Raw genomic sequence first — 57,671 nt, forward strand, 5'->3', positions numbered from 1 at the left:
TGCCGTCATAGCCCGTGCCCGCGATCAGGCTCAGCCTCGTCCGGTGGCCGTTCGCGTCCTCCCGCGACACCAGACGGCCGGCGATGTCGTAGTAATAGCGCTCGACCGGGCTGGCGTTGGCGCTCACCCCGTCCTCGCCGGTCACCGACACCTCGGGCCGCGTGACCTGCACCAGCCGGCCCATCGCGTTGTACGCGTAGCGCGTGGTGTAGCCCCCCGCGTCGCTCTCGCTCGCCACCTCCCCGAACGCGGTGTAGCTGCGCGCCTCGACGAGGTCGACCGCACCCGACCCCGCCGTCAGCTGACGCTTCGGCTCCCGCGTCCCCACCGCCTGCCCCCGGCCGTCGTAGACGCTGATCGTCGCGCTGACCCCCGCCACCGCGCTCGATCCGACCGTCCAGGCCCCGTTGCCGGTCGCCAGCCCCAGCACCTCGTCGAGCGTCTTGTCCTTGAGGTCGACGCCCATATTGGAACCAGGCGCCGACCCGTCGCTCTCCAGCGCGAGCGTCCGGTTGCCGGCGGCGTCGTAGACGTGATAGCGCCACACCCCGTCGCCCGTCCGGCTCGCCACTACCCGCCCCGCCCGGTCGTAGCGGAACAGCTCCTGCGCGATCCCGTTGGTCGAACGCTCGGTCACCTCGCCGAACGCGTCGTAGGCGATCCCAGTGCGATCGCCGATGTCGGCCCAGTCGTCCGAACGGATCTCGGCGAACGACTGGTAGGTCAGCCGCCCCAGCACGTCGTAGCCGTAGCTGATGCCTTCGAAATGATCGGCGCCCGCGCTATCCAGACGATGCCACGCCTCGCCGATCTTCCGGCCGGCAACGTCGTAGTAATAGCTGCGCTCCGCACCCGACGCATCGGTCATCGATGCCAGCCGGCCGCCGGGGCCGTAGCTGTAGAGCGTGACGTGCGACCCTTCCTCCGCACGGACGAGATTGTCCAGACCGTCGTAACGATAGGTCGTTTCCGGCGCCCGCAGCGTACCGGCATCGTCATAGCCCGGCCGGACCTCCCTTATCAGACGTCCCGAGGTGTCATAGCCATAGCTGAACACATCCCCCGTGCTCTGCCGCTTGCTGAGCACCTGGCCCAGCGCATCGTACGTATAGGCAATGGTCGACGTGACCGCGCGCGAATCCACCGCCAGCGCGCCGCTGGACGGATCGACCGACGACACGTCCACCAGGCCGTAGCGCGTCTCGGCCAGGCGATTGCCGTTGCGATCGTAGGTGAACGACGTCGTGCGGTCGGCGGCGGTCGGCGTGACCGTTCCGCGCGAGTCCGCCGAATAGCCGGTTGCGGCGGCGGCGTAGCGGATCTCCGTGCGGACGTTGCCTTCGGAGTCGAGGTCCCAGTCGGTGCGGTATCCCAGCTGGTCGATCTGGCCGTCCTTGCGACCGGCCCGGTCGTAATAGGCGTAGACCACGCCGCCATTGCCGTCGGTCGCCTTGATGACGTTGCCGTTCGCGTCATAGTCGAGGCTGGTGGTGATGGTGGTGACCGCGGTCGTGTAGGCGGAACCGTCCCACGAGCCGGTCCGCACGCCCGCGATGCTGGTGGTCTTCAGCCGGTCGAGCTTGTCGTAGGTGTAGCTCGTCTCGCGATAGTCGCCGGACGGCGGAGCGGGTGGATATCCGCCGGGAACCGACGGCAGGGCGATTGCCGTCGCATAGGTCCGGCTGGCAACGACGTTGCCATTGGGGTCGTAGCTCTTGGTCGACAGCACGCCGGTCGCATCGATCGCGGCGATCTGGCGGTCGAGGTCGTCGTAATAATAATAGGTCTTGCCGCCCCCGGCGTCGACGAGCGACGTCAGGTTGCCGCGCTGGTCGTAGCTGTACCTCTCCGTCGGCGTTGCATAGCTTTGCTCGCGATAGCGGCCGACCTGGATCAACGTCCCGCGCTTCTCGATCAGCCGGTCGAGCTTGTCATAGACATAATAGGTGTCGCGCTGCTCGGGCAGGCCATAGGCCTCGACCATATGCGTCCGGTTACCGCGAGCGTCGTATTCGTAGATGTAGCGATAATAGCCCGCTGCGGTCTGATTGCCGTTCGCGTCGTAGACGGGGCCGATATAGACGTGAGACAACAGCCCGCGACGATCGTAGATATAGGATGTGGCAAGGCCGAGCTTGTTCTGGATCTGGGAGACACCGCCGAACGCATTGTAGAAGGTGCGCTCCGTATGGCCCTCGGCATCCGTGGTCGAGGTCACGCGGCCCAGCTTGTCATAGCCGAAGAGGGTGACCGCATCCCGGGCCGGATCAGCCGTCCCTGCCGGCCAAACCGTCGCGCTCGCCCCATTGATTGCCCGGTTGTAGCGCCGCGTCACCGACGCGATGTCGCCGAACACGGTATAGCTCGTCTCGGTGATGTAATCCTCGGCGTCGCGCGAGACGATCAGCTGGCCGAGCGCGTTGTAGTAGCTGTACGTCGAGTTTCCTCTCGCGTCGGTGAACGCCACTTCGTTCCCGAACGCGTCATATTCGTAGCGCGTTACCCCGCCCGCGCGGTCGGTCGTCGAGAGCCGCCGGCCAAGCTTGTCATAGCTGTAGCCGGTCGTGTTGCCTCTGGGATCGGTGGTGGCGACTACATCGCCGAATGCATTGTACGAGAAGGACGTGACGGCCTGTTCGGACGTGCCGGCGGCGTCGTATCGGGTGATGACGCGCCCGGCTCCGTCGTAATTGAACACCGTCCGGCTTTCGTCGGCGCCGTTGAACGCGACGACGTCGACGGCAAGGGTGCCGTTGGCGTTATAGGCATAGTAATGGCGGTTCCCGTAGGAGTCGTTGGTCGACAGGAGCCGGTTCGCCGCGTCATATTCATAGGTGGTGGCGGCATAGTCGCCGCCGGTCGCGTCGTGCACTCCCAAGATCGTCGTCGCGTCGTCGACGCTGATCGCCGTCGACCATTTGACGACTGCGACAAGCCGTCCCTCGAAATCATAATCGTTGCGCGTGACATAGCCTTCGGCGTCCACGACGAATCTCAGCTCACCGCGTTCCGTATAATAGTTCCGCGTTATGCGGTCGTAGCTGCTGGGGTTGTTGGCGGCCCAGGCGTCCATGCTCGCCTTGCTCGGCAAGGCATCCGTCGCCAGCGTTATCGCAAAGGCCCTGGTCCTGGTGACTCGGCCCATGTCGTCATAGGTGTAGCCGATTACGCCGCCGGCGGCGTCGATGGCATAGGCCAGCCGCTCCGCAGCATCGTAGACCGCGAAGCTCGTGCGGTTGTCGGCATTGCCGGCCAGCCCGGCATTGGATAGTGCGCTGCGCACCGTCGCGATCGAATAGGTCGACAGCGCGGCGATCGCGCCGGCATATCGGATCGTCTGGCGCACCATGCCGGTGGCGCCCCACAGCACATCGGAAGGATAGACGAACTCGGTGACGTGGTTGAGGGCATCGATCGTGAAGATCAGCAGCCCCTGCTTGTCGAAGACATAGCGCATGGTGCGGTCGGCCGCGCTGGCGCCGACACTCGCGATGAGCTGCGCAAAGCTTCCGCCGGCGCGGTACGCCGGATCGGTCGCGTTGGCGAACGCGGTCTCCTCGACCTTCTCGCCCGCCGCATTGTAGCGGATGCGCGAGAGATAGCCCTCGCCGTCCAGGGCGCCGACCAGGCGACCGTCCTTGTCGTAGAAGCTGCGCGATATCCGATCCTGTGCGGAGGCCCCCGGCAGCACCGGCGTCCCCGGCGGCGTCGTCCTGAGCGAGGCCAGGGTGCCGGCATCGAGCTTGGCGGCGTAATCGACCGTCTTCACCAGCCGGCCCGAGCCGTCATACTCATAGCCGGTCACGCCGCCGTCGCCGTCGATCGCCTCGATGACCCGGCCTTCCTTGTCGTAGACCGTCCAGGTCCAAAGATCGCCGACCCGAGCCTCCGGGCGGATCGCCGAGGCGGTCACATTGGCGTTGGGATCGGAGAGCAGCGCCTGTACATCCATGGCGTTGAGATAGCGCACGGTCGCAACGACGCGGTCGTTGGCGTCGTAGCGATATTCGACCATCTCGCCCCGGGCATTGACCTCGGCGATCTTCCGGCCGGCCTGATCATAGACGTAGTAGAAGTCGAGACCGTTGGCGTCGGTCTTCTGACGCACCCGGCCGAGCTGGTCGTATTTGTACGTCGTCGTGCCGCCTGCGACCCAGGCGCCGGAGTCGGTATAGGCGACGAGCTCGCCCGCCTTGTTGTAGGTCGAGACCTGGACCAGGCCGCTGGCGAGCGCGACGACGGTCTGCCCCGCCGCATCGTTGAACACGATACTGGTCGTGCCGCCGTCGAGATCGGTCGAGGCTATGACCCGGCCCAGTCCGTCATAGACGAACTGCTCGCTATTCTGCGACAGGACCGTCCGGGCAAGCAGCTGGCCGGCCTGGTCGTAGGTGTAGAAGGTGTCGGTGTAGCCGCTGCCCGGTGCGGGATTGCCGGGCGAAGCGGACTCGCCATAGTCGGCCCGGCGCGAAACGTTGCCGCGCGCATCGTATAGGAAGGCGACCTGCTGGACCGCGGTCTGATCGCCGAGTGCGGCGACCCAGGCCGCAAGATCCGATTCCGCCAGCGTGCTCGAGGGAGCGAGCCCGTCCACGTTGTAGCTCTGGTCGGTATAGGTGAGGTTCAGCCAATCCTGGCCGTAGGCGTCATAGCGGTGCTCGACGACATTGCCTTCCGCGCTGACCGTGAATCTGAGCCGTCCGTTGGCGTCGTACGCATAGCGGACGGTATGCTGGACCGCCGCCCCCGAAGCATCCGAGCCGGTGCGGGTCTCCGTCAGCACTTCGTTCCTGCTGCCGTAGGTCCGGGTGACGACGTTGCCGAGCCGATCGGTCGCGGTCAGGACATTGCCGTTGGCGTCGTAGGTGAAGCTGGTGGCGTTGCCGCTCGCATCGATCACGCTCGCGATGTCGCCGCTGGCATTGTAGCTGAACTGGGTGATCTGCTGCGGGCCGCCCGGCTGGGCGGGAGGCGCGGTGATCTTGAGCAGCTGCCCGCCCTGCGCGGATGGGGCGAGCTGCCGGGTCAGCTTCGGCGCGGCCGCGATCAATGAAGCGCCGGCGCGGAAGCCGTTCGGCTCGTCGACATAGAAATAGGCGCCGATCCCCTCGTCGCGATCATAGATACGGGTGATTTCCATGCGGGTAGGCGTCGTCGTCGACAGGCCCGACACCCGGAAGAAACCCCCGTCGACCTGCTCGATCGTGCCGGGACCCGAAATGATGCGGGCGCTGGCCAGGCTCGCTACGCCCCAGTCGCTCGCATAGCCGACCAGGCCGATGCCGAGCGCGGTGCTATCGCCCACCGCCGTGAAGCTCATCGACAGCGTGAACGTATCGCCCGCCTTGGCGGATAGATTGGTGTGGATTCCCACCCATTGCCCCGGCTGCTGGACGGTATATCGATAGGCCTGCGCGCCATCGATCGTTCCCGCGGGCTGACGGTCGTATCCGACATAGCTCCAGGTCCCGAGGTCCATCTGGGACAGGCTGGTCGCCGTGGTGCTGCGCAGCAACGTCGCATCCGCGGCGATCAGTTGGGCACCGGCACCAAGCCCGCCGTCGTCGACATAGAAATAGGCGCCGCCCGATCCGGAGTGGTCATAGGTCCGCGTGATCTCGATACGCGTGCCCTGCGTGGTCGACAGCCCCACCACGCGCCACAGCCCGCCGGCTACCTGCTCGATCGTGCCCGGTCCCGACACGATCCGCGCCGAGGAGATGTTCGCCGACCCCCAGCCGGCCTGATCGGAATACAGTCCGAGAATCTGCGAGGTGATCGATCCGACCGCCTGGAGCGTCAGGCCGAAGCTGATCGTGTCGCCAGCGGCGAACGAAAGGCCCTGTCTGATAACCCACGACCCCTGATCGCCATTCTGCACGGTGTATTTGGTCGCGGCGGCGCCATCGATGGTGGCGGGCTCCTGGCTGACGTTGTGCGTTTCCCAGTTCTCCACCTGCTGGGCGAAGTCGTCGTCCGCATAGTCGAGCCGCGTCACCTGCCCCGACGCGTCGGTGATGTTGGTGTAGCCCCAATGATAATCGATCGTGGTGGTGCGCGTGACGCCACTCGCCACGGTCTGGGTCAGCGTCTTGACCTTGCCCAGCCCGTCATATGTGATCGCGAGCTGGCTGCCGTCGGTCTCGGTGATCGTCGCCACCCGTTTCGACATGCCGTCATAGGTGTAGGTGGTGACATAGGTCTTGCCGTCGGCGATGCTGTTGTCCTCGGGGCTGAGGTCGACCGTGACGCTGGTGAGACGGTTCGCGCTATCATAGGCATAGCGCGTACGCGTCAATGTGCTGCCGGCGTAGGTGGTGATCTGGACGACGTTGTTCCCCGACCAGCCATATCCGATGTACTCGCCATTCGCGGTCGTCACTCCCGTCACGCGCCAGTCGCCATAGGCGTGGTCGTAGGTCAGGACATTGCCGCTCGTATCGGTCAGCTGCGTCAGATAGAGCTGGCCGCCGTAAGCGATGCCGTAGGTCTCGACCGTCCCGCTGTCGCCGTCGGTCCAGCGCCACGTGCCGTCATAGGTGATCCTGTCGTAGGCGCCCGCCCCGTCGGTCGCGACATAGGCCGAGCCGTTCCATTCGTAGACGGTCTCCGATCCGTCGCCGGATATCCGCCGGATGCTGCTGCCCCAGCTGTTGGCCGTGCCGACCAAGCCATAGATGCGCCGGTCCGTCGACTGCCGCCAGTTATCGCCGTTGTCGTCGCTGAGGTCGCCGAGGCTGTTGTAAGTCCGGCCGATCACCGCATCTGGGCCGCGGCCGACCAGCATTTCGTCTTTCTGCTGAATCACCAGGTTGCCGGTCGCCGCATTGAGCAGCACCTGCTCGCCCGAGCGCCCCAAGGTGCCGCTGCCGAGCAGGCCCGCCCCGCCCAGGACCGATCCCGATCCACGCTCGGTGCCCGATCCCAAACCCGTGAAGATGGCGACCATTCCCCTAATCCCCCGACTTGTCGCGACGGGGATTCACCCCCTTCGTTCACCCCTTTTTCGGGAAGATCCGCCCAGAGTTTAGGAATATTTTTCGTGGCGCAGAACGATCCGGCGAGACTCGGATAACCGGGGCCGTCGATCTATAGTGATCCGAATCGGGGAGACCATCGATCCGGCTTCCGGATCGACGCGTCAGGGGGATGAATATCGTGGGGGGAGAACAGGCGCTCAGCCTGCTTGACCGGATGTTGTGGAGCAGCCTGATGGTCGCGGGGCCGGTGCTGATCGCGACATTGCTCGTCGGGCTGATCATCAGCGCATTCCAGGTCACTACGCAGCTTCAGGAGATCACGCTGAGCTACGTCCCGAAGATCCTGGTCACCGCCTTCCTGCTGATCGCGATCGGACCATGGATGCTCGGCCAGGTGACGCAGTTCGCCACCTCGATCTACCATCTCATTCCGACCATTGCCGGCTAGCGGCTTGCCGATGGCGGACCTGACCGACCAGGCGACGGCGATCCTGTTGCTGACGCTGCGCATCGTGCCGACGTTCGGATTCTCACCGCCGTTCACGCTTTTCCGGATCCCGGCGATCGTCCGCGTCCTGCTCAGCATCGCGCTGGCGACGTGGCTCGCCGCCGCCCATCCCGAGGCGACCTGGCAGCGCGATTTCCGGGGCCAGGGGCTCTTCCTGACCGCGATCGGCGAGCTGACGCTGGGGGTCGCGCTCGCGCTTTCGCTGCAATATGCCTTCGCCGCGCTGCTGACCGTCGGGCGCGCCCTCGACATCCAGGCCGGGTTCGGCCTTGCCGTGGTGGTCGATCCTACGACCAGGAGTCAGATGCCCCTGATCGGCACGTTCTTCGCCTATGCCGCGGCGGCCATATTCTTCACCGGCAGCGGCCCGGACGATCTTCTCGCGATCTGGTCCGCTTCCGTTGCCAACGTGCCGCTCGGCAGCGCCGCGATCGGAGGAGACCTCGGGCGGCTGCTCGCCTTCCTCTCCACTGTCTTCGTCGCAGCGTGCGGGCTGGGCGGGACGATCATGCTGGCGCTGTTCCTGTGCGATCTCGCCATCTCGTTCATGTCGCGCACGCTCCCGCAGATGAACGTCCTGCTGCTGGGCTTTCAGGTGAAGGCGCTGGTCACGCTGGCGCTGCTGCCGGCCGCGATCGCGACCGGCACCGCGTTGTTCGTGCGGCTGCTGCGCCTCGCGCTCGAGGCGGCGCCGGAGATCGCAACGGCGGCCGGCCATGGCTGAGGAGCAGGAGCAGAACCGGACCGAGGAAGCGACGCCGTTCAAGCTGAAGCAAGCGCGCGAGAAGGGCATGGTCGCGCGCGGCCTGGACCTGGGCTTCGTCGCCGGTTTGATCGGGCTGGCGGCATTCGTTGCTCTTGCGGGCATCCGGCTGGTCGAGTTGCTCGCGCAGGCGATGCGGCGCGCGCTGACGCTCGGCGTCCAGTCCGCGGCCGATCCGCAGGCCGCCGCGGCGATGACCGGTCAGCTGCTCGCGCCGCTGCTCGGCCCGTTGGCGCTGTTCGGCGGGACGCTGCTCGCCGTGATCCTGCTCGTCGAGATCGTCCAGCTGCGCGGGCTGAGCTTCAGCACCACGCCGCTCAAGCCGGACTTCAGCCGGATCAACCCCGTCAAGGGGCTGAAGCGGCTGCTGTCGATCAGGATGCTCAAGGAGGCGTTCAAGGCCATCCTCAAGATGGCGGTCTATGCGACCGTCGCCGTCCTCACCATCCGGGCGGCGGTGGAAGGCGGGATCGGTCGAACCGCCGACGCGATGCAGCTCTCGTCCGCGTTGCAGGGGGCGTCGATGCGTCTCCTGCTCGTCTTCATCGCGGTCGCCGCGGGGCTTGCCGTCCTCGACCAGATCCTCGCGCGCGGCGAATTCCGCAAGCAGATGCGGATGAGCCGTCGCGAGCTGACCCGCGAGGTCAAGGAACGCGAGGGCGATCCGCGCCTCAGAAGCAAGCGCAAGCAGCTCCACGCGGCCTTCGTCAGGCAAGCTCGGGGCCTCGGCAATCTGCCAGGATCCGACCTGGTGATCGTCAACCCTCGCCACCTCGCCGTGGCGCTCGCCTACCGTGCGAACGAAATGACGGCGCCCGAGGTGACCGCCAAGGGCGCCGACCGCCATGCGTTGCAGATCAGGGCGGCCGCGAGGCGGCTCGGCATACCGATCTTCGAGGCGCCGCTGCTTGCCCGCGCGCTGTTCCGCGAGACCGACATGGGCCAGGCGATCGCGCCAGCGCATTATCATGCCGTCGCAGGGCTCTACCACAAGCTCCGGGATGCCGGGAATGCTTGACCGTCTGCTGCGCAACAACCGCGACCTGATCCTGGTCGCGGCCATCTTCGCGATCCTGGTGATCCTGTTCGCGCCGATCCCGGCGGCCGCGCTCGATCTCGCGATCATCGCCAACTTCGGGCTGGCGCTGACGATCCTGCTGCTGACCTTCTACGTCGCCAAGCCGGTGGAGTTCTCCACCTTTCCGTCGCTGCTGCTGGTCGCGACCCTCTACCGCCTGTCGCTCAACGTCGCCGCGACCCGCCTCATCCTGACCGGCGCCAGCGCGGGTGAGGTGATCGGATCGATCGGCACCTTCGCGGTACAGGGCAATTACGTCGTCGGCCTGGTCGTCTTCACCATCCTGGTCGTGGTGCAGTATATCGTCGTCACCTCGGGCGCGCAGCGCGTGTCGGAGGTCGCCGCCCGCTTCACGCTCGATTCGATGCCGGGGCAGCAGATGAGCATCGACGCCGACCTCAACATGGGCCTGATCGACCAGGCCGAAGCCGGACGGCGGCGGGCGGAGATCGAGCGCGAGGCGAGCTTCTACGGCGCGATGGACGGGGCGTCGAAGTTCGTGAAGGGCGACGCGATCGCCGGGATCATCATCCTCCTGATCGATATCGTCGCCGGCTGGATCGTCGGCACCATGCAGCTCGGCATGGGGATCGGCGAGGCGCTTCAGCGCTTCACGCTGCTCACCATCGGCGACGGCATCGCCGCGCAGCTGCCCGCGCTGATCATCTCCATCGCGACCGGCATCATCGTCACGCGCTCGTCGTCCGATCGCGAGCTCTCGACCGAAGTGATAAGCCAGCTGAGCTCGGTGCCGCGCATCCCGCTGATCGTCACCGTCGTGCTGATGGCGCTGCTGCTCCTTCCCGGGATGCCCAAATGGCCGATCCTGGTGATCGGCGGCCTCGCGCTCCTGGCGTGGCGCCGGATACGACGCGCCGCCACCGAGCAAGCAGCGGCGGTAGAGGCGCGGACGGACGACGATACCCGGGCGGCGGGAATGCTGCCTCAGGCGCTCGACATCCGGCTCGGCAGCATCTTGGCGGAGGCATGGCGCGATCAGGAACCGCTGATCCTCGACCGGATCGAGGGATTGCGCCGGCTGCAGGAGCGGAAATACGGCATCGCGTTCCCGGCAGTGAAGATCGTCGACGGCCCCCTGGGCAGCCGCGAATATGAGATCCGACTGTTCGGTTCGCGTTTCGGATCCGGAGAGATCTGGCCCGACCGGCTGCTCGCGGTCGGCACCCCGCCCAAGCACGTCGCCATTGACGGGGTGCACACGGCGGAACCCAGCTTCGGGCTGCCGGCCGTGTGGATCGATCCCGAGAAGGAGCAGCAGGCGCGCGATTGCGGTCTCAGCATCGTCGATCCGGTCAGCGTGCTGATCACCCATTTCGGCGAGATCGCCAGCAGCGAGATGGCGACGCTGGTCACCCGCCCGGTCGTCACCAGGCTGCTCGACGAGGTCCGCCAGCGCCAGCCCGGGCTGGTCGAGGAGCTGATACCGGGAAGCCTGACCGTCGCCGACGTCCAGCGCGTGCTGCAGAACCTGCTGGGCGAGCATGTCTCGATCGCCAACATCGACCTGATCCTCGAGCATCTCGCCGATCTGGCGCGAACGCAGCGCGACCCCGCCGAGCTGACCGAGCAGATCCGCCAGCGATTGAGCTATGCGATCTGCAACCAGCTGCGCGGGGAGCATCCCGATCTCGCCGTGCTGAGCCTCGATCCGCGCATCGAGAACCAGATCGTCTCCGGGCTGGGATCGAGCGCGGGGAGCGGGATGCTGCCGATCGAGCCCGGCCTCGCCGAGCGGCTGATCCGCGGGCTCTCGGCGATGACCGAGGCGATGCGCAAGGAAGGCCGCGCGCCGGTCCTGCTATGCGGCGGCGAATTGCGGCGGCATTTCAGGGCGTTCACCCGGCGCAGCATTCCGCAGCTGTCGGTGCTGTCGGTCAACGAGATTCCGATGCGCATCAACCTCAAGTCCTTCGACATCGTAAGACTGGAAAACGCATGACCGGAGCCGCAGCGCAGACCCCCGAGGCGTCGGAGCTCGACATGCTGCTCGGCTTCCTCGACCGCGACCCCGAAAACGTCGCGATGCTCGCCGACGCCGCCGACGCAGCGCTCGCGGCGCGCAAGCCCGATATTGCGACATCCCTGCTCGATCGGCTCGCGGCGCTCGGGTCGATCGGGCCGCGCGAGCGCAATCTGGCGGGCCTGGCGGCGATGCAGACGCAGCGTTTCGACGATGCCGCCGGGATATTCCGCGCGCTGCTTGACGAGGGCCAGGACGCGCCGGGACTGCGCTTCAACTTCGCCTGGTCGGCGGCGGCGGCCGGGGATTTCGACGGAGCGCTCCAGGCGCTCGACGACGCGACCGTGGACGCCCTTCCGCAGGCGGCGATGCTGAAGACGCAGCTGCTGCACCAGACGGAACGATGGGAGGAAGCGGCCGCATTCGCCCGTGTCGCGATCGCCCGGCATCCCGACGATCCAGGATTGATGGCGGCCGTGTCGGTGCTCGCGCTCGACCTCGAGGACAGCGAGCTGGCGAGGGCGTGCGCCGCCAGGGCCGGAGAGCACCCTGATGCCCTGACCACCCTGGGCGCGCTGGCGCTGGCGGAGGACGATGCCGCCGCCGCACGGGCATTGTTCGACCGGGCTTTGGCAGCCAATCGATCCGCGTCCCGCGCCTGGATCGGCCGGGGGCTGACCAAATTGCTGAGCGGCGAGCAGATGGCCGCCGGCGCGGACATCGATCGGGGCGCGGAGATGTTCGGCGACCATCTGGGATCGTGGATCGCCGCCGGCTGGGCCTATTTCGTCGCGGGCGACCGGACGACCGCGCGCAAACGGTTCGAGACCGCGCTCGAAATCGATCCGGCCTTCGCCGAAACGCAGGGGTCGCTTGCGGTCCTCGACGTCCTGGACGGCAGGATCGCCGAAGCGCGCGAGCGTGCGACGGTCGCGCTGCGGCTCGACCGGCAAAGCTATTCGGCTGCCCTCGCCCAGACGCTGCTCGCGGCCGGCGACGGCGACCGCGAGCGCGCGCGACGGATATTCGAAACCGCGCTGACGACACCCATCGACGGCAGCGGCCGCACGATCGCGCAGGCGCTTGCGCGTATGGGATTGTCCTAAAAATCAGCAGCGTCAGTGCTCCTGCGAAGACAGGAGCTTGGACGGATCGACATTCAATCCTCCCCTCCCCCCGCCAGGGGAAGGATTGAATGGGTCCGCGTTTCCATCGATCTGAACGTCGACCAGGAGCGCGATTTCACTGCGGCTGCGTGCTCAATCGGACCGGATATTTCCCGCCTGCTTGAGGCTCGCGATGGCGCTGTCGACCAGCGCCTGCGTCTCCGGCGAATCCTCCATGATCCTGACGACCTCAAGCGCCACCGCTTCGAATGCCGGGTCCGAGGTCAGCTCCTCCCCGAACCGCTCGGCGAGCAGGCCGCGGATCATCGCTCGCCGAAGGTCGCGATCGGGCAGGCTCTCTAGCGATGCCAGTGCCGCCAGGCGTTGATGCGGGTCGACCGGCCCGGCCTTTCCCGCCTCCTCCGACCGCCCCCGCCCCGTCCTCCGCTCGGCCTTGCGCAACTGCTCGCGCAGGAGCAGCAGGATCTGGTCGGCAGCGCCGATGCGGGTCAATTGAGCCGCCCTCGCACGCCGAACTGATCGAGCAGCAGGCTCGTCGCCGATGTCGCCTGGTCGCCCACCTCCTCGGAGGGAGCCTCCATGATCCGCTCGACCCGATCGATGATCAACTGCATGTCGCGGTTCAACGGTGGGTTCTCGGCGTTGGCGGCGATCCCGGCGTGCAGCGTCGTCACCGTTTCGACGAATTCGTCCCGGATCAAATGGGTGAGCCCCGCGACGAAAAGCCGCAGATAATGCCCGTCGGGCAGCAGCGCCAACGGTCCCCAGGTGCCGAGGGCTTCCGCCGCCTCGCCCGAGGTGAGCTGAAAGAAGCCGAGCTGGAACCGCGCGATCACGAAATCCGGAGCCAGCGCCACCGCCGACTTGAGCGCGGCCAGCGCCTCGATCGGGCGGCCAATCCCGGCAAGGACGGACCCGCGCAGGAAATGCAGCCTCGGGTCCTGCGGGAAGCGGCTCAACGCCCGGTCGATCCGCGCGATCTCGTCGACCTCGCTGGATTCCACCGCCGCGATCAGCTCCTGCAGCTCGGCATCGTCGCAAAGCTCGTCCATCGTCCCGTCGTCCTTCAATAGTTCCTCAGCCGTCGCCGCAGCCGGTCCACGGCGTCGCGATGCAGCTGCGATATGCGTCCACGGCTCAATCGTAGCAGCTCCGCGATATGCGCGAAGCTCAAACCATGGTGATAATGCTGTCGAACGACGATCGCCTGCTGCTGCGGCAATCGGGCGATTTCGCTGGCCAACGCCGCCTGAGCCTGACGCCAGGCCAGCCCTTCATAGGCGCTCCGTCGCGTGTCGCGGCCTTCGATCATCCCCGTCCCCTCCAGCATCAGCCCGATCGCCAGATCGACCGCGAGATCGGCAAGCGTGGCCAACGGGTCCTCGCTTTCGCCCCGGATGCCGAATGATCGTAGGCGTTCGCGCTGCAGGCGGCGGCGAAGGCTGACCTGCGCGTCGAGGTCCGACAGTCGCGCCACGCCTTCGGTGATATGTTCGCCAATGCGGCGCCGGGCATAGGCACCGAACGGAACGCCCTGCAACGGATCGAAACGGTCGAGCGCGCGAAGGAGCCCCTCGTAAGCCAGCTGCTCGACATCGCCCCGATCGCTCTCCGGCCGGCGCCGCCGGGCGTATCGGACCGCGATCGAGCGCGCGAGCAGCCGGTAACGGTTGAACAAAGTCTCGCGGCTCGCCAGGTCCTGCTCGAACTTCGCCCGGCGCCACAGCGCCGCTTCGACCCGGGCCGGATCGAGCACGACGTCGAGCCCCGCGCCGTGGCCCGTCACTTGAAGCTGCCGAGCACGCCCTGGATAACCAGGCTCCAGCCGTCGATCAGGACGAACATCAGCAGCTTGATCGGCAGCGAGATCGTCGCAGGTGGCACCATCATCATGCCCAACGCGAGCAGGATCGTCGACACCACCAGGTCGATCAGCAGGAACGGCAGCAAGATCACGAAGCCGATGGTGAACGACACGCGCAGCTCGTTCATGATGAAGGCGGGCGCGAGCTTCAGGATGTCGACCTGGTCCGGGCGCGTCGGCAGCGGCGCCTTGGCCAGTGCGTAGATCGTCGCGATGTCCGAATCCCGGGTCTGGGCAAGCATGAAATCGCGCAGCGGGACGCTGCCCTTCGCCATCGCGTCCTGCACGGTGAGCTGACCGGCGAGAAATGGCTGCACCGCTTGCGCGTTGAGCACTTGGAAGGTCGGCGCCATCGAGAAGGCGGTGAGGAACAGGGCCAGGCTGATCAGCACCGGGTTCGGCGGCGTTTCGGGCATCCCGAAGGCGTGACGTACCATCGCGAGCGTGATGACGATGCGCACGAAGCTGGTCATGCTGATCAGGATCGCCGGCAGGATCGCCAGCATCGTCAGCACCAGCGCGGTCCGCGTCACGTCCGACGATAGCGTCAGTCCCTGCGGCGGGCCGGCGAGCGCCGCGCTTGCCGGCAGCAGCATCGACACGGCCACGGTGGCGACGACGACGATGCCCCGCCTCACGCCTCTTCCACCCTGGCGGGGATATCGCGTTCGCGCAGCACGATGGCGCGGCTATTCTGCACCAGCAGCAGATATTCGCGATCGTCATGCCGGATCAGGCAGACGTCGCCGTGCATACCCAGCCGGCGCACCTCCACGATGTCGATCGCACCGTGGCCGGACGTCAGGCGACCGAACAGCGCGCGAAGATCGGCCTTGCCGGCGCGCTGGCGCAGGAACACGATCGCCAGCGCGGCGATCAGCAGGCAAGCGATCAGCGAGACGATAATCCGCGCGACTGGGATGTCGAGCGCACCACCGCCGCCGAGACGGCCGGCGGCGACTCCTGCCTGGGTTGCCGCGGCGAGCAGGATCATTCCGCGATCTCGGTCAGCCGCACGCCGAAATTGTCGCCCACGGCGACCAGTTCGCCACGCGCAACCATCACGCCGTTGAGCCGCAGCTCGACCGCCCGATTGAGTGCGGCGTCAAGCGTGACCGCGGTGCCGGGGCGCAATGCGCCGAGCTCGGCAACGGTCAGCCTGGCTTCGCCGACATAGGCTTCGAGCACCACCTCGACGGTGTCGACAAGCCGTGCCGCCAGCGTGGTGCGCGGGGTGGACTCTGCCTTCGGAACTTCGGATCCGCCTTCCGATGGATCGGCCTTGATACTGGTCACGGAACAGCCTTCTTACGCAAGGGCGAGATTGAGAGCGGCGTCGCCCGCTACGACGCGGCACGGGAGGTCCTTCAATTCGTCATCGACCGCCAGCCTCGCCGTCTCGTCGAGACGTCGGTCGAGGACCAGCACGTCACCCGCATCGAGGCCAGCGATCTCATGCATCGGGACGCGGCACGTCCCGATCATCGCCGTAAGGACGACCTGCTGCGGCGCAAGCGCGTCGGCGATCGGATGCAGCGGCCGATCGGATGCAGCCGGCGCGAGACGCCTCCTGACCGACGCTATCAGCAGGCCTTCGCTCACGATCACGGTGAGCGGGCTCGTCAGCCGATCGAGCCTGATGCGAAAGCAATAACCGTCCCACGGTACGTCGGCGCAGGGCCGCCGGGCGGCGTCGCGGGACAGATGGAACCGCTGCGCCAGGCGCTCGCGCAGGTCGGCGGTCGCGCGATCCGCCGCCGCGGCGATGAGATCGCGGTCGGCGAGCGTCGAAGCTCCTTCTCCTACCGGCTCACCGAACATCAGCACGCCCAATGTCGAGATGGCGGTAGCGGGGACGGCAAGCATCAGCTCGCCGTTCAGTGCCGTGAGGTCGCCGTCGACAGCCCCGCCCTTAGCAAACGGCTCGGCCTCGGTGCACCCGGCGATCTCCCGCGTGAACCACGTCGCCGACCAGTCGGCGGCGAGCTCGCGGAGCGACATCCGCGCAGCTTCCGCGGCAATCGCATCCTTCGGAAGCCAGGGGGTAGGAGACGGAACGGCCATGGTCAGCCTTGACCGCGGATGCCGAACAGCTGCTGGATCATGTCGTTGGTCACGCTGATGATCTGCGACGACGCCTGAAACCCGCGCTGCACCAGGATGAGGTCGGAGAATTCGAGCGTCAGATCGACGTTGGATGCCTCGAGCCGCCGCGCCTGGACCGTCCCCGCCCTGACGTCACCGCTCGCGAACAGCGATCGTTGCGCCCCACCCTTGTCGATGAACAGGCCGCCGGTCTGCTGCTCCAGCTCGTCGGCATCGCGGAAATCGGCGATCGCGACCGCGCCGATCTCCTTCTTCTGGCTGTTCGAATAGCCGATCTCGAGCTCGCCTTGATCGTTGACCGTGACCGTGGTCAGCGTCCCCACGCCATAGCCGTCGACGGAGGCCGCACGCAAAGTCGAGACATCCCCACCAGAGTAGGAGCTGACTCCAAGGGAGAAATCCAGAACGACATTGAGACCCAGCTCAGCATTGGCGAAGGTCAGGGTCGACGTGCTCGGATCGACGGTGCCGCCGGTGTTGAACTTCAACGCCTGCGCCGCATATTCCCTGTTCTTGTCATCCGTGATCTTGACCGTCCAGGCACCGCTGCCGGCGGCGGCATCCTTGTCGAAACTTATCTTCCAGACATATTTGTTGCCATTGGCATCATAGACCGCGACATCGCTGATGGTGACCGTCTTGGTCGCTGTCGACGACAAGTTGTCCGCGAACGTGACCTTTGTCGTCGCCCTGGGCATACTCGTCCGAGAGGAATCGACCGACACGCCGATCGGCTGCCCGGCATCGTTCAGCGTCGCCAGGCGATAGTCGGTACCGGCCAGAACGATAAAGCCGTCCTTGTCGATCTCAAAGCTGCCCGTCCGCGTGTAGGCCGTCTCGTCACCGCGCATCAGCATCAGGAATCCGCTGCCCTGGACGGCGAGGTCGAGGTCGCGGTCGGTCTGGCGCAGCTCCCCTTGCGCGAAATTGGTCCGGCTGATCCCGGTGCGCACGCCGTTGCCGCCGACGCTCCCCGTACCCAGGAGATTCTGGAAAGTGACCGTCGAGCCCTTGAAACCCTGCGAGTTCAGATTGGCCACATTGTTGCTGATCTGCTGAAGCCCGCGGGAATAGGCCGAGAGGCCGCTCAAGCCGATATAGATCGAACCGAACATATGGTTATTGCCCTTCCCGGATTTGCGAGACGCTGGCGAGCGACAGGCCCGAGACCGTCTGCTCGCCATCGGTCTCGATGGTGATGCGCGGGTCGCCATTCTCGAACGCGACGGCGGTCACCTTGCCCGAAAGCGTCGCGCCGTTCGACGAGATGTCGACCTTGCGCCCGAGCAGCCCAACGGCCTGAAGCGCGCCCTGGGCCGCTACCACGGTATCGAGCCGATCGTTGGCGGCTTGGCCGAGCTGGATCTGAGAGAATTGCGCAAGCTGCGAGACGAACTGGAAATTGTCCATCGGCTTCAGCGGATCCTGATAGGTCAGCTGAGTCAGGATGATCTTGAGCAGCGATTCGAATCCCAGTCCGAACGCATTGGTCGCGGTCTGGGCATTGCTTGCCTGCGTCACCGGTGTGGTCGTCGGGCTCGTAGGAGAGATCGGATTCGCTTGCATCGTCAGCCCCTCTGTGGATCGTTCTGGGTCATCGAGCGGCCGTTGAGCTTGAGATCGTCGAGCACCAGTCCGTGCCGGCGCAGCAAGGCGGCGATGTCGGCACGCAACAGCTCGGCCTCGGGTTCGGTCAGCCGATACGCGCCCGTCTTTACCAGCACGATCCCTTCGGCAGCATCCAGGGTGACGGAGACCGCACTGTTCGCCCCGTCCTCGTCGTGCGGCTGAGTCGCCGGTGCGACGCGGACAGATCGAGACGCGGCAGGCGCGTCCGTCCCTCCATCGCGACCGGCCGCGGTGCCGCCGAACAGCGTGCTGGTCGGCGACAGCGGCGCTGACGTGTCCGATACATGAAGCTCGGCGGCCGTATGCCGCGCCGCACCGGGGCGGTCACGCGATGCGTGCCGGAGGAACCCGGATGACCTCGGCACCGATGCGTCGACACCGGCTGAATCCGACCCAGCGACGACGGCCGGCGTCTCGGGCTTGACGAACGAGGTCATGGCGCCTTCTTCCTCCCGGTCCGCACGCTGATCGGCCTTTCTGAGTAGCGGCATCCGCGGGCCAATCACGGCACCTGCATCGGCGAAGAATCCGCGTTCGTTGAAGCGTTCGGCATTTTCCCGAATGGCCGTGCCGTCGAAACGGCGGGCATTGCCCGGAACGTCGGCGATGGAATCGAGAATCCCCGCGAAGCCCTGATCCGCCGCTCCGCGGGTCCTGGCGAGCGGCGCTCCCCTGGTCTCAGCGGTCGAGACCGAACCCGTATGAGGAGAGACGGGAATCATCGTCCGGTCCACGCAATCGTGACACGATCGGCGAGCGCGCCGGCGGCACGTTCTTCCCGCTTGCGCGCGTTCTTCCGTGCCAATCGATCGACTGCCTGCCGCGTCGCACGTTCGAAAGCCTTGGCAGTCTGCCACGAGCGTTCGCGATCCTCGCTGACGGCACTGGCCTGCCGAACATTCTCGATGCTCGATTGCACCCGCGCCTCCCGGTCGATCAGGATCGCCGCCCGTGCCGAACCGAGCTCGGGATGGCCGGAACCGAGCACATGCCGATACCATTCGTCCGCCGCCTCGCGCAGCCGACGGGTGTCGCCTTCCGCCGCGGTTTCGGCAAACCCCTGGGCCTCGCGGGCATCGCCGAGGTCGGCGGCGGCCGCCAAGGTCAATACTTCCCGCAGGGCAGCGAGGCCGCGCAACCGGCGGAGAGTCATGGTGTCATACATGCGCGATCGTCCCTCGCAGCTTGTCGAACGTCGCGTTCCATGCGCTGTTCTCTCCGCTCGATTGGCGCAGGAAGTCGCCGAGCGGCTCACGGGCAGCGATCGCGCGATCGACCCGCGGATTCGAACGCGCGCGATACACGCCGCTTTCGATCATGATCCGACTCTCGTCATAGGCGGCCAGCAGGGCCACGGCATCACGCATCGCCTCGGCCTGATCGGCATCGACGAGCCGCGCCGCCTGCCGGCTGATGCTGCGCAATATGTCGATCGCGGGGAAATGGCCCTGCTCAGCCAGCGTCCTCGAAAGGAGGATGTGGCCGTCAAGCAGCGATTTCATGAGCTCGACGATCGGGTCGTCGACATCATCCGTCTCGCTGAGAACGGTCATGATGGCGGTGATCGCGCCTTCGCCCCTCACCGCTCCGCAGCGTTCGACGAGCCGCGGCAGCTCGGCGAAGACATTGGGCGTGTAGGCGCGAACGGTCGGCGGCGAACCTGCGGCAAGCCCGATCTCGCGAAGCGCCATCGCGAGACGCGTCACCGAATCGAGCAGCAGCAGCACGTGCTCGCCGCGAGCGCGCCAATATTCGGCGATGACCAGCGCCTGCTCGACCGCCCGAACGCGCAGGACCGGGCTCTGGTCCGACGTCGCCGCGACCATCGTGACGCGCGCGCGCTCCTTCGTGCCGGCCAGCGTCTCCCACAAACCGGAGACTTCACGGCCGCGCTCGCCGACCAGACACAGAACGCAGCGATCGCACGGCACCTGGCGTGCAAGCTGATCGATCAGGCTGGTCTTGCCCACGCCGCTCGCGGCGAAGATGCCGACACGCTGTCCGACGCCGAGCGTCAGCAGGCCGTCGATCGCGCGAATGCCGGTGACGAGCCGCCGCTGCGGGTCGAGGCGATCAAGCGGTCCGGCGATTTGTCCGCCATATGCGGTCTCGGCATCGGCGATCGGACCTCCTCCGTCGATCGGCTGACCCAGTGCATCGATCGCGCGAGCACCAAATCCGTCTCCGGCGCGCAAGCTCGCCGCTGCCGGTACCGCCGTCACGCGCGCGCCCAGGCGGAAGCCATCGGACCGATCGAGCGCGACGAGCGTGACCCCAGCCTCTCCGACGGCAACGATCTGGGCCAGACCGGCCGCCTCGCCGCAGGAAGCCTCAATCTCGCACAATTGTCCGAGATGTCCGGAAGGCCCCGAGGCCTTCACATGATTGGCGCTGATCTCGGTGATATGGCCGTAGCTCACGGCGGGTTCGGCCAGATCGAGCTGGGCGAGGAACCGGTGCGGTTTCATGCGCCGGCGTCTTCCGCGATCGCCTCGAGACGCTGCCGGATAACGGACCATTGGGCCGGCAAGGAGAGATCGAGGTGCCCGAGCACGAGATCGATCCGGCAACCGCCAGTTTCCAGATCATCCGCGACAAGGGCGGCGAGCGGAACGCCGCAGCGGTCGGCAAGCGCGTGCAGGCTGTCGGGATCCGGGAAATCCTCTGCGCTCACATGGACGCGCATGGCCGCCTGGGCATCGATCTCGCGGACCCTCTTCGTCAGGGTCCGCGCGACCAGATCGGCGAGATCGGCATATTCGTCGAACAGCTTGGCCAGCGACGACTTGGCCAGAAGCAGGGCAAGCGCTTCGAGCTCCTGGAGCCGATCGCGCCATTCGCAAATGGCCTCGGCGAGCCGCTTCTCGAGCGCCGCGATCCGCGCCTCGTCGTCACGCTTCGCCTCGCGCGCGCCATCGATCCTTGCGGCCGCGGCCTGGACCTTTGCCTCCTGTCGGCACGCGATCAGCTCACCCCGCGCCTGCGCCAGTTCCGTGGTCAGCTCAGCGATCCGGCGCTCGGCAGGCGATGGCTCGGCCAACGGAAGCGCATATCCCTCGACCGGCGCGGCGATCCTGCGGATCTCGGCTGCCGCTGTCGCCTTGACGATCGTCATCGAGCTTGTCCCACCTGGCCGAGCAGGCGCCGGCCGGCCGCCTGCATCAAGGTTCGAGGCGACTGTTGCGCCGGAGAAGCACCCGCTGGCCGTTCTGTTGCCAGAACCTCGGCCAGCGCCTTGCGCGCCGCCGGCGTGACGCTGCTGCTCTCGAGCAGCTCCATGAACCACCGCGAGTGCTCGGACGTGGCACCGGCTGCAATCGAACGCACCGTCGCGGACGCTTCGCGCATCATCGCGCGAACCTGCGCACGTTCATCAACGGTCAGCGCCGCGAGGATCGATGCGCGATCGGCGGGGGGCAGCGCGGAGAGGTCGCGCACGAGCTGATCCAAATCGTCAGAAGGCACGGGTGGCCTCCCGATCGCGCAAGGCTGCCTTCAGGCGCGCGACCACCTCGCTCCGCTCGGCATCGCTTAGCGCAGGCGTGCTCGCGCGCCGGACCAGCAGCACGACGGCGACGGCAAGCAGGGCAGCCGCCGCAAACATGCCGTACAGCCACGGCGAGAACGATCCGGCAGCGGCCGACGCCGTCTCGGCGATGGCTGGGGCCGCGGACGGTCGAGCGCGGCTGCCAGGCATCGGACCGTCATCGCGATAGGCGACGCCGACTTCGAACGATATCGAGTCGCCCAGTCGTTCGTCATAGCCGACCGCCGCCGCCAGTGCGGACTGGGCACGTGTTCGATCCTCGGCATTCAGCGGTGCCGGCGTCGCCACCGTGATCCTCAGCCCGAACGTGCGCGCGGATGGCGAGCGGACCGCCTCGACCGCAGCCGGCGTTCCGGCGGGCGCGGCAGCACCGCCGGCGTCGTTCGCCGCAGCTCCGGAGGGGGCCGCTATGTCCGCGTCGACCAGCACATGGACCTGGACCTGCAGCCCCGGCAGCGCCTGCGCGAGCGCTGCCCGGACGCGCGAGCGATAATAGCTGGAAATGGCCTGCCGCTCCTCGGCCTCCGGCGTCAGGAAAACGCTCGGCGTGCTTGCCGTGCTCAGAAGGCTGCCGTCGGCATCGAGCACGACGACGTCGCCAGGCGCCAGGTCGGGAACCGAAGAAGCCACCAGCCGCTGGATCCCGGCAACCCGCGCTTCGTCGAAACGATGGCCGTTCTTGCCAACGAGCTCGACCGCGGCCTTGGCCCCGCTCCGGTCGGACCGGAACAGCGATCGCTCGGGCATCGCCAGATGCACGCGCGCGCTGTCGACGCCGTCGAGCATCATGATCGTGCGTTCCAGCTCGCCCTGCAGCGCGCGCTGGTAGTTGATCCGCTGGGCGAAATCGGTCAGCCCCATGTCGGATTTGTTGAACAGCTCGAACCCGACGCCGCCCTTCAGCCGCGCTTGCGATCCCGCGATCGCGACCAGTGCCGGATCGACTTCGCCGACCGGGACCGACACCGTCGTGCCGCCGTCCTGCAGGCGATAGGGAATGCCCTTCTCCTTGAGCTCCGCCACCACCGCCGAGGCGTCGGCCGGACGCAGGCGGGTGAAGGCCGGCGCATAGTCCGCGCGGAGAAGGAACCAGTAGCCGACGACGAGCGCAAGGAAGACGACCGCGAAAACCGCGGCGACGATGCGCATCGGAATGCGGCGAGGGGCAAGTGAAGCTGAACTGTCCACGAACGGCATCCGAACTCGATCAAAGCTGCATATTCATGATCTCTCGATAGCCATCGAGCAGCCGGCCGCGAATCTGCATGGCGAGCTCGACCGACAGTCGTGCCTGCTCCAGCGCATAGGTCACCTGGTGGATCGGCACGCTGCCGTCGAGCGTGAAGCGCTGGACGAGATCGTCCGCGGTGCGAAGCTTGCTCTCCACCTCTTCGATGCCCGCGGACATGGCATCGCTGAAGCTGGTCGCAGCCGGAGCGGCCGCAGCCGGGGTCGGGATGCCGACCTGCGTCAGCATGGGCGGCGTCGTGAGAACGCCGTCTACCGGTGCGAGCGGCGTCACGATGCGCGCCCGAGATCGAGCGCGCGCATGTACATTTGCCGGGCGATGCCGAGCGCGGTGAGGTTCGCCTCATAGGAACGCGACGTGCGGATCAGCAGCGTCATCTCCGCCGCCTGGTCGATCTGCGGCAGGTTGACGAAGCCCTGAGCGTCCGCCTGGGGATCGGACGGGTCATAGACGCGGCGCACGCCCGACGGCATCGCCTCGACGCCCATCACCTTGACCTCGCGCGGCTCCCCCACGGCCTTGGTGCGGGACAGCGCTTCGGCGAAGCTGGCGTCGGGTCCCGAGACCAGCCGCATCGGCCGATAGGGGGCGCCGCTCGCGGTGCGGCTGGTGTTGAGATTGGCGAGGTTCTCGGCGATCACCTGAAGCCGCTGCCATTCGACATCGAGACCGGACCGGCTGATCGCCATCGCATCGCTGCTCATTGCTGACCTCCCCGCACGACCGCGCGCACGATCTCCATGTCGCGGCCGAGGATGCCGATCAGTGCCGAATAGCGCATCGCCGTATCGGCCGCGGTATCGAGCTCGAGGTCGAGCCGCGGTTCGTCACCGAACCTGCCAACGGCGGCCGCCTCGACGCGCGGGGTGACGCCGTTGATCGCATCCTCCCCGCGTGGCGCCGCGGCACGCAGGCTGTCCTCGAAGCTCACCTTCATCGGCCGGTAGTTTCGCGAATTGGCATTGGCGATGTTCGCCGCGGTCACGTCGAGCCGCAACGACAGCCCGTCGAGCGCTTTGGTGATCATGGCGGCGGAGACGGGATCCATCGAACGGCTCCTATTGCACGAGGATATCGGCATGCAGCGCACCCGCGGCCTTGACCGCCTGAAGCACGCTGATGATGCCGCGCGTATCGACCTTGGTGCGCGCCAGGCCCTGAACCAGGTCGGCGACGGTCGTGTTGGGGAAGCTGGCGACGGTATCGCGTTTGCGATCCTCGACCGTGAGCTTGGTGTTGGTGACGACCAGACTGCCGACGCCGCCGAGATCGCTGGCGAAGCCGCCGAGGAAATTCGGTTGCGACGCGCTGCGCTCGCCGGTGATCGTCACCTTGAGATCGCCTTGCGCGATCACCACGCTGGAGATGCGGACGTCGCCGCCGGCGACGATGGTCCCGGTCCGCTCGTTGACCACGACGCGCGGCCGCTGCGCGGGTTCGATCGGCAAGCTCTCCAGCCGCGACATGAAAGCGGCGAACTGGGCGCGGTCGCCGCGGAAGCGGATGCGCACCTCGTCGGCGTTGCGGACGCTGGCCGACCCGGGGCCGAACTGGACGTTCACCGCTTCGGCGATACGCTCGGCCTCCTCGAAGCTCGGTTCGCGCAGCAGGAAGCCGACCGAGCCGTCGGCGGCAAGCAGTTCGGCATCGACCGGAGTCTCGACCGTGGCGCCGTTCTCGAGCAGCGCGGTCGTCGGATAGTTGCGCTGCTGGCGGTTGAGATCGTTCTCGAAATTATAGCCGCCGGCGACCAGCGCTCCCTGCGCAAGCGCGTAGACGCGCTGGTCGGGACCGAGCAGCGGCGTCATCAGCAGCGTGCCTCCTGCCAGGCTCCGCGCATCGCCGATCGAGGACACGGTGACGGTCAACCTGTCGCCGACATTGGCTGATGCCGGGAGCGTCGCGGTGACGATCACCACGGCGACGTTGCGGCTGCTGATCTGACTCTCGTTCGCGCTAGTACCGAGTCGGCTCAGTACGTTGCTCAGGGCCTGTCGCGTCACCGCCGAACGTCGCGTGTCGCCCGACCCGGCGAGGCCGGTCACGATGCCGTAGCCGATCAGCGCATTCTCGCGCCAGCCCTGGAAACGGCCGAGACCCGACAGCGGCACCGTGTCCGCCCATGCCGAAACGGGCACCGCCAGCAGCAGCGCGGTCAAGACTCCCCGGATCACCCCCCGCGCAACCATCAGCCGAGGCCCAGGAAACGGAAGATGCGGTTGACCAGCCCGGGCTTCGCACTCTTCGACACGAAGCCCTTGCCGTCGTAGATGATCTTCGCATCGGCGATCCTGCTCGACAGCACGCGGTTGTCGGCCAGGATATCCTCACGTCTGACCCGCCCCTCGATGCCGATCAGCGTGGCCTCACCGTTGAGGCGCATGGTCTGCTCACCCGAGACCGTCAGGTCGCCGTTGGGGAGCACGCCCCGCACCGTCACGCTGATCTGCGCGACGACACGATCGTTTCGCTGCACGCCGCCGCCGCCGACATAGCCTCCACCGAACTGAAGATCGCCGCGCTCGTTGATCGATCCGGCGGAGAGGCCGCCGCCTAGCTGCGTGCTGCGTTTGGAATCGGTTTTCGTGGTGTTCGACGATTCGGCATTCTCATAGACGACCACGGTCAGGAGATCACCGACCTGACTCGCCTTGCGGTCGGCGCTCATCGCCGACCAGTTCGAGCTCTTGTAGAGATCGTCCGCCAACGCCGCATCGGGGAGCAGCATCAGGGCCGCCGCGTACGCGAGACAGCGCCTCACCGCCCGGCTCCGGAAAGCCGGGCGGCAAACACCTGTCCATCGCCGCTGCGCACGAAGAGCGCGCGGCCTCCGGTGCCGGCCTGCATGGCGGTCACGTTGCGCTCGATCGTCACAGGCCCGATGCGCGCAACCAGCGCCAGGGCATCACCCTTCCGGACAGCAGGCGCTTCGGGAAGGCGCAAGCGGCCCAACGGCGTCCCTCTGCCGATCGCCCTGCGCGCCAGCACCTTCTGCCGCTCGGCATCGAACATGAGCAGGCCGCGAACACTGCCGCACCGGCCCCGCTCGATCAGATCGGCGGTCACCGTCTCTCCGGCGCGGATGGCGTGGCGCGCAACATGGCAATTCGAGGTGCTGGCCCCATCCTTCGGCAACGCCGGCGGCATCGTCAACGCGACGTCGCCCGCGCGCTCGCCGCCGGAAATGACGACGCCGGGAACGGCACGTCGGATCAATGCCGCAATCGCGCGCCGCGACAGCGACACGCCGCCGCGTCCCGCCGGCAATCTCGCGATGACCGTCCCCGCGATCGCGGCGTCGGCCCTAGCCACATCGCCGATACGCACCAGACGATCCCTAAGCATGATGCTATCCCGATCGGTGAGGACGAGAGACGCGACGGCGATCGCTGCGGCGATCAGCATATTAGCGCCGCAAGCCGTTTGCGATCGCCATCAGCTGGTCCGCCGCCTGGACGATCTGCGCATTGGCCGCATAGGCGCGCTGGACCAGCATGAGGTTGATCATTTCGGTCGTCATCTCGACGTTGGAGCGCTCGATGCCTCCCTGGACCAGCGTGCCCGCGCCGTCCTCGCCGGGATGCATTGTCTGGAGCGCGGCGGCATCGGCGCGATACAGCCCGCCATCCATCGCCGACAGCGACGCCATATTCTCGGGCCGGACCAATGTGAGCTGGCCCAGCTCGACCGGTTCGGCATCGTCGCCGGTCTTTGCGCGAACCATCCCGTCGGCGGCGATCGTGATCTCGGTCGCGTCCGCCGGCACGCTGATGGCGTCCCGAAGCGTGAACCCGCTGTCGGCGGCAGCGAGCAAGCCATTCTCGTCCGTCTTGAGCGCTCCGCCGCGCCACAGCAGCGACTGGCCGTCGGGTCCCATCAGCTCGATGAAGCCGGCCCCCTGGATCGCAAGATCCATCGCGCGTCCGGTCGTTTCGATGACGCCGACCTCATCATAGGCCGGCACCGCGTTCGCCACCACGCCGGAGGCGACATAGCTGGTGTCGAGATCGGCCGCCGGCACATCCGGATCGAACCGTGTCGCTAGCACAGAGGCGAAACGCACGTCGGACCGCTTGAAGCTCGGCGTGTTGACGTTGGCGATGTTGTTCGAGATCACGTCGAGCGCGCGCTGCTGCGCCTGGAGTCCCACCGCGCCGATATAGAAGGCACCGCTGCTCATCGCAGCTGTCCGAAGGTCTGGATCGCGCGCCCGACCAGATCGTCATAGGTCTGGATCAGCTTCGCGCCCGTCTCCGCCTCGCGGACCGCGATCATGCCGGCGATCATCTCGTCGCCGAAGGAGACGTTGGACGCCTCAAGCGCACCCTGGCGCAGGCTTGGGTTGGACACCTCCTCGGCGGCCGCTTCGGCCATCTCGAAAACAGATCCGTCGATCGGCCGTGCGACATCCTTTCCAGCCGGCCGAAAGGTCGCGATGCGGGCCACGGGGCGATCGTCCTCGATTACCGTACCGTCGGCGAGAATCTGGACCTGGCTATCCGACAGCACCAGGTCGCCGCCGCCCGATTGCTGCAGGACGTAGCCCTGCGGCGTGACCACGGTGCCGTCCGCGGCGAGGGCGAAGCTCCCTTGGCGCGAATAGACGATACGGTCGCCTGAACGCAGCTGGAAATAGCCCGGGCCGTTGATGGCCAGGTCAAGCGATCGTCCGGTTTCCAGTATCTTGCCCGGCGAGGGATCGGTGCGGATCTGCGCCAGTGCGTCGGAAAACTGGATTCCGCGATAATCGGTGCCGCGGAGCAGCCGCTTGAAACCGGACGTGGACGCATTGGCGACATTGAGCGCAGCGATTTCGAGGCGTCGCGAAGACGCGCTCATTACCGAAGTCGCAGAATCCACCAGCCCCGACACGCGCGTCCCCCCTTCGCGGCCCCGTTCTCATTGGTCACGCGGATGGCGAGTCGGTCAAGTGACAAGATTGAAACGAATGTAAAAAAAATAGCCCGTCCTTCCATGCGGCCAGCCGGCGGGGTCGCGTCCTTGTACTTCCCGGTTGCTGAATGCTGTCGATTGTGGGCAGGACGCGCTTCACTGGATCGATCACGAACACAGTGCGCACCGTCGCCATATCCGACGCGCTCTGACGGATGAGACCGAGCAGCCCCGCGACACGGCGATCATGATCGGCATCCGTAGGAAGTCGAGCTCGGGCTCGAGCTTCGCGACCGCGCCCAGCTCGAGCGTCGACGTGCAGTATCTTAATTGACGAGTGGGAAATCAGCGGAAGCAAATGTTGGCGCGGTCCGACCAACCTTCGTCCAGGAGGAGCACGGCGGTTCGGAGCCACGTTACAACAGTTTACATGTCTGACGATTGTTTGCTTAACCTCCTGTTTGCTAGCAGACGAGGCGAGACCGGGCGCATCGGGAGAGCCCCGGCGAGCGATCGGACGACGGCCCCTGCCGCGGCCAGTTGCGTTTGACGCTCAGGGGCGGGGGGCTGGCATTTGCGTATCGCAATCGTCGACGATGACGAAAGCCTGATCGAGTTCGTCCGTGCTCCGCTTGCGGCGGCCGGGCACAATTGCTCGGTCTATCGGACCGGCGCGGCGCTGCTCGCGGCGTTGAGGCAGAACACGTTCGACCTCATCCTGCTCGACTGGAACCTGCCCGATGCCGCCGGCATCGCTTTGCTGCGCTCGATCCGGGAAGCGGTTTCACGCGCCACCGCCATCATCATGCTCACCAGCCGCGCGGACAAGGACGACATCACCGCGGCCCTCCACGCCGGCGCCGACGATTATGTGGTGAAGCCCGAAAGCGCGGCGGTGATCGTCGCGCGGGTCGAGGCGGTGCTGCGCCGGGCGGTTCCGGGCGCGGCGCAGCAGCGGACCGTGCAGTTCGGCCGATACATGTTCGACCGCCTGACCGAGCGGGTGCGGATCGGCGACGAGGAGGTCGCGCTCAGCGCCAAGGAATTCCAGCTCGCGCTCACCCTGTTCGAGAACGTCCACCGCGCGCTGTCGCGCAGCTATCTGCTCGAGACGATCTGGCAGAGCTCGGGCGACCTGCCGACCCGCACGCTCGACATGCACGTCTCGCGCGTGCGCACCAAGTTGCAGCTCACGCCCGAGAACGGCTATCGGATCGTCGCGATTACCGGCTATGGCTATCGCATGGAGCGGTTCGGGGCGGAGGACACGGCATGATCGTCGCGGCGGCGTTGCTGAGCTCCGCCGCGCCCGCATCGCCCGCCCCGCCTCCTTCCCGGGCAGACGAGACGATCGTCTATGTCGTGCGCAAGGGGGATACGCTCTACCGGCTGACCAGGAGCTTCGTCGTGCCGCCGCGGACCTGGCGGTCGCTGCTCGGCCTCGCCCGCATCCGCGACCCGCGCCAGCTGCCGATCGGCCGCAGGATCGCCGTGCCGCGAGCCTGGCTGCGCTACACGCCCGAGCCGGCGCGGCTGGCGAGCTACCGGGGAACGGTACGCCTCACAATAGGCGGCCGGTCGGCGGCGCCCGCCATCGGCGCGCTCGTCGGCGAAGGGGCGGAGATCGCGACGGCGGCGAACAGCTTCGTGACGCTCCTCCTCGCCGACCGCTCGAAGATCGTGCTGCCCTCGCAGAGCCGGGTGCGTATCCGCCAACTGCGGCGCGTGCTGCTGACCGGGACGATCGACTATCGGATCGAGGTGCAGGGGGGGCGGCTCGAGACCAAGGTCGCGCCGCTCGACGGCCCCGACGCGCGCTATCGCATCCAGACCCCCGTCAGCATGACCGCAGTGCGCGGCACCGAGTTCCGTGTCGCCTACGCGCCCGAACGCGATGTCGCGGCGACCGAGGTGCTGGAGGGCGTGGTGTCGATCACCGGAACGGGGCGCACGAGCGAAGGCGTGACCTTGCAGCCGAGCGACGGCGCAACGGTCGATCGCGGCGGTGTCGTGCGGACCGAGAAGCTCCTGCCCGCGCCCGACCTCGACGATCCCGGCCGGATTCAGACCGGCGACGCGTTGGAGCTGAACGTCAGGCCCGTCGCCGGAGCGGTGCGGTATCGCGCGGTGATCGCCGCTGACGCCGGCTTCGTCGAAAATCTCGCGGAGCAGCTTTCGGACGACGGCCGCTTCACCTTCACCGGCATTCCCAACGGCAAGCGCTTCGCGCGCGTCTGGGCGATCGCGCCGACCGGGCTGGAGGGGATGGCGCAGTCCTATGGTTTCACCCGCCGCCTCGCTTCCATCCACGGCGCCGTCGAGGCTGGCGACGGCGGGTATCGGTTCCGCTGGTTCGGCGCTGGCGGCGGGACGCGGCGCTATCACTTCCAGCTCATGCGCGGATCGCCCGATGCGCGGCCGATGGTCGACCAGGTCGGCCTCGCCAGCGACACGATCACGCTCGGCAACCTGCCTGCCGACGTCTATTACTGGCGCGTCGGGGTGCTGCAGGTCGAGAACGGCGAGAGCGTCGAATCCTGGACCGGTCCGGAGAAGCTCACCATTGCCGCGCCTTCGGGACGTGGCGGGAGGCGTTAGGGCGGATCGACATTCAGCTCCGCGGAACGTGCGGCCCCTTTCAATCCTCCCCGTCAGGGGGCGGGGCACGCGAAGCGTGACGGAGGGGAGGGAGCACGCCGATAGTTTGTCGCTGTCCTCCCCTCCCCGTCCGTCATTCCCCGCTTTCGCGGGGACTGCCACCTCCCCCTGGCGGGGGAGGACTGAATGCCGTCCGCCCCACGGGCTATCCATGACCGCCCGAAGAAATCGCTTTCCTAATAGGATTTGCGCTGCTTGGATTCGTCGGCGGCTGCCATGATGCGGCCGCGAGGATAAGTGGAGCAAAGTGAACGAATGAAGCGCGACTCCCTTTACTTTAACGTCGGTCGCGCGGCACGTTCGAATGGCGATCGGCCCTGAACGTTGATCCGACGGCGTCTGCTGCTCGAATGGATCGCGATCGCGCTGCTGGCGCTGGCGGTCACCTGCGGCTTCGTGCTCGGCGGCATGACCTCGCGGATCGACAATACGCTCTACGACGCGCTGGCAGGATTGCGCGCAGCGCCCCCGTCCGATCGCATCCTGATTGTCGCGATCGACGATGACAGCATCGCCGAGATCGGCCGCTGGCCCTGGCCGCGAACCGTCCACGCCCGGCTGATCGAGCGGATCGCTGCCGCCCGGCCGGCAGCGATCGCCTATGACCTGCTCTTTCCCGATCCGGCCGCCGATCCGCGCGAGGACGCGGCGCTCGCCGTGGCGATGCGCAGGACGCCGGTCATCCTTCCGATCCTGCTCACCGCGCCCGGCTCGGATGGGCGAGCATTCGATGCCACGCCGCCGGTCGAGCCGTTGCGCGGCGCCGCCGCCGCGCTCGGTCACGTCGCGCTTCCCTATGACGGCGACGGCAGCGCGCGCGCCGCCTTGCTGGAGGTGAGCGAGGACGGCGGCCGCTGGCTGCATCTCGCCGAACAGGCCTATCGCCTCGCGAACGGCGCGCCCTCCCCCGCGTTCGGCCGCGCCGCCGCGCGGGGCGAGCCGGGCGTGCTCGTCCCCTATGCGCCGCCGGGCGCGTTCCGGACCGTGCCCTTCAAGGACGTGCTGGCGGGCAGCGTCCCGTCCGAGTTCCTGCGCGGCCGATTCGTGCTGGTCGGCGTGACCGCCGGCGGGCTCGGCGATCGCCACGTCGTCGCCGGGGCGGGAGCGCTCGCCGGGGTCGAGGTGCAGGCCAACCTGCTCAACGCGCTGCTCACCAACCGCTTCATCCGCAGTCCGTCCGCTGGGTGGCAATGGGCGTTCGCCGCCTTCCCCAGCCTGCTGCTGCTCCTGCTGTTCCTGCGGCTGAGGCCGTCGCGCGCGCTGATCGCGACGGCGGCGATCTTCGTGGCGACGGCGACGCTTCCCGTGGCCCTGCTGGTGATCGCCGGCCTGTGGCTGCCGCCGACCGCGGCGCTGCTGGCGCTGCTCATCGTCTACCCGCTGTGGGGATGGCGGCGGCTGATGGCGATCCATCGCGCCATGTCCGACGAGCTCCGGCGCTTCGCCGGCGACGACGACGCGCCGGTTGGACCCGCGCGGGCCGGGCTCGATCCGGCCGGCAGCAGCGCGATCGCACTCAGCAGCTCGATCGCGCGGCTCAGGGACCTCAAGCGGCTGATCTCCGACACGATCGAGGGAGTGTCCGACCCGCTGGTCGTGACGAGCCTCGCCGGGCAGGTCCTGCTCGCGAACGGCCGGGCGCAGGCGCTGATGGCGACGGCGCTGACGCCCGATGCGATCGTGGAGCTCGCGAACGAAGCCGAGCATGACGAGCTGACGCTGGCCGACGGGCGCAGCTTCTCGCCACGCCGCACGCCGCTCGCCGATGCGGCCGGCGAGCAGCGCGGCTGGATCGTGCTGCTGGCGGAGATCACCGCGATCCGCGCCGCGCAGCAGGATCGCGAGGAAGCGCTGGAGTTCCTCAGCCACGACATGCGGGCGCCCCAGGCCGCGATCATCGCGCTGCTGGACGGCGACGGCGGCAAGGCGGTGCCGGAGGCGTTGTCCGCGCGCCTCGCCGGCCACGCGCGCCGCACGCTGCGGCTCGCCGACGACTTCGTCCAGCTCGCGCGGCTGCGCAGCACCGGCTTCGAGCCGGAGGAGACCGATATCCGCGATACGCTCGCCGAGGCCACCGATGCGGTCTGGCCGGTCGCGTCTCGGAAGGGCGTGCGGGTGGTGGTGGATGGCCCTGACGAACCATGCTGCGTGATGGGTGAGCGCTATGCCCTCACCCGTGCGCTGCTCAATCTGCTCGACAACGCCGTCAAGTTCAGCCCCGATGGTGCCGAAGTCCGATGCGATATCGCCGAGGTGGAGGAGGTCGGGTCGCGCTGGTACGGAATTGCGATAGAGGACGCCGGCCCCGGCATTCCGCCCGACCGCCTGTCCCGACTGTTCGGGCGGTTCGGGCCGGTGGGGCGGAGCGGTGCGCAGTCAGGCGTAGGGCTCGGCCTCAGCTATGCACATGCCGTCGCGCAGCGCCATGGCGGGACGCTCACCTATGCTCCGGTCGCGCCGGCCGGGACGCGCTTCATGCTGCGGCTACCGGCCGCGAGCGGATGATCAGCGATCGCTGAGCGCCGCATGGGCCAGGGGCTCGATCAATTTGGCCGCTGCGTCGGCGCAGCGGCGCCCCGATACGCTGTTGCGATACGCCACCCGCCCGCTGCCCCGCTCGATGAGCGCGACCGACAGGACATATCTCTGCCTCCGACAGAAGGCGATGCCGGCGAGGCTCCGGTCCCGATGACCGGCCCGCTCGTCGGCAGTCGAATAGCGGAGCGCGACGGGCGCGGCCGCGTAGCCGACATCGAGCCTGTAGCGGGCGTCCGGCGCTTCGCGGAATCCCTGATCGGCAAGCGCCTTCGCCACCGCCTGACGCGCTTCGAGCAGTGATGCGTCCGCCGGCTGCGGAGCGTCCGCCATGACATAGGTCCGGTCGGGCAGGGATGCCAGTGCCACAGCGACGCCGCGGTCGATGGCCGGCGCGCAGGCTCCGAGCGAGACAAGGACGACCATCGCTGGAAGTATTCCTATACGCATACCTGCCCCTTTTCCTCGCCTTCATTAGACGAGATCGCAGGCAATTCTCAACCGATGCGTAGTTGACGGCTTGCAGAAAAGACAATCGTGCACCGTTACAACTGTTTACTCACGTTCAGACCACCGCTCGCGATACGGTTGCGAAACGAGCGCACCATGGATCTTTCCTTTCCCCATCCTCGCACCTTGCCGCCGTCGGGCGGGACCATCCTCGTGGTCGAGGACGATGTGCGTATCCGGCGTTCGACCGCCGCGGCCCTCCGCGCGAACGGTTTCAGGGTGACGGAGGCGGGAAGCGGCGAGGAGGCGCTGCTGGCCCTCTCCGGCGCGCGGCCGATCGACTGCGTGTTCTCCGACGTGCGAATGCCGGGGAGCCATGACGGCATCGCGCTCGCGCGATGGGTGCTCGCGCATCGGCCCGGCCTCCCGATCCTGCTGACCTCCGGCGACGTGCGTTCGGAGGATCTCGATCCCGGCCTGCGCCGCCGCGTATCGGTCCTGCCCAAACCCTATCACCCGGCGCTGGTGATCGGCGAGATCGCGGCCCTGATCGCCGTCGGACAGCGGCGGGAAGCCGCCGTCCGATAAGCGCCGCTCACATCCGCGACAGCATCGCGATATGATGCTGCACCACCGGCGCGATCTGGCCCGCGGTCACGCGCAGCGAGCGCACGGCGCCCGAGCGGGCATAGCCGCGGTGGAGCTCGAGTGCCTGGCGATGCGCGATCCGCTGCTGCTGGAGGTAGAGGCGGTCGCGCTGTGCCCCTCGCGCCGCCCGCAACGTCGCGATGTTGCGGGACTGCTCGCGGTTGAGCCTGGGCGCCGGCGCTCGCAGGCCCGCGGCACGCGCTGCCGCCTTCACGTCGGCGGTGCTCTTGGTGTGGTCGCGGATCATCATGTTGGCGAAGTTGCGGATGCGGGCGTCACCCGAGCGCAGCATGAGCCGGCTCGACTGCCGCTCGTAGAGGTCGCCGGCGCCGGCACGCGCCATATAGGTGGAGGCGCTGACCCTCTGCGCCAGCGCCGGGGCCGGCGCCGCCGCGACCGCGGCGAGCACCAGGATCTTGATCATTCTCATCGTTTCTCTCCCATCGCGAAGGGTCATCGATCGTCGCCGTCGGGCTCGGCGATCCGGCGGTGCGCTTCGGCGAGCGCCGCCTGCGGCACGAGACCGGCACCGGCGACCCGGAGTTTGTTGGCGAGCCCGCGATCGAGCCGGTGACGAGCACCTTGCCCTGCCCTTGCACGACCATCGTCTTCAGCACCTTCTGCAGCAGATAGACGGTGCCGGTGATGTTGGTGTCGAGCACGTGGCGCCAGGCGGCGACATCCTCCTCCACGAAGCCGCGGCCGGCATTGGCGGCGAGCAGGTCGATCCGGCGTCCTCGCGTGGCGGCGAGCAGGCGGTCGACGCCCTCGAAGCTGGCGAGGTCGGTCTCGACCGTCTCGACCTCGGCGCCGGCATCGACCAGCGGCGTATCGGCGACCACCAGCAGGTCATAGCCCTCGCGCGCCGCGATGCGGGCGACCTCCAGCCCGATGCCAGAGGACGCGCCGGTCGCGATTGCGAACTTGTCGGCCATTGCCGGTCTCCTCAGGCGGCCATCGCCATGCCGGGCTTCAGCACGACCTTGGTCACCTCGTTCTGGTCGTCGTGGAACATCCTGTAGCCCTCGGGCCCCTGTTCGAGCGGCAGGCGGTGCGAGATGAGGAAGGTGGTGTCGATCTTGTCCTCGAGGATCGCCGCCAGGAGCGCGGGCATATAGTGCCGGACATGGGTCTGGCCGGTCCGCAGCGTCAGCCCCTTCTCCATGAAGGCGCCGAGCGGGAACTTGTCGACGAAGCCGCCATAGACCGCCGGCATCGACACCCGCCCGCCCTTGCGGCAGGCGATGATCGCCTGGCGGATCGAGTGTGCGCGGTCGGTGCCGAGGAAGGTCGAGGCCTTGATCTGGTCGACGACGTTGTCGACGAAGAAGCCGTGCGCCTCCAGCCCGACGGCATCGATCACCGCGTCGGGTCCGATGCCGCCGGTCATCTCCATCAGCGCCTCGTAGACCTTGCTCTCCTCGAAGTTGATCGTCTCGGCGCCGAACTTCGCCGCCAGCTCGAGCCGGCGCGGGAAATGGTCGATCGCGATCACGCGCTCGGCGCCCATCAGCATCGCCGACTGAACCGCGAACAGCCCCACCGGCCCGCAGCCCCATACCGCCACCGTGTCGCCCGGCTCGATCGCGGCATTCTCCGCCGCCATCCAGCCGGTCGGCAGGATATCCGAGAGGAACAGCACCTTGTCGTCGTCGACCCCGTCCGGGATCATGATCGGCCCGACGTCGCTGAACGGCACGCGGACATATTCGGCCTGCCCGCCCGAATAGCCGCCGGTCAGGTGGCTATAGCCGAACAGCCCCGACATCTCGGTGCCGTAGAGCTCCATCGCGATGTCCTGATTGTCGGCGGGCAGGCCGTTGGGGCAGGCGGAATATTGGTGCTTGCCGCAGTGATAGCATTGCCCGCACGCGATGGTGAACGGCACCACCACGCGCTGGCCCTTCTTCAGCGTCGAGTTGGGACCGGTCTCGACCACCTCGCCCATGAACTCGTGGCCGAGGATGTCGCCCTTCATCATCGTCGGGATGAAGCCGTCGTAGAGATGAAGGTCCGAACCGCAGATCGCGGTCGAGGTCACCTTGATGATCGCATCGCGCGGGTTGAGAATCTCGGGATCGTCGACCGTCTCGATGCGGACGTCGTGCTTGCCATGCCAGGTGATCGCACGCATCAGTTCTTCCCCTCCTGGCGAAGGCGGCGGTTGCGCGCGCCGGTGGCGATCTCGCCGGTTTCCATGAGCTGCTTGAAGCGCCGGAGGTCGCGCCGTGCCTGGATCGCCGGCTCGCGCTGAAAGACCTTGGCGATGAGCTTGCCGACCGCGCCAGCGGGTGGATCGTAGAGGATCGTCGCGGTGACGACGGTCCCGCGCGGCCCGGCATCGCGGAAATCGACGCGGCCCGAGTTGGGGACATCGGCGCCAGGCTCCGACGCCCAGGCGACGAAGGCGCCGTCGCGCTCATCGGTAACGACCGAATCCCATTCCACCGTCTTGCCGCCGGGCGCCTTCACCACCCAGTGCGAGCGCCGGGAATCAAGCACGTCGATCCGCTCGACATTCTCCATGAAGGTGGCGAGATTGGCGAAATCGCGCCAATAGGCGAACAGCTCCGGCAGCGGCCGGTTGATCGTGACCGCGCGGCCGACAAGCGTGTCACCCTTCGGCTCGATCAGCGCTTCGGTCGCAGCGTCGACGGCAGCCGCCCGACGCTTCGATGCGGCGAGCGGAGCGTCGTCCGCCGGATGATCGGTGGCTTCGGCCATGACCCTGACTCCCGACTGGTCAGGCGCGTCAACCGTCCGCCGGGCAGAGCGGTTCCGGCCGTACGGGCAACAAATCGAATAATTTCAATAAGCTAATCTATGTTAGCGCGCGGCGCTACGGATCGGGACCGTCGCACCCTCGAGCCCGTCGGCAGCGACATGGAGGATGATCCTCCCTGCCTGGCCCGGCTTCGCACGAACGATCGCCAGCGCGAGGCCGTTGAAGGCGTTGCGCTCGTGCGACTGGAAAGGCTCGAAGCTGGTGGGATCGCCGTTGTCGGTGGCGACGATCTCGCCCGACCCCTCGATCGTGAAGCGCAGCCGGTTGGCAGCGCGCGGCACGGTCAGCCCGTCCTTGTCGGCGATGCGCACGGTAACGAAGGACAGGTCGCGCCCGTCGGCGCGGATGGCCGCGCGGTCGGCCTGGGCGCCGAGCTTCGCGGGGGCACCGGCGGTCTTCATCTCCGCGGTCGCCCAGGCCTTGCCGTTCTTCCAGGTGACGACGCGCAGCTCGCCCGGCTCATAGGCCACATAGTCCCAGCGGAAGCGGTATTCGAACGGGGCGCGCTTCTTGCGGCCCTGCGACTTGCCGTTGACGAACAGCTCGGCCTCGTCGCCCGAGGAGATGACGTGCACCGGCGTCACCTGGCCGTCGCGGCCCGGCCAGGTCCAGTGCGGCAGGATGTGCGCCATCGGCAGCTCAGGCCGCCAGCGCGCCTGGTAGAGATAGAAGCGGTCCTTGGGGAAGCCGGCGAGATCGATGATCCCCGAATAGGAGCTGCGCGCGGCATAATAGGGCGTCGGCTCGCCGAGATAGTCGAACCCGCTCCACACGAACTCGCCTGCGACATAGGGCGCCTGATCGTCCGCTGCGAACGAACGGTCGGCCGAGGAGCCGAAGTCGGACGCGAACAGCTCATAGGCGCTCACCTGCTTGGTCGCGGAATCGCCGCCGACGCCGGGCCGCACCGGGCCGCTGATCGTGCCGGGCACCGGGAACTGATACTCCCTGCGGCTGCTGAGCGCCGAGGCGCTCTCGCTGCTGAAGATCACCTTGTCGGGGAAGCGCGCGCGGAAGGCGGGGAACTGGCCGGGCAGGCTGCGGATGCCGGCGCCCTGATAGTTGAGCGCGATCACGTCGACCGCGGCGGGCAGCGGCATGTCCGCCTTCGCCCAGTTCATCGCGGTCATGGTCGGGCGGGTGGCATCCTCCTCGCGGACGATCCGCACCAGCTCGCGCGCGACCGCCGCGCCCGCCTCGCCGGTATATTGCTCGCCGACCTCGTTGCCGATGCTCCACAGGAACACCGAGGGATGGTTGCGGTCGCGGCGCAGCATCGCGCGCAGGTCCTGCTCGTGCCAGTCGGGGAAGATCAGGTGGAAGTCGAGCGGCGTCTTTTTCTGCTTCCAGGAATCGAACACCTCGTCGATCACCAGGAAACCCATGCGGTCGGTGAGCTCGAGCAGCTCCGGCGCGGGGGGATTGTGGCTCATGCGGACGGCATTGGCGCCCATGTCGCGCAGGATCTCGAGCTGACGCTCGGCGGCGCGGACATTGAAGGCGGCGCCGAGCGCGCCGAGATCGTGGTGATTGTTGACGCCGCGCAGCGGGATGCGCTCGCCGTTGACGATCACGCCCTTGTCCGGGTCGAGGCGGATTGAGCGGATGCCGAAGCGTGTCTCGTAACGGTCGACGATCCTGCCGTCGCGGCGGACGGTGGTGACGGCGACGTAGCGGTTCGGCTGCTGCGTGGGCGGCGGTCCCCAGAGGCGGGGATTGGCGAGCGTCGTCGAGCCCTTGACCGTCGCGCTGCTCCGGACGGGCACCAGCGCCCGCTGCGCCGCGATCGTGGCGACGGCGCGGCCGATGCGGTTGCCGTCGGCATCCAACGCATAGATGGCGGTCGCCGCCTCGACCTGGGCTTCAACGGCGGAATCATTGTCGATCGAGAGGGCGAGGTCGATCGTGGCAGACTGCTTCGAGACCTCCGGCGTCGTCACGACGCTGCCCCATTGTCCGACATGGACGGGGCTCGTCTTGGTCAGCCACACGCTCCGGTAGAGACCGCCGCCGGGATACCAGCGCGCGGATTCGGGCGGATTGTCGAGCCGGATCGCGAGCTGGTTGACGCCGCCGGGCACGGCATAGGGCGTCAGATCGACGCGCCAGCCGTTGTAGCCGTAAGGCCAGCCGCCGACGAGATGGCCGTTGAGCCAGACAGCGGCGTAGGACATCGCGCCGCCGACATCGAGGAAGATCGACCTGCCCCGGTCGCTCGCCGGAATGTCGAGCTTCCTGCGGTACCAGCCGATGCCCCAGCTCGGCAGCCGGCCCATGCCGCCATAGGGGCCTTCGGTCAGGAACGGCCCCTCGATCGCCCAGTCGTGCGGCAGGTCGACCCTGCGCCAGGCGCTGTCGTCGAATCCCGTCTGAAGATAGGAAAGCCCTGCCGCGGGCTCGCCGGCGGGGCGCGTGCGGCGGCGCGCAGGATCGCGGATGAAGGCGTTGCCGGTCGGCAGGATCCACGGCTTGAGCACCGGGCGGTCGGCGGCGAGCTTCTCGGCATCCTGCGGCCGCGCGTCGGCGGCCTTGCCGTCCTCGCTGCTCTTGAGCTCGGGACGGACATCGTAGAGCAGGACCGCCGGAGCATCCGCCGGATCGCCCTTCGTAAAGCGCCAGCCAACGTCGATCGAGATGCGTTCGCGCGGCGCCGTGTCGGAACGGACGGGCTGCGCCGCGGCGGAAAGAGGAAATGCGGCAAACAGCAGCACGGCCCGCACCCAGATCGCCCTACGACGCAATGGATTGCGCTTAGAGCCCGATGCCATCCGCCTCCCCGTCAGCGGACGATTCGACAAGGCAGCGCCCAACGACCGATCCTCTCTACAGTACGGACCGCTGCGACCTCACCAGGCGCGCGCCCGCTTATGATAGCGCTACCAATGCTATCGCTTGGCGAGACGATGTCAATGCCGGACTATGTGATGGAGAGGGGGAAACACGGGCCACGCTGTGGCAGAACTGACTTGCCGCATCGATGGAAAAGAGCAGACAGGAACGCAGAACGGCCGGATCGCTCCAGCTTCGCTCCGATGACTCGTAAGGAGGAAAATGGTGGAGCCGAGGGGGATCGAACCCCTGACCTTCGCAATGCCATTGCGACGCTCTCCCAGCTGAGCTACGGCCCCACACCCCGGGAAGGCGCTGCCCTCTACGCGGGCCGCGCGGCTTTGGCAAGCGGTCGCGGCATCGGCCGCGACCGCCGCCGAAAATCAGCTTTCCTCGTCCTCGTCGGCAGTCGGAACGCCGAGGTCGTCGTCGCCGCCGAGGTCGACATCGTCGTCCGGGCTCGCCTCGCCCTCCTCGTCGACCTCCACAAGGTCTAGGTCCTCGGCGCCGAGATCGGCATCCTCGGTTACAGCCTCCGCCTTGTCGGCCTTCACCGCCTCGAACGGCAGCGGCTGCTTGGACTTGAGGATCGGCTCCGGCTCCCACGCCACGCCGCAATTGATGCAGGTGACGGGCTCGTCATTGCCGAGATCGTAGAACCGCGTGCCGCACTTCGGACACGTCCTCTTCGTGCCCCACTCGGGCTTCACCATTGCTTTCGCCTCACTCACAAAAAGGGGATTTCGGGGGTGTGACCCGCGAAGTTGGGGGGCGCCTTGCCAGAGCGCAAGCGCGCTGTCAAAAGCCGCGGCCGATGCACGGCTCCCTTCCCCGTCCGCTTTCGATTTCCGCCTCTGGTCCGCTCAGTGGAACGGTGGCCGTTCCGGGCGACAAGTCGATCAGCCACCGCTCGCTGATGCTGGGCAGCCTCGCGGTCGGAGAGACGCGAATCGCAGGATTGCTGGAGGGCGAGGACGTGCTCGCCACCGCTGCTGCGATGCGGGCGATGGGCGCGACGATCGAGCGCGGCGACGACGGCGTGTGGCGCGTCCATGGCGTCGGCGTCGGCGGGCTGCTCCAGCCGGCGAGTGCGCTCGACATGGGCAATTCCGGCACTTCGACACGGCTGCTGATGGGGCTGGTCGCGAGCCATCCGATCACCACCACCTTCATCGGCGATGCGTCGCTGTCGAAACGGCCGATGGGGCGGGTGATCGCGCCGCTGTCGCAGATGGGCGCGGACTTCACCGCGAGCCCGGGCGACCGCCTGCCGCTGATGGTGTACGGGATCTGCCCGGCGGTGCCGATCGACTATGAGCTGCCGGTCGCCTCGGCGCAGGTGAAGTCGGCGGTGCTGCTCGCCGGGCTCAACACGCCGGGCATCACGCGGGTGATCGAGCGCGTGCCGACGCGCGATCACAGCGAGCGGATGCTGGCCGGGTTCGGCGCGAAGCTGACCGTCGAGGAGGGCGTGATCTCCATCACCGGCGAGGCGGAGCTCAAGCCGCAGGACATCGTCGTGCCGGGCGACCCCTCCTCCGCCGCCTTCTGGATGGTCGCGGCGTCGATCGTGCCGGGGAGCGACATCGTCATCCGCAACGTCGGGCTCAACCCGACCCGGGCCGGGCTGCTCGCCGCGCTCAGGCTGATGGGTGCCGACATCGCCGAGCAGGACGCACGCGTCGTCGGCGGCGAGCCGGTCGCGGACCTGCGCGTACGCCACGCCGCGCTCAAGGGCATCGAGGTGCCGCCCGAACTCGCGCCGAGCATGATCGACGAATATCCGGTGCTGTTCGTCGCCGCCGCCTTCGCCGAGGGCACGACGGTCGCACGCGGCGCCGAGGAGCTGCGCGTCAAGGAATCGGATCGCGTCACGGCGATGGCGGAGGCCTTGACCGCCAACGGCGCGCGCGTCGCCGAGCTTCCCGACGGCATGACGATCGAGGGCACCAGCGGCGAGCCGATCCGCGGCGGCGCCCGCATTGCCTCTCAGCTCGACCATCGTATCGCGATGAGCATGAGCGTGGCGGGCATGGCGTCGGCGCGGCCGATCGAAATCGACGACGCGAGCCCGATCGCCACCAGCTATCCCGGCTTCGTGGATACCGCCGCGGCGCTCGGCGCGGATCCGCGGTGGCTCGAGCGATGATCATCGCCGTCGACGGCCCCGCGGCCTCGGGCAAGGGGACGATCGCGCGGGCGCTCGCGCGGTACTTCGGCCTGCCGCACCTCGACACCGGACTGCTCTACCGCGCGGTGGCCGCGACCGTGCTCGACAACGAGCTCGACCCCGAGAAAGAGGCGGACGCCGTCGCCTCGACCGATTTCGACGAGACGCTGCTCGCCGAGGAGCGGCTGAAGGACGACCGGATCGGCAAGGTCGCCTCGATCGTCTCGGCGCATCCGCTGGTGCGGGCCGCGCTCCTCCAGCGGCAGCGGCGCTTCGCCCAGCAGCCGGGCGGCGCGGTGCTGGACGGGCGCGACATCGGCACGGTGATCGCGCCCGAGGCGGAGGTGAAGCTGTTCGTCAAGGCGACGCCGATGATCCGCGCCCGCCGCCGCCACGCGGAGCTGCGCGAACGCGGCAATTTCGTCAGCCTCGACAAGGTGCTGAGCGACATCCGCGCCCGCGACGAGCGCGACAGCACGCGCAGCCAGGCGCCGCTCAAGCCGGCGGACGACGCCGTCTTGCTCGACACCAGCTTTCTCTCTATAGACGCCGCCGTCCAGCGGGCGATCGCGCTCGTGGAGGCACGGACGGGGCAACGGGCGGCGACGCCCTGATCCCCGCGTAGGCGCGGAGCGGACCGGGACACCGGCTACGCTGGCCGCGCCATTTGCGCATTTGTCCTGACTTCCTCGCTCGGGTGCGCGTCGCCCCGGTGGACGCCGCGACCGGCATCCGGCCGCCGCGGCGAATCGGCCCAAAGACCGCCGGAGACAACCGGCTGGCCGGAAACGTGAACGAATAGGACCCTGTTTCTTATGGCAACTGCCGCCAATCCCACCCGCGACGATTTCGCCGCGCTGCTCGACCAGACGCTCGGCCAGGCCGACGGCTTCGAGGGCCGCGTGGTCATCGGTACCGTCACCGGTATCGAGAACGACATGGCCATCATCGACGTCGGCCTCAAGTCGGAGGGCCGCGTGTCGCTCCGCGAGTTCGCCGCCCCCGGCCAGAAGGCCGAGCTCAAGGTCGGCGACGAGGTCGAGGTGTTCGTCGACCGCGTCGAGAACGCCAATGGCGAGGCGATGCTGAGCCGCGACCGCGCCCGCCGCGAGGCCGCGTGGGACAAGCTGGAGGCCGAGTTCGCCCAGGGCAACCGCGTCGACGGCGTGATCTTCGGCCGCGTCAAGGGCGGCTTCACCGTCGACCTCAACGGCGCGGTGGCCTTCCTCCCCGGCAGCCAGGTCGACATCCGTCCGGTGCGCGACGTGACGCCGCTGATGGACATCCCGCAGCCGTTCCAGATCCTCAAGATGGATCGCAAGCGCGGCAACATCGTCGTGTCGCGCCGCGCGGTGCTCGAGGAGACCCGCGCCGAGCAGCGTTCGGGCCTGATCCAGAGCCTCGCCGAGGGCCAGGTGATCGACGGTGTCGTCAAGAACATCACCGACTATGGCGCGTTCGTGGACCTGGGGGGCATCGACGGTCTGCTCCACGTCACCGACCTCAGCTACAAGCGCGTCAATCACCCGAGCGAGGTGCTCAACATCGGTGACACCGTCCGCGTCCAGATCATCCGCATCAATCGCGACACGCAGCGCATCAGCCTCGGCATGAAGCAGCTCGAGAGCGATCCGTGGGACGGCGCAGCGCAGAAGTACCCGATCGGCGCCAAGCTGTCGGGCCGCGTGACCAACATCACCGAGTACGGCGCGTTCGTCGAGCTGGAGCCCGGCATCGAGGGCCTGGTCCACGTTTCCGAGATGAGCTGGACCAAGAAGAACGTCCACCCGGGCAAGATCGTGTCGACCTCGCAGGAGGTGGAAGTGGTCGTGCTCGAGGTCGACGAGGAGAAGCGCCGCATCAGCCTGGGCCTCAAGCAGGCGCAGCAGAACCCGTGGGAGGCGTTCGCCGCCGCGCACCCGGTCGGCTCGACCGTAGAGGGCGAGGTCAAGAACGCGACCGAGTTCGGCCTGTTCATCGGGCTCGACAATGACGTCGACGGCATGGTCCACATGTCCGACATCGCCTGGGGCATCTCGGGCGAGGACGCGCTCAACCTGCACCGCAAGGGCGAGACCGTGCAGGCGGTCGTGCTCGCGATCGAGCCGGACAAGGAGCGCATCAGCCTCGGCATGAAGCAGCTCGAGCGCGGCGGCGTGCCGAGCCCGGCGGCAGCCGGCGGCGGCGCGCGCGTCAACAAGAACGAGATCGTCACCGTGACGGTGCTTGAGGTGCGGGACGCGGGCCTCGAGGTGCAGGTCGGCGACGATGGCGCGACCGGCTTCATCAAGCGCACCGACCTCGGCCGCGACCGCGACGAACAGCGGCCGGAGCGCTATCAGGTCGGGCAGAAGTTCGATGCAATGGTCACCGGCTTCGACCGCTCGAAGAAGCCGACCTTCTCGATCAAGGCGATGCAGATCGCCGAGGAGAAGCAGGCGGTGGCCCAGTATGGCTCGTCGGATTCGGGTGCGTCGCTCGGCGACATCCTTGGCGAGGCATTGAAGGCGCGCAACGGCGAAACCAAGTAAAAGACCTGCCGGGGCGGCGCATCCGTGCCGCCCCGGCCCGGCACGAGTCGCAACGGTTGATAAAAGCCGTGCGTTTCGCGTAGGATAGGCCAAAGGCGGTGCGCCGCATCGCTGGCCCGGGGGGTAGAATGATCCGATCCGAACTCGTCCAGCTCCTCGTCCGCGACCATGCCGACCTGTCGGTGCGCGACATCGAGAAGATCGTCGACGTGTTCTTCGATCAGATCGTCGACCGCCTCGTCGCCGATGGCCGCGTCGAGCTTCGCGGCTTCGGCGCCTTCTCGACCCGTGCGCGCGACGCCCGCACCGGCCGCAATCCCCGCACCGGCGAGACGGTGAGCGTCGAGGCCAAGCGGGTGCCGTATTTCAAGCCGGGCAAGGAGATGCGCGCGCGCCTCAACATGGAGTGAGCGGGCTGGCGCGCGCTGCGAATTGAGATTGAATCATCGTCATTCCCGCCTTCGCGGGGACGCCGATGTTATAACTCGTTGAAGACTCTAATCTGAACCGGTGGTTTCGACCACCCAAGGCGAAAGTGTCTGGTCAGTATCGAGTCGTGATTGTTGCCGAGTAGCGTTGCCCAGAGATTGGCCGTTGTCGCATCCTTATCGCCTCCTTGGCGTGAGGCGGAATTGCGTTGACCGGGGAAGAGCCAGAAAGCTAATGCCTCCGTGCATCTATGGGGGCTACAAGATGTCGAAGGGGGTACCGCGGATGCGGCGGGTGCGCACGCGCGCGCTGCAGACGAGCAGCATTGCGATCGCGCTGTTCTGGAGTGGTCAGGCATTCGCCCAATGTGCCCCGGAACCCACCGTGGCCGATGGCACGACCACCTGTGCGGGCACCGATGCCGACGGGCTGCGCGTGACGACCGGCGGAACCAAGGTCGTCGTTTCCTCCGGTGCGACGGTGCAGGGGGCAAGTGGGGCGGCAGTGGCGGTCGTGCTGTCGAGTGCGCCTTACTACGTGCCGGTATCGATCGACGTTTCGGGACAAGTGGACGGCGGCGCGCAGGCGGGCGTCAGCCTGGCTACGACGGGCTTCTATTATCAAAGCCCCTCCGCACTCACCCTTACCGTGGCCGCGGGGGGAATCGTAACCGGGACGAACGGCCTCGTCGTGTTCCAGAACGGTTCGAATAGGGCCAGTGCTGCCGTTGACAATGCCGGGACGATCACCGGCTCGAGCGGCATCGCGCTGCTCGCCAGTCCGGCCAACTATAATATCTATTCCGGCATTTTCTCGATCACCAATCGCATGAGCGGCTTCATCGGCGCGATCAGCGGATCGGTGGGAACCATCAGCAATGCCGGCACGATCGACGGCGGCAACCGAAGCGCTATCGATCCGGGCAATCAGGTCGGCTCGCTCTACGGGGGCGTGACCAATAGCGGAACCATCACCGCCGCGACCAATGCTGCGACCATCGCCAACTGGAACCGAGGCGTCGCCAATAGCGGCGTCATCGCGAACACCGGTACCGGTGCGGCGATCGTGGGCGATTTCATGACCGTCTCCAACGCAGCGGGCGGCCGAATCTCCAGCGCTGGCCCGATTGCGATCTCCACGGGCGCACTCAACCTTATCAACGCGGGAATCATCGACGGTGACGTCGTGGTGACGTCCGTGCCGGTCGGTCAGTTCGGGTCGAGCGTCGTCGATTCCTCGGCGGGAACGATAAACGGCAATCTGGTGCTCAGCGGGACTTCGGATACGCTGGTCGCCGGCTGGGGCACCGCCGGCATCATCACCGGCGTTGCCGGCGCGATCGACGGCGGCGCGGGGATCGATACCCTGCGCGTCATCTTCAGCGCGGATCAGACGCTGAGCGCTCCGATTCCGCTCCCGACCAATTTCGATCAGATGACCCTCGCGCCAGAACGTGACGTGACGGTCATCCTCGGCGACGGCTTCGTCGGATCCAACCCGCTGCGCATCAGCGGCACCGGCACGATCGTCAACCAGACGACGCTGTCGAGCGCTGGCCAGGTGATCGGCACCGACAATGGGGGCACGCCGACTGTCATCAACGCAGGCACGATCATCAGCGGCGCGACGGCTGCGGGCACCTATGGCGTCGATTTGTGGAACATTAGTCGGTTCGAGAACAGCGGAACCGTGACCGCCGCCGGCGACGGGATATCCTACACGTCGCAAGGAGCATTCGTGAACAGCGGCACGATCACCGCTGCCGGCACGGCCTTGTCGCTGCATGGGCCCAGCTTCAACAATTCGGGCACCATCCGTTCGACCGCCGGCATCGGGGCGGCCCTTTCCGGTTCCTTCGGGAGCAGCTGGGTCAACACCGGCCGGATCGAAGGTGCCGTGGCTGGCGTGAAACTCTCCAGCGCACTCGCCAATAGCGGCCTGATCACGTCGCCCGCTACCGCGGTGCTGCTCGACTGGAACGGCGTGCTCCACAACCGCGCCGATGGCGTAGTGACCGGGGGCACGCGGGCGATCGGTCCCGGCAATGCGACCTCGTTGATCGGGGCCACCGTTGTCAATGCCGGTACGATCAACGGCGACGTCGTCCTGCAGACTCCCCCTTTCACCTACCCGACCGGCAATCGGTTCTTCGCGCTTCCAGGGGGCGTGCTGAACGGGAACCTGACCCTCGGTTGGGGCGATATGCTGATAACCGAGCTGGCAGGCTCGGGCGCAGGCACCTATGCCGGCATTACCGGTACTGTCTCGGGCGCCGATGCGGTGCTGCGTTACCGCGTTTTCGGCGATGCGGCCACGACGGCCGGAGCGCCGGCAATGTTCGCCAGCGTCGGTTATGATCTGTACGATGACGCAACGCTCACACTGACGCAGGGAAGCGCGCCGGCGCAGTCGCTCCTCTTCGCAGGCAAGGGCAGCGTCGACGTAACCGCCGACGTGACCGTCGGCGGCAGCCCGGCAATCAGCACCACCAGCATCGTGCGCGCGCCGGGCGAGACGGACGTCCAGAATGCGTTGGCAATCACCAGCCGCGGCGCACTTACGCTGAGCCATGTCGATGGTGCGCCATACCCCTATGCGGCGGTCACGATCGGCGGCGATGACAGCTTCACCAATGCCGGGACGCTCACCGTCGTCGACAGCGCCTCCACCATCTACAGCACCATCGCCGCGATCAGCGGAGGCAAGCGGGTAATCAACGACGGAACCATCCTTCTCGGCGCCACGACCGGCATTCAATGGGCCCTCGGCATCGTCAATACGGGCACGATCACGCAGGTCGCCGGCACCCGCCGGGCGACAGGCATCGGCGGGTCGTTCACTACTCTGACGAACAGCGGCACCATCGATGTCGACGGCATCGCCGTGCAGATCGGCAGCAATAGCACGATCACCAACTCGGGGCGGATTGCCAGCTCGGGCACCTCGGCGATCGCCGTGAACAACTTTGCCCCGGCCAACGTCACCAATCTCGCTGGCGGCGTCATCGCCGGCGGCGCGGCAGCGCCCGCCATCGCGCTGTCGGGTGGGGCGCTGTCCAATGCGGGAACTATCACCGGTTCGGTCGACCTGGGCTATACGAGCTACGGCTTCCGCTCTTCACTCGGCGCCGTCTACACGGCGAACGGCGGGACGATCTCGGGCGACCTGCGCTTTGGCGACGGGGGCGACATATTCGTCGCGATGGGCGAAAGCACCGGCGTCAGCGGAGCCATCGACGGCGGCGCCGGCCAGGACATCTATATCCGCGCGCGCGATACGAGCGGCACGGTCACGCTCGGCGCCGTGCCCCTGACCAACTTCGAGCTCCAAGGTATCCGGGCGGTGGGTGCGGGCACCGTGCTGACGGTACGCGCCGACGCCCCGTTCGATTCGGACCTGTACGTTTCCGGCGACGGCTCGATCGTGAACACCGCCATGATCGGCAAGAGCGTGTGGACCGGCCCCGCCTATTCGATCGGATACATTTTCCCGGAGCATGTGAGCCTCGCCTCCTTCGTCAACCAGGGCACGATCCTTGGCGGCTTTTCGGGGGAAACGCACGCGTTCGCCAATAGCGGTTCGGTCGGCTCGGCAACGCTGCAAAACAGCGCGGTTTCGATCGCGACGCAGGGCGCACTCGCCTTCGACAATAGCGGTACGATCACCAGCGGCGCAGCCGGGGGGACCGTGTATCTGCTCGGCCATCGCGGCAGCGCGATCATCGCGACCAACAGCGGCAGCATCGACAATGGGGGATTCTACGCGGAGGTCGACGGCAGCTCCTTCGGGACGGAGCCCATGCCGCCCGCGTCGGTGGCACTCACCAACAGCGGCAGCATCACCAGCACCGCCCAGGGCAAGGCCGCGGTAACGCTGGGGCTCACAAGCCTCGACGGCACCGCCGGTTCCGTGGCGCTGAACAACAGCGGGACGATCGATGCCAGCGGCCGGACCGGCGCCGGCGTCGGCCTCTATGCCTATAGCTATGATTACGGCCAGGGCACCGGGCAGCCGACGATTTCGGTGACCAACTCGGGAACGATCCGCGCCAATGGCGGCGGCGTCGTGGAAACCTATTATACCTGGCCAGATACCCCACCCTATGTGACTGTCGAGGTGCCGTACACCATCCCGGCGATCGCGCTCGCGGCTTCGGCCAATGTCGGCTCCACGGTGACGATCACCAACAGCGCAACGGGCGTCATCGAGGCGACGGGGGCACGGTCGACTGCCATCGGCGTCTTCCAGGCGGCGCTGAACCTGACCAACGACGGCACGATCCGTGGGGGCACGGGTACCGTCCTCGCGGGCGATGATCTCCTCGTTGGGGACATCGGCCGCCCCTATCTGGCCGGCGCGATCCAGACGATCGGCGATGCGAGCGACCGCATTGTCAACAACGGCTCGATCATCGGCTCGGTCGATCTTGGCATGGGCCAAGACCGGATCGAGAATTACGGCCGCATCGAAGGCGACGTGTTCCTCGGGCTCGGCGACGACAGCTTCCTCCAGCGTGCGCGCGCGACGCTGATCGGAACCGTCGACGCCGGCGACGGCATCGACAGCTTCATCGTCGACGCGACCGGCGGCGGCACGATCAACGGCGATCAATTCGTAAATTTCGAAAGCTTCAGCCAGATCGGCGAAGGCAATGTCACCTATTCCGGCGCCTTCGACATCACTACGATCGGCGTGAGCGGCGGCAGCCTGACCGTCGCCGCCGGACAGACGCTCAGCAGCGACAGCGCGACCACCATCACCGGCAGCGGCGGCAACGAGACCGTGGTCAACAACGGCACGGTCGCCGGGGCGGCGGACCTTGCGGACGGCAATGACCGCTTCACCAACAATGGCAGCGTGCTGGGCTCGGTCCTGCTCGGCGACGGCGACGATCGCTTTGCCGAAGGCGCCGGCAGCAGCGTCGCCGGAGCGGTGGACGGCGGCGCCGGCAACGACGTCTATGCCGTGCTGCTCTCGGGCGACCGTACCGGAATCGGCGCACGCACCGGCTTCGAACGCCTCTCGCTCGAGGGTAGCGGCACGCTTTCGCTCGCGCTCGACCAAGGGTTCGGTTCGATCGCGCTCGCCGGGACGGGGCTCGACCTCCAGCTGGCCGGCAACACGGTCGGCGCAGTGTCCGGTTCGGATGCCGCGGAAGGCCTGACCGTGGACGGTGATCTCCCCCAGGTCGCGTTGGGAGGCGGCGACGATCGGCTGGTCCTGGGCACGGCAAATGCCGCGGGGCTGTATCTCGGTCAGGGCGGGAACGACGTGCTGCGCTTCGCCGCTGCCGGTCCGGTGACCTTGACCGGTACCGCATCGGGATTCGAGCAGATCCAGCTATCGGGCGGTGCGCTGATCCTCGCGGGCACGCTCGGCACGGCAGGCGAGACGATCGGCTTCGGCGACGGCGGCCAGCAGCTCACGGTCGCGAGCGGCGGCACGCTCGCCGGCGTCTTCGATCTGGGCGGCGGCAATGACAGCTTTCGGCTGGCGGCCGGCGGTACCGTGAACGGCTCGATTTCGGGCGGTGCCGGCACCGACGCCGCCATGATCGACATCTCCAGCGGATCGACGTTGGGCGACGGCATGCTGCGCGACTTCGAGAGCTTGACGACCGAGGGTCGCGGCGAACTGACCATCGCCGGCAATTATGGCTTCGATCGCCTGTCGACCGGCGGCAATCTTACAATCGGCGCGAACGGCACGCTCGCCGCGATCCAGGTCGTTTTCGGCGCCGACGGCGACCGGATGACGATCGCGGGAAGTTTCGTCGGTTCCGTCGATGGCGGCGCGGGCGCGGATACGCTCGGCGTGTCGGGTGGTACCGCCAATGCTCCCCTCGCCTTCGGCACCGTCGCCAATTTCGAGGCGTTTGCGATGTCGGGCGGCTATGTGACGCTTTCCGGGGCGGGCGCATTCGGCACCATGTCGCTGACCGGCGGGCGCTTTGTCGGCCTCGCGGGATCGAGCATCAATGCGGCGCAGATCAATGTCGGCCAGGGCGCCACGTTCGGCTCGGCGGGCGGCGTGACCGGGAACCTCGCGGTCGCCGGCACGCTGAGCCCGGGCGCTTCGCCGGGCACCATGACGGTGACGGGCAATGTCGCGCTTGCCGGCACGTCGGTCTCGCTGTTCGAGCTGACCCCGACGGTCTCCGACAAGCTGATCGTCAATGGCACGGTTTCGATCGCTGCCGGCGCGACGCTGCAATTGACGACCAGCGGGACGCTGCGGCCGGGTGTCAGCTATGACCTGATCGTCGCCTCGGGCGGCATCACCGGCAGCTACACGACGGTGATCAAGCCCGACTCGCTGTTCGGCGTCGTGGTGCAGAGCGCCGACAGCATCCGGCTACTCGGGCAATTTTTGCGCGAATCCGGCTTCACCCCGCAAGTGAATCGCAGCATCGACTATGCCAATGCCGCGCTGGTGGTGCAGCCGGCGAACAGCAGCCTGTTCGCCGCGGTGCCGGCGCTCCTGTCGGGCGGCAACGCGTCCAACCCCCAGGCCTTTGCCCAGCTGACGCCGGAACCCTACGCGGCCGCCACGCAGATGGGCGTCGACAACGCGCTTGCATTGGCCGACGTTGCGCGGGGTGCTGCCTTCGGCACGGTACGCGAAGACGCTGGAGTCTTCACCTTTGCGCAGACGCTGACCCAATGGCACCGCCTCGGTGCGGATCCGCAGACGGGAAGCTCGGCAGTGCGCAGCCGCAGCTACGGCTTCCTCGGCGGGCTCGGCTTCGGCAACAGCAGCGCAATGGTGGGGGCGTTCGTCGGCTATCTGAACGACCGTCAGCAGATCGATGCCCTGGGCGCGCACAACAAGACCGACGGCTTCATGGCCGGTATCAACGGCCGCTGGTCTTCGGACGGTGTAGGTATCGCGGCTTCGATCCTCTATGACGGCGGCGATGCCCGGACCGACCGCATGCTGCCCGGCACCGCTTCGGCGGCAGGGCGCTATACCCTGCACAGCTGGGTGGGCGACCTTTCGGTCAGCTACGCCGTGCCACTTGCAAACGATTGGGAGGCGCGGCCCAAACTCGGCCTCACTTATGTCCGGACCATCCGGGACGGAACGTCGGAGACGGCCACCAGTCCGTTCGCGCTGACGGTCGCGCGCGACCGTCACGTTGCGGCTTTCGGTGACGCGGCGCTATCGTTCGGCCGCAGCGAGAGCTCGCGAGCGGCGTTCCGGCCGTTCGTCAGCATGGGCGCGCGCTACCAGCTCCGGGGAATGCGAACCGATGCGCTTGCCGGCTATGCCGGAGGCGGCCTCGGTCTGATCGCATCTGGACCGACGCGTGCGCGGTTGGTGGGGACGATTGCCGGCGGCGTCGCCTATCGCCTTGACCAGCGGCTGGACCTGTTTGCCTCGGCCTCGTCGCAGGTCGGCGGGGACGATCATCAGGAAGCGCTCTCCGCCGGCATCCGCTTGCGGTTCTGACCTGAAGCGCCGGCCGACATCGCCGATGTCCATCCCGGCATCACCGAAATCTACAAGCGCAAGGTCGCGCGGCTCATCGAAACGCTCAGCGAGCCCGAAACGCGGCTCGACGCCTCAAGCGATATCCGCTCGCTGGTCGGCAAGATCGTCCTCCACCCCGGCGATAAGCGCGGCGAGGTCGACGCCATGCTCCACGGCGCGCTCATGGGCATTCTCGACTTCGTCAACGGCAACTCTCAACCCGATACCAACCGAGTTATAACAAAGGTGATCTCGGGTTCGCAGGGGCACCGATGTTATAGCTCGCTGGACGTGGCAATTTTAAGCCGACAGCAACCCGAACTGCGGCTCGCCCAGACATGAGGACAGAGGCGGTTTATTGTGTCAGCACCGTTGGTGCGAACTTACGTGCAGCATTGGTGTAACGCCGAAGCCGCAAAAAAGCGACCTGTCACGAGCAATGATGCACCATTACAGTCCGGGACTGCACACCTAGAGATGGCAGCGCGTAAGAGCCAACAATAGCTCGGCTTTCAGCGAGTCATGCATGCGCCACAATGTTTCCGCTGTATGATTAAGATATTGGTAACTGTCTTCAGGATTGAGAAAAAATCATCTGGTCCGGGTCAAACGATGGTTGAATCCGAACTCAAATTCGGCATAATTCGCATGCCATGCTACCCGCATGGCAGGGGGAATCGGCGCAATTGCTCGACGGGGCGCAACAGGGGTTTGCCGATACGGCAGAAAGCGGCGTGCGCGCGCTGGCCACGCTGCTGGCGATCCATCGAATCGCGGTTGATCCGCGGAACCTTCGCCACACGCTTGGGCATGCAAAGGAGACGACAGGAAATGACCTTCTTCGCCTCGCGCTTCAGCAGGATGGCGTTCGTGCCAAGCTGATCCAGACGGGTTTCGACCGTCTTTCGCGGTTGCCGCTGCCGGCGTTGGCTAACGGGCCGGCGGGCTGGTTCATCATCGGCCGTGTTGAGGGCGATCAGCTTCTGATCCAGCGGCCGGGAGCACCTATCGAGAAGATCGGTCGCGCCACCCTATCCGACATCTGGTCCGGCGAGATTATCCTCGTCACGACGCGCGAAGGAATCGTGGGTCCGGCGGGGCGTTTCGACGTCACTTGGTTCATTCCGCAGATCGTCCGCTATCGCCGGCTGATCGGCGAGGTCTTGCTGATCACTCTGGCGCTCAACCTGCTCGGTCTCGCCGCGCCGCTGTTCTTCCAGAACGTCGTCGACAAGGTTCTGGTCCATAACACGCTGGCGACCCTGCAGGTGCTCGCGATCGGTTTTGTCGCCGTATCGCTATGGGAAGTCGCTTTCGGCTGGCTGCGCACACGCCTGTTCTCCGAAACGAGCCAGAAGCTCGATGTCGAGCTCGGTGCCAAGCTGTTCCGCCACCTGCTCGGTCTACCGCTTTCTTATTTCGAGAACCGCCGCGTTGGCGACACCGTAACTCGGGTCCGCCAGCTCGAGCAGGTTCGGGAGTTTCTGACAAACGCGTCGCTGACCGTGCTCATCGATCCGGTCTTCACGATCGTGTTCCTCGTGGCGATGTGGATCTATTCGCCGACATTGTTCTGGATCGTAGCGGCGACGATCCCCGCTTATGTCGGTATCTCGCTGTTGGTAACCGGACCACTTCGCCGTCGTCTGGACGAGAAGTTCGAGCGCGGCGCCGCCAATAACGCGCTGCTCGTTGAGAGCGTATCCGGTATCCAGACCGTCAAGACGAGCGCGGTCGAACCGCAATGGCAGGATCGCTGGGAGCGTCAGCTTGCCGGCTATAGCGCCGCCAACCAGCGCGTCATCAATCTTGGCAACACCGGAAGTCAGGCGGTGCAGCTGGTGTCGAAGCTTAGTCTGGCGGCCATCCTGTATTTCGGAGCGCAGCAGGTCATTGTCGGAGCCCTGACTGTCGGCGGGCTGGTCGCGTTCAACATGTTCGCGCAGAGGGTATCCGGACCGGTGATCCGGATGGCGCAGCTGTGGCAAGACTTCCAGCAGGTGCGCCTGTCGATCGCGCGCCTGGGGGACGTGCTGAATACACCGGTCGAGCCGGGGATGGGCTCGCACACCGCGTTGCCGGCGATGAAGGGGCACGTACGCTTCGAGAAGGTGCGATTCCGCTATGGGTTTGAAGGGCCTTGGACGCTCGATGACATCAGCTTCGAGCTCCCAGCGGGAGGTACGCTCGGAGTGGCCGGTTCATCCGGCTCGGGCAAATCGACACTAACCAAGCTGCTGCAACGCTTGTACACGCCGGCTAGTGGCTGCATTTCTCTCGACGGCATTGACGTTTCACAGATCGATCCTGCTTGGCTCCGGCGCCAGATAGGTGTTGTCCTGCAAGAGAACCTACTGTTCAATCGGTCCGTCCGCGAGAATATTGCGCTCGCCAACCCGGCGATGCCTCTCGATCAGGTCATGGCTGCTGCTCAGCTTGCCGGCGCACACGAGTTCATCCTCGGCCTGCCCCAGGGATACGATACCCAGATTGAGGAGCGCGGCGCCAACCTCTCCGGTGGCCAACGTCAACGGATTGCGATCGCGCGTGCGCTCGTGACCCAGCCGCGCCTGCTGATCTTCGACGAGGCGACGTCGGCGCTTGATGCCGAAAGCGAGGAGATCATCCAGCGTAATCTGAAGGCAATGGCACGTGGGCGTACTGTCATCATTATCGCGCATCGACTGTCGGCGATCCGCCAATGCGATCGGATCATGACGCTCGAGAAAGGTCGCATTGTCGAGATTGGCACGCATGAGGAATTGCTGCGGCAGAACGGCCGCTACGCCAGCCTCCATCGCCGTCAGATGGGCGTCGCAGGCGAGGCCGCATGAACGCGATCAGCCGTCACTGGGATGTGGTGCGCAGCTCTATTGCCGAAGAGAGGTCGCGAGCGCGCAGTCTCTTGCGGGTGGAGGAGGCGGCCTTCCTTCCTGCTGCGCTGGAGATCATTGATAGGCCTGTGTCGCCGACGGCACGAGCAACCACCTGGGTGCTGTTGTCGGGCCTCGTTCTGACGATTGCCTGGCTGGTGTTCGGGCGCGTTGACGTTGTCGCCTCGGCGACTGGTCGATTGATTCCTGCCGAGAACGTGAAACTCATTCAGCCTGCGGAGGCAGGTATTGTCCGGGCAATCCTTGTCCGCGACGGCCAGCGTGTCCACAAAGGTCAACCTCTGGTCGAGCTAGATCCGACTGTCTCCACCGCTGAGACCGAACAGGCGCGCAAAGCGCTGGAAAGCTCGGAGCTCGATGCAGCCAGGGCGCGTGCGGTGCTATCAGCGCTCGACGGCAAAGGGCTGGCGTTCACGGCACCTCCGGGCGCCACGCCGGACATGACTGCGACGCAGATCGCGCTCGCTCGCGCAGAACTCGCTGATATCGAGGCAAACGCGGGATCGAGCGTGGCACGAAGAGATGCCGCCGCCGCGGCGCGCAACGAGGCGCGAATCCAAGCCGCCAAGCTTACCGAGACGCTGCCGCTGCTCGATGAGCAGATCACTGCTAATGAACAGCTGTTGAGCAAGGGCTACGTTTCGAAGCTCAAGGTGATCGAAATGCGTCGGCAGCGCCTCGGGGCGGCCCGTGACCGCGATGCCGCGATCGCGGCAACCCGCCGTGCGTTGGCTGAAATGGCGGCGGCGCAGAGCGCGATCAGGCAAGCAACGTCGGAAGCTAGATCAAAGGTACTGGCCGACCTCGCCAAGGCGGATTCCGACGCGCGGTTGCGTCGCGAGGAATGGACCAAGGCAATGCAGAAATCTAGCCTCCAGACCCTAGTCAGTCCGGTCGACGGCACGATCTCGCAACTCGCGATCCATACCGTGGGAGGCGTGGTCGAAGTGGCCAAGCCGATTATGGTCGTAGTACCCAAAGATGGCACGATCATCGCCGAAGTCAAAGTACTCAATCGCGACATAGGTTTCGTGCGCGTAGGCGACGAGGCCGCGATCAAGCTCGAAGCCTTCCCGTTCACCCGTTACGGTACGCTGCGCGGGCAAGTCGAAAGCATTGGTTCAGATGCCGTTGAAGATGAAGAACTAGGATTGGTTTACTCGGCTAGGATCATCCTTACCCATAGGGTAAGCCAGATACGCTCGAAGATTTCACCAGCAGTCGGTATGCAGGTGACCGCCGATATTCGAACCGGCCGACGCAGCATCCTATCCTATTTGCTGAGTCCAATAGATGCGCTTTCTCAGGAAGCGGGGCGAGAGCGATAAAGCATTGGGAGATGGGGCAGAAAATGGAGCGAGATAAGTGGGGTGGGGCAGCTCACTTTGAGAGCAAAAAGGCGCGAACTTTGGATATCCTGGCGGCAATTTGTATTGTCATAGCCGCTATAGCTGTCGCGTGGTTTGCAATAAAGCCTGCACCTAGACGTTCTCCAGTCATCTGGTCAGGGCAGTATGTGTGGCCACAAGGATGCCCGCCTGAGATTTACAAGCCCGGAGATAGTATTCCTAGAGCATGCGCAGATGAATTCACTCTTATCAAGAATCCAAAGATATTTGGTTTTGAAGAGCTAAATGGCGCACGCGGCAAGAGATGGTATCGCATAGGAAACGACGCGATGATTTTATATTGCGGATTTGGATTGTCGCACTGCACAGTTTACTCAGTTTATTATGGTTATATTGTCAGATAAATAGCTATATTCTGTAGCTGAGGAGATTTTTATGCCAGAATGTATTTGGAGTTTTGTCGGCGGAATCGCGCAGAAAACTCTCGTAAACTCCGAGGCTGCATTCAACACATCAGGGATTATTGGCGCAGGTTCGGCGGCTTACGTTGGAGCGACCAATGATTATTTTCTACGAACAATAACCAACCTCACACCTGGGCTAAAACTGCTTTCGCAGTTCAGAAACCTTGAAGCTGGAGGCATGGCACTTGTAACGGGCGATGGTTCCTACGGTACGACCATCAATGTGGCTGTCGGTACGGCGGTAGGCGTTGCTGCAACGGCAGGATTAATCGCGGGCATTACTGTCGGACTTCCAGCGGCGATAGCTGGAACCGCAGCTGCGATATTCGCAGGCGCTGCGGCTCAAGCGGCCTTCGACCAATATCGTGATAGTGGTCCTCCGACCTTTGATTGCCACGATCCCAACGACGATCCCAATAACCCGAGTAATCCCGGGAATCCTACTAATCCAGATACAAATCGCCCCGACTGGGAACCGAAACAAGATCCTCTGAAGCCACCAAAACGTGATCCATTGGTCCTAGATTTGAACGGAGATGGTATTGGGCTTATCTCCGTCCAAGATTCGATTGCGCAGTTCGATTTGGACGGAAACGGGTTCAACGAGCGCTCCGGTTGGCTAACTCCAAACGACGGGTTCCTCGTACGCGATGCTAATGCAAACGGCGTTGTGGATGGTGTAGATGAGTTGTTTGGAAATGCCGGAGAAGACGGGTTCACGGTGCTCGCCC

The 57,671-nt window shown here is 66.5% G+C and carries 48 protein-coding genes and 1 tRNA gene (1 of these 49 running past the window's edge); 17 read left to right on the forward strand and 32 right to left on the reverse strand.

The annotated features are described in order from the left end of the window. Window positions 1-6,949, reverse strand: a 6,949-nt coding sequence (locus ACMGER_RS00005) for a hypothetical protein (RefSeq protein ID WP_436810076.1), incomplete at its 3' end; no start/stop codon positions are given. A gap of 200 nt (window positions 6,950-7,149) precedes the next feature. Between ACMGER_RS00005 and ACMGER_RS00010 the strand changes: the two genes are divergently transcribed. Genes ACMGER_RS00010 through ACMGER_RS00030 form a run of 5 tightly spaced genes read left to right on the forward strand, consistent with a single transcriptional unit; the run spans window position 7,150 to window position 12,416 of the window. Further along, on the forward strand, window positions 7,150-7,428 hold the full coding sequence (locus ACMGER_RS00010) for a flagellar biosynthetic protein FliQ (protein WP_436810077.1): 279 nt from the start codon (window positions 7,150-7,152) through the stop codon (window positions 7,426-7,428). A gap of 10 nt (window positions 7,429-7,438) precedes the next feature. Next, on the forward strand, window positions 7,439-8,212 hold the full coding sequence (locus tag ACMGER_RS00015) for a flagellar biosynthetic protein FliR (RefSeq protein ID WP_436810078.1): 774 nt from the start codon (window positions 7,439-7,441) through the stop codon (window positions 8,210-8,212). Further along, complete coding sequence (locus ACMGER_RS00020; protein ID WP_436810079.1) at window positions 8,205-9,269, forward strand: EscU/YscU/HrcU family type III secretion system export apparatus switch protein; 1,065 nt, start codon at window positions 8,205-8,207, stop codon at window positions 9,267-9,269. Before ACMGER_RS00015 ends, ACMGER_RS00020 begins: the two co-directional genes overlap by 8 nt. Next, on the forward strand, window positions 9,262-11,289 hold the full coding sequence (locus ACMGER_RS00025) for a flagellar biosynthesis protein FlhA (RefSeq protein WP_436810080.1): 2,028 nt from the start codon (window positions 9,262-9,264) through the stop codon (window positions 11,287-11,289). Before ACMGER_RS00020 ends, ACMGER_RS00025 begins: the two co-directional genes overlap by 8 nt. Then, window positions 11,286-12,416 carry a tetratricopeptide repeat protein gene (locus ACMGER_RS00030; RefSeq protein WP_436810081.1) on the forward strand — a complete coding sequence of 377 codons (1,131 nt, stop codon included), beginning with the start codon at window positions 11,286-11,288 and terminating at the stop codon, window positions 12,414-12,416. Before ACMGER_RS00025 ends, ACMGER_RS00030 begins: the two co-directional genes overlap by 4 nt. Window positions 12,417-12,569: 153 nt before the next feature. On the opposite strand, the gene ACMGER_RS00035 is transcribed toward ACMGER_RS00030, so the two are convergent. From ACMGER_RS00035 to ACMGER_RS00145, 23 genes are all read right to left on the reverse strand, one after another. Then, a complete protein-coding gene (locus ACMGER_RS00035) occupies window positions 12,570-12,929 on the reverse strand; it encodes a hypothetical protein (protein ID WP_436810082.1) in 360 nt (119 codons plus the stop codon). Continuing rightward, the gene (locus tag ACMGER_RS00040) at window positions 12,926-13,489 is read right to left on the reverse strand and encodes a hypothetical protein (protein ID WP_436810083.1); all 564 of its coding nucleotides are present in this window, start codon (window positions 13,487-13,489) and stop codon (window positions 12,926-12,928) included. The genes ACMGER_RS00035 and ACMGER_RS00040 overlap by 4 nt, the downstream gene beginning before the upstream one ends. Before the next feature lie 14 nt (window positions 13,490-13,503). Further along, on the reverse strand, window positions 13,504-14,223 hold the full coding sequence (locus tag ACMGER_RS00045) for a sigma-70 family RNA polymerase sigma factor (protein WP_436810084.1): 720 nt from the start codon (window positions 14,221-14,223) through the stop codon (window positions 13,504-13,506). Further along, a complete protein-coding gene (gene fliP / locus ACMGER_RS00050) occupies window positions 14,220-14,939 on the reverse strand; it encodes a flagellar type III secretion system pore protein FliP (protein ID WP_436810085.1) in 720 nt (239 codons plus the stop codon). The genes ACMGER_RS00045 and fliP overlap by 4 nt, the downstream gene beginning before the upstream one ends. Continuing rightward, entirely contained in the window at window positions 14,936-15,295 is a 360-nt protein-coding gene (locus ACMGER_RS00055; protein ID WP_436810086.1) for a hypothetical protein, read from the reverse strand. The genes fliP and ACMGER_RS00055 overlap by 4 nt, the downstream gene beginning before the upstream one ends. Beyond that, complete coding sequence (locus ACMGER_RS00060; protein WP_436810087.1) at window positions 15,292-15,597, reverse strand: FliM/FliN family flagellar motor switch protein; 306 nt, start codon at window positions 15,595-15,597, stop codon at window positions 15,292-15,294. The genes ACMGER_RS00055 and ACMGER_RS00060 overlap by 4 nt, the downstream gene beginning before the upstream one ends. Window positions 15,598-15,609: 12 nt before the next feature. Then, window positions 15,610-16,302 carry a FliM/FliN family flagellar motor C-terminal domain-containing protein gene (locus ACMGER_RS00065; RefSeq protein WP_436810088.1) on the reverse strand — a complete coding sequence of 231 codons (693 nt, stop codon included), beginning with the start codon at window positions 16,300-16,302 and terminating at the stop codon, window positions 15,610-15,612. Window positions 16,303-16,367: 65 nt separating this feature from the next. Next, window positions 16,368-17,522, reverse strand: a complete 1,155-nt coding sequence (locus ACMGER_RS00070) for a flagellar hook-basal body complex protein (RefSeq protein ID WP_436810089.1) — start codon at window positions 17,520-17,522, stop codon at window positions 16,368-16,370. 4 nt (window positions 17,523-17,526) lie between these two features. Next, window positions 17,527-17,973 carry a flagellar hook assembly protein FlgD gene (locus ACMGER_RS00075; RefSeq protein ID WP_436810090.1) on the reverse strand — a complete coding sequence of 149 codons (447 nt, stop codon included), beginning with the start codon at window positions 17,971-17,973 and terminating at the stop codon, window positions 17,527-17,529. 2 nt (window positions 17,974-17,975) lie between these two features. After that, complete coding sequence (locus ACMGER_RS00080) at window positions 17,976-18,758, reverse strand: hypothetical protein (RefSeq protein ID WP_436810091.1); 783 nt, start codon at window positions 18,756-18,758, stop codon at window positions 17,976-17,978. Further along, complete coding sequence (locus ACMGER_RS00085; protein WP_436810092.1) at window positions 18,755-19,138, reverse strand: hypothetical protein; 384 nt, start codon at window positions 19,136-19,138, stop codon at window positions 18,755-18,757. The genes ACMGER_RS00080 and ACMGER_RS00085 overlap by 4 nt, the downstream gene beginning before the upstream one ends. Window positions 19,139-19,193: 55 nt before the next feature. Further along, window positions 19,194-20,555: a FliI/YscN family ATPase gene (locus ACMGER_RS00090; protein ID WP_436810093.1), complete on the reverse strand. Its 1,362-nt coding sequence runs from the start codon at window positions 20,553-20,555 to the stop codon at window positions 19,194-19,196. Then, complete coding sequence (locus ACMGER_RS00095; RefSeq protein WP_436810094.1) at window positions 20,501-21,151, reverse strand: DUF7504 family protein; 651 nt, start codon at window positions 21,149-21,151, stop codon at window positions 20,501-20,503. Before ACMGER_RS00095 ends, ACMGER_RS00090 begins: the two co-directional genes overlap by 55 nt. Further along, window positions 21,148-21,501: a hypothetical protein gene (locus ACMGER_RS00100; protein ID WP_436810095.1), complete on the reverse strand. Its 354-nt coding sequence runs from the start codon at window positions 21,499-21,501 to the stop codon at window positions 21,148-21,150. The genes ACMGER_RS00095 and ACMGER_RS00100 overlap by 4 nt, the downstream gene beginning before the upstream one ends. Continuing rightward, complete coding sequence (fliF, locus tag ACMGER_RS00105) at window positions 21,491-22,732, reverse strand: flagellar basal-body MS-ring/collar protein FliF (protein WP_436810096.1); 1,242 nt, start codon at window positions 22,730-22,732, stop codon at window positions 21,491-21,493. The genes ACMGER_RS00100 and fliF overlap by 11 nt, the downstream gene beginning before the upstream one ends. Before the next feature lie 58 nt (window positions 22,733-22,790). Beyond that, entirely contained in the window at window positions 22,791-23,105 is a 315-nt protein-coding gene (gene fliE, locus ACMGER_RS00110; RefSeq protein WP_436810097.1) for a flagellar hook-basal body complex protein FliE, read from the reverse strand. Next, the gene (gene flgC / locus ACMGER_RS00115; protein ID WP_436810098.1) at window positions 23,102-23,536 is read right to left on the reverse strand and encodes a flagellar basal body rod protein FlgC; all 435 of its coding nucleotides are present in this window, start codon (window positions 23,534-23,536) and stop codon (window positions 23,102-23,104) included. Before flgC ends, fliE begins: the two co-directional genes overlap by 4 nt. Continuing rightward, window positions 23,533-23,880 (reverse strand): flagellar basal body rod protein FlgB, encoded by a 348-nt coding sequence (locus ACMGER_RS00120; protein ID WP_436810099.1) that lies wholly within the window; start codon window positions 23,878-23,880, stop codon window positions 23,533-23,535. Before ACMGER_RS00120 ends, flgC begins: the two co-directional genes overlap by 4 nt. Window positions 23,881-23,890: 10 nt before the next feature. Further along, window positions 23,891-24,991: a flagellar basal body P-ring protein FlgI gene (gene flgI, locus ACMGER_RS00125; RefSeq protein WP_436810100.1), complete on the reverse strand. Its 1,101-nt coding sequence runs from the start codon at window positions 24,989-24,991 to the stop codon at window positions 23,891-23,893. A 29-nt stretch (window positions 24,992-25,020) separates the two neighbouring features. After that, window positions 25,021-25,593, reverse strand: coding sequence for a flagellar basal body L-ring protein FlgH (locus ACMGER_RS00130; protein ID WP_436810101.1), 573 nt, complete (start codon window positions 25,591-25,593; stop codon window positions 25,021-25,023). Beyond that, entirely contained in the window at window positions 25,590-26,237 is a 648-nt protein-coding gene (locus ACMGER_RS00135) for a flagella basal body P-ring formation protein FlgA (protein ID WP_436810102.1), read from the reverse strand. The genes ACMGER_RS00130 and ACMGER_RS00135 overlap by 4 nt, the downstream gene beginning before the upstream one ends. 1 nt (window position 26,238) lies before the next feature. After that, window positions 26,239-27,012, reverse strand: a complete 774-nt coding sequence (locus ACMGER_RS00140; RefSeq protein ID WP_436810103.1) for a flagellar hook-basal body protein — start codon at window positions 27,010-27,012, stop codon at window positions 26,239-26,241. Then, a complete protein-coding gene (locus tag ACMGER_RS00145; RefSeq protein WP_436810104.1) occupies window positions 27,009-27,704 on the reverse strand; it encodes a flagellar hook-basal body protein in 696 nt (231 codons plus the stop codon). The genes ACMGER_RS00140 and ACMGER_RS00145 overlap by 4 nt, the downstream gene beginning before the upstream one ends. Before the next feature lie 595 nt (window positions 27,705-28,299). Between ACMGER_RS00145 and ACMGER_RS00150 the strand changes: the two genes are divergently transcribed. The 3 genes from ACMGER_RS00150 to ACMGER_RS00160 all read left to right on the forward strand — a co-directional run bounded on the left by ACMGER_RS00150 (window position 28,300) and on the right by ACMGER_RS00160 (window position 32,888). After that, window positions 28,300-29,001: a response regulator transcription factor gene (locus ACMGER_RS00150; RefSeq protein WP_436810105.1), complete on the forward strand. Its 702-nt coding sequence runs from the start codon at window positions 28,300-28,302 to the stop codon at window positions 28,999-29,001. Next, the gene (locus ACMGER_RS00155) at window positions 28,998-30,323 is read left to right on the forward strand and encodes a FecR family protein (RefSeq protein ID WP_436810106.1); all 1,326 of its coding nucleotides are present in this window, start codon (window positions 28,998-29,000) and stop codon (window positions 30,321-30,323) included. Before ACMGER_RS00150 ends, ACMGER_RS00155 begins: the two co-directional genes overlap by 4 nt. Window positions 30,324-30,707: 384 nt before the next feature. Next, on the forward strand, window positions 30,708-32,888 hold the full coding sequence (locus ACMGER_RS00160; protein WP_436810107.1) for a CHASE2 domain-containing protein: 2,181 nt from the start codon (window positions 30,708-30,710) through the stop codon (window positions 32,886-32,888). Here ACMGER_RS00160 and ACMGER_RS00165 read toward each other — a convergent pair whose 3' ends face one another. Next, entirely contained in the window at window positions 32,889-33,287 is a 399-nt protein-coding gene (locus tag ACMGER_RS00165) for a hypothetical protein (RefSeq protein WP_436810108.1), read from the reverse strand. 237 nt (window positions 33,288-33,524) lie between these two features. Here ACMGER_RS00165 and ACMGER_RS00170 point away from each other — a divergent pair, with 237 nt between their 5' ends. Then, complete coding sequence (locus ACMGER_RS00170) at window positions 33,525-33,956, forward strand: response regulator (protein ID WP_436810109.1); 432 nt, start codon at window positions 33,525-33,527, stop codon at window positions 33,954-33,956. A 7-nt stretch (window positions 33,957-33,963) separates the two neighbouring features. Here ACMGER_RS00170 and ACMGER_RS00175 read toward each other — a convergent pair whose 3' ends face one another. The 7 genes from ACMGER_RS00175 to ACMGER_RS00205 form a co-directional block, all read right to left on the reverse strand. Continuing rightward, complete coding sequence (locus ACMGER_RS00175) at window positions 33,964-34,359, reverse strand: DUF4142 domain-containing protein (protein WP_496047864.1); 396 nt, start codon at window positions 34,357-34,359, stop codon at window positions 33,964-33,966. After that, on the reverse strand, window positions 34,292-34,951 hold the full coding sequence (locus tag ACMGER_RS00180) for an SDR family NAD(P)-dependent oxidoreductase (protein WP_436810111.1): 660 nt from the start codon (window positions 34,949-34,951) through the stop codon (window positions 34,292-34,294). The genes ACMGER_RS00175 and ACMGER_RS00180 overlap by 68 nt, the downstream gene beginning before the upstream one ends. An 11-nt stretch (window positions 34,952-34,962) precedes the next feature. Continuing rightward, on the reverse strand, window positions 34,963-36,150 hold the full coding sequence (locus ACMGER_RS00185) for a zinc-dependent alcohol dehydrogenase (RefSeq protein WP_436810112.1): 1,188 nt from the start codon (window positions 36,148-36,150) through the stop codon (window positions 34,963-34,965). Continuing rightward, the gene (locus tag ACMGER_RS00190) at window positions 36,150-36,740 is read right to left on the reverse strand and encodes an SRPBCC family protein (RefSeq protein WP_436810113.1); all 591 of its coding nucleotides are present in this window, start codon (window positions 36,738-36,740) and stop codon (window positions 36,150-36,152) included. Before ACMGER_RS00190 ends, ACMGER_RS00185 begins: the two co-directional genes overlap by 1 nt. 102 nt (window positions 36,741-36,842) lie before the next feature. Next, the gene (gene galB, locus ACMGER_RS00195) at window positions 36,843-39,521 is read right to left on the reverse strand and encodes a beta-galactosidase GalB (RefSeq protein ID WP_436810114.1); all 2,679 of its coding nucleotides are present in this window, start codon (window positions 39,519-39,521) and stop codon (window positions 36,843-36,845) included. A 332-nt stretch (window positions 39,522-39,853) separates the two neighbouring features. Next, window positions 39,854-39,929: transfer RNA gene (locus ACMGER_RS00200), tRNA-Ala, on the reverse strand. 84 nt (window positions 39,930-40,013) lie between these two features. Beyond that, entirely contained in the window at window positions 40,014-40,343 is a 330-nt protein-coding gene (locus tag ACMGER_RS00205) for a TIGR02300 family protein (RefSeq protein WP_436810115.1), read from the reverse strand. Window positions 40,344-40,444: 101 nt separating this feature from the next. On the opposite strand from ACMGER_RS00205, the gene aroA reads away from it, so the two are divergent. The 8 genes from aroA to ACMGER_RS00245 form a co-directional block, all read left to right on the forward strand. After that, a complete protein-coding gene (gene aroA / locus ACMGER_RS00210; RefSeq protein WP_436810116.1) occupies window positions 40,445-41,779 on the forward strand; it encodes a 3-phosphoshikimate 1-carboxyvinyltransferase in 1,335 nt (444 codons plus the stop codon). Continuing rightward, the gene (gene cmk / locus ACMGER_RS00215; protein ID WP_436810117.1) at window positions 41,776-42,414 is read left to right on the forward strand and encodes a (d)CMP kinase; all 639 of its coding nucleotides are present in this window, start codon (window positions 41,776-41,778) and stop codon (window positions 42,412-42,414) included. Before aroA ends, cmk begins: the two co-directional genes overlap by 4 nt. A gap of 201 nt (window positions 42,415-42,615) precedes the next feature. Beyond that, entirely contained in the window at window positions 42,616-44,331 is a 1,716-nt protein-coding gene (gene rpsA, locus ACMGER_RS00220) for a 30S ribosomal protein S1 (RefSeq protein ID WP_436810118.1), read from the forward strand. A 128-nt stretch (window positions 44,332-44,459) separates the two neighbouring features. After that, complete coding sequence (locus ACMGER_RS00225; protein ID WP_436810119.1) at window positions 44,460-44,741, forward strand: integration host factor subunit beta; 282 nt, start codon at window positions 44,460-44,462, stop codon at window positions 44,739-44,741. A gap of 283 nt (window positions 44,742-45,024) precedes the next feature. Further along, entirely contained in the window at window positions 45,025-52,212 is a 7,188-nt protein-coding gene (locus ACMGER_RS00230; RefSeq protein WP_436810120.1) for an autotransporter outer membrane beta-barrel domain-containing protein, read from the forward strand. Window positions 52,213-52,886: 674 nt separating this feature from the next. Further along, the gene (locus ACMGER_RS00235; protein ID WP_436810121.1) at window positions 52,887-55,067 is read left to right on the forward strand and encodes a type I secretion system permease/ATPase; all 2,181 of its coding nucleotides are present in this window, start codon (window positions 52,887-52,889) and stop codon (window positions 55,065-55,067) included. Beyond that, complete coding sequence (locus ACMGER_RS00240) at window positions 55,064-56,455, forward strand: HlyD family type I secretion periplasmic adaptor subunit (RefSeq protein WP_436810122.1); 1,392 nt, start codon at window positions 55,064-55,066, stop codon at window positions 56,453-56,455. Before ACMGER_RS00235 ends, ACMGER_RS00240 begins: the two co-directional genes overlap by 4 nt. A gap of 456 nt (window positions 56,456-56,911) precedes the next feature. After that, window positions 56,912-57,671: part of an SPM autocatalytic domain-containing protein coding region (locus tag ACMGER_RS00245; protein WP_436810123.1), annotated on the forward strand (this coding region is incomplete at its 3' end). The annotated region continues 1,465 nt past the right edge of the window; the window shows 760 of its 2,225 annotated nt.

The sequence above is a fragment of the Sphingomonas astragali genome (genome assembly GCF_051400615.1).
Lineage (GTDB): Bacteria > Pseudomonadota > Alphaproteobacteria > Sphingomonadales > Sphingomonadaceae > Sphingomonas.

What these genes read in the sequence shown, in the direction of transcription:
- cmk (WP_436810117.1), top strand. Translation starts at nt 41,776, where the DNA reads ATGATCATCGCCGTCGACGGCCCCGCGGCCTCGGGCAAGGGGACGATC.
- ACMGER_RS00175 (WP_496047864.1), bottom strand. Translation starts at nt 34,359, where the DNA reads ATGGCGCGTGCCGGCGCCGGCGACCTCTACGAGCGGCAGTCGAGCCGG.
- ACMGER_RS00010 (WP_436810077.1), top strand. Translation starts at nt 7,150, where the DNA reads ATGAATATCGTGGGGGGAGAACAGGCGCTCAGCCTGCTTGACCGGATG.
- ACMGER_RS00055 (WP_436810086.1), bottom strand. Translation starts at nt 15,295, where the DNA reads ATGATCCTGCTCGCCGCGGCAACCCAGGCAGGAGTCGCCGCCGGCCGT.
- ACMGER_RS00075 (WP_436810090.1), bottom strand. Translation starts at nt 17,973, where the DNA reads ATGCAAGCGAATCCGATCTCTCCTACGAGCCCGACGACCACACCGGTG.
- ACMGER_RS00230 (WP_436810120.1), top strand. Translation starts at nt 45,025, where the DNA reads ATGTCGAAGGGGGTACCGCGGATGCGGCGGGTGCGCACGCGCGCGCTG.
- ACMGER_RS00240 (WP_436810122.1), top strand. Translation starts at nt 55,064, where the DNA reads ATGAACGCGATCAGCCGTCACTGGGATGTGGTGCGCAGCTCTATTGCC.
- ACMGER_RS00080 (WP_436810091.1), bottom strand. Translation starts at nt 18,758, where the DNA reads ATGATTCCCGTCTCTCCTCATACGGGTTCGGTCTCGACCGCTGAGACC.
- ACMGER_RS00040 (WP_436810083.1), bottom strand. Translation starts at nt 13,489, where the DNA reads ATGGACGAGCTTTGCGACGATGCCGAGCTGCAGGAGCTGATCGCGGCG.
- ACMGER_RS00120 (WP_436810099.1), bottom strand. Translation starts at nt 23,880, where the DNA reads ATGGATCCCGTCTCCGCCGCCATGATCACCAAAGCGCTCGACGGGCTG.
- rpsA (WP_436810118.1), top strand. Translation starts at nt 42,616, where the DNA reads ATGGCAACTGCCGCCAATCCCACCCGCGACGATTTCGCCGCGCTGCTC.
- ACMGER_RS00170 (WP_436810109.1), top strand. Translation starts at nt 33,525, where the DNA reads ATGGATCTTTCCTTTCCCCATCCTCGCACCTTGCCGCCGTCGGGCGGG.
- ACMGER_RS00185 (WP_436810112.1), bottom strand. Translation starts at nt 36,150, where the DNA reads ATGCGTGCGATCACCTGGCATGGCAAGCACGACGTCCGCATCGAGACG.
- ACMGER_RS00135 (WP_436810102.1), bottom strand. Translation starts at nt 26,237, where the DNA reads ATGCTGATCGCCGCAGCGATCGCCGTCGCGTCTCTCGTCCTCACCGAT.
- ACMGER_RS00030 (WP_436810081.1), top strand. Translation starts at nt 11,286, where the DNA reads ATGACCGGAGCCGCAGCGCAGACCCCCGAGGCGTCGGAGCTCGACATG.
- ACMGER_RS00155 (WP_436810106.1), top strand. Translation starts at nt 28,998, where the DNA reads ATGATCGTCGCGGCGGCGTTGCTGAGCTCCGCCGCGCCCGCATCGCCC.
- ACMGER_RS00190 (WP_436810113.1), bottom strand. Translation starts at nt 36,740, where the DNA reads ATGGCCGAAGCCACCGATCATCCGGCGGACGACGCTCCGCTCGCCGCA.
- ACMGER_RS00235 (WP_436810121.1), top strand. Translation starts at nt 52,887, where the DNA reads ATGCTACCCGCATGGCAGGGGGAATCGGCGCAATTGCTCGACGGGGCG.
- aroA (WP_436810116.1), top strand. Translation starts at nt 40,445, where the DNA reads ATGCACGGCTCCCTTCCCCGTCCGCTTTCGATTTCCGCCTCTGGTCCG.
- ACMGER_RS00140 (WP_436810103.1), bottom strand. Translation starts at nt 27,012, where the DNA reads ATGAGCAGCGGTGCCTTCTATATCGGCGCGGTGGGACTCCAGGCGCAG.
- ACMGER_RS00205 (WP_436810115.1), bottom strand. Translation starts at nt 40,343, where the DNA reads ATGGTGAAGCCCGAGTGGGGCACGAAGAGGACGTGTCCGAAGTGCGGC.
- ACMGER_RS00095 (WP_436810094.1), bottom strand. Translation starts at nt 21,151, where the DNA reads ATGACGATCGTCAAGGCGACAGCGGCAGCCGAGATCCGCAGGATCGCC.
- ACMGER_RS00020 (WP_436810079.1), top strand. Translation starts at nt 8,205, where the DNA reads ATGGCTGAGGAGCAGGAGCAGAACCGGACCGAGGAAGCGACGCCGTTC.
- ACMGER_RS00225 (WP_436810119.1), top strand. Translation starts at nt 44,460, where the DNA reads ATGATCCGATCCGAACTCGTCCAGCTCCTCGTCCGCGACCATGCCGAC.
- ACMGER_RS00070 (WP_436810089.1), bottom strand. Translation starts at nt 17,522, where the DNA reads ATGTTCGGTTCGATCTATATCGGCTTGAGCGGCCTCTCGGCCTATTCC.
- ACMGER_RS00015 (WP_436810078.1), top strand. Translation starts at nt 7,439, where the DNA reads ATGGCGGACCTGACCGACCAGGCGACGGCGATCCTGTTGCTGACGCTG.
- ACMGER_RS00065 (WP_436810088.1), bottom strand. Translation starts at nt 16,302, where the DNA reads ATGTCGCTCCGCGAGCTCGCCGCCGACTGGTCGGCGACGTGGTTCACG.
- fliF (WP_436810096.1), bottom strand. Translation starts at nt 22,732, where the DNA reads ATGCGCATCGTCGCCGCGGTTTTCGCGGTCGTCTTCCTTGCGCTCGTC.
- ACMGER_RS00090 (WP_436810093.1), bottom strand. Translation starts at nt 20,555, where the DNA reads ATGGTCCGTTATCCGGCAGCGTCTCGAGGCGATCGCGGAAGACGCCGG.
- flgC (WP_436810098.1), bottom strand. Translation starts at nt 23,536, where the DNA reads ATGAGCAGCGATGCGATGGCGATCAGCCGGTCCGGTCTCGATGTCGAA.
- ACMGER_RS00180 (WP_436810111.1), bottom strand. Translation starts at nt 34,951, where the DNA reads ATGGCCGACAAGTTCGCAATCGCGACCGGCGCGTCCTCTGGCATCGGG.
- ACMGER_RS00025 (WP_436810080.1), top strand. Translation starts at nt 9,262, where the DNA reads ATGCTTGACCGTCTGCTGCGCAACAACCGCGACCTGATCCTGGTCGCG.